57 protein-coding genes and 1 pseudogene (2 of these 58 running past the window's edge) are annotated in these 57671 nt (G+C 39.4%); 26 read left to right on the forward strand and 32 right to left on the reverse strand.

Annotated features, from left to right (window positions below; all coding sequences use genetic code 11):
- On the reverse strand, positions 1–1525 hold the 5' portion of the coding sequence (locus AsFPU1_RS13345) for a transglycosylase domain-containing protein (protein ID WP_172957422.1). The gene continues 848 nt to the left of window position 1, outside the view; 1525 of the gene's 2373 nt are visible here — the first part of the coding sequence; its start codon is at positions 1523–1525; its stop codon lies off the left edge, out of view.
- Positions 1526–1706: 181 nt separating this feature from the next.
- On the opposite strand from AsFPU1_RS13345, the gene AsFPU1_RS22690 reads away from it, so the two are divergent.
- The gene (locus AsFPU1_RS22690) at positions 1707–1859 is read left to right on the forward strand and encodes a hypothetical protein (protein ID WP_172957414.1); all 153 of its coding nucleotides are present in this window, start codon (positions 1707–1709) and stop codon (positions 1857–1859) included.
- Here AsFPU1_RS22690 and AsFPU1_RS13350 read toward each other — a convergent pair.
- The 6 genes from AsFPU1_RS13350 to AsFPU1_RS13370 form a co-directional block, all read right to left on the reverse strand.
- Positions 1856–2251, reverse strand: a complete 396-nt coding sequence (locus tag AsFPU1_RS13350) for a four helix bundle protein (RefSeq protein ID WP_124971071.1) — start codon at positions 2249–2251, stop codon at positions 1856–1858. The genes AsFPU1_RS22690 and AsFPU1_RS13350 overlap by 4 nt on opposite strands.
- On the reverse strand, positions 2224–2424 hold the full coding sequence (locus AsFPU1_RS22695) for a hypothetical protein (RefSeq protein WP_124971068.1): 201 nt from the start codon (positions 2422–2424) through the stop codon (positions 2224–2226). Before AsFPU1_RS22695 ends, AsFPU1_RS13350 begins: the two co-directional genes overlap by 28 nt.
- The gene (locus tag AsFPU1_RS22700) at positions 2397–2579 is read right to left on the reverse strand and encodes a hypothetical protein (protein ID WP_124971065.1); all 183 of its coding nucleotides are present in this window, start codon (positions 2577–2579) and stop codon (positions 2397–2399) included. Before AsFPU1_RS22700 ends, AsFPU1_RS22695 begins: the two co-directional genes overlap by 28 nt.
- A gap of 94 nt (positions 2580–2673) precedes the next feature.
- A complete protein-coding gene (gene mreD / locus AsFPU1_RS13360) occupies positions 2674–3198 on the reverse strand; it encodes a rod shape-determining protein MreD (protein ID WP_124971062.1) in 525 nt (174 codons plus the stop codon).
- Positions 3195–3944, reverse strand: a complete 750-nt coding sequence (mreC, locus tag AsFPU1_RS13365; RefSeq protein ID WP_125061120.1) for a rod shape-determining protein MreC — start codon at positions 3942–3944, stop codon at positions 3195–3197. Before mreC ends, mreD begins: the two co-directional genes overlap by 4 nt.
- 26 nt (positions 3945–3970) lie before the next feature.
- Positions 3971–5011: a rod shape-determining protein gene (locus tag AsFPU1_RS13370; RefSeq protein WP_124971059.1), complete on the reverse strand. Its 1041-nt coding sequence runs from the start codon at positions 5009–5011 to the stop codon at positions 3971–3973.
- Positions 5012–5424: 413 nt separating this feature from the next.
- Here AsFPU1_RS13370 and AsFPU1_RS13375 point away from each other — a divergent pair, with 413 nt between their 5' ends.
- From AsFPU1_RS13375 to AsFPU1_RS23145, 6 genes and pseudogenes are all read left to right on the forward strand, one after another.
- A complete protein-coding gene (locus tag AsFPU1_RS13375; RefSeq protein ID WP_124971056.1) occupies positions 5425–5793 on the forward strand; it encodes a single-stranded DNA-binding protein in 369 nt (122 codons plus the stop codon).
- Between the two features lie 22 nt (positions 5794–5815).
- Complete coding sequence (locus AsFPU1_RS13380; RefSeq protein ID WP_124971053.1) at positions 5816–6967, forward strand: glycosyltransferase; 1152 nt, start codon at positions 5816–5818, stop codon at positions 6965–6967.
- Positions 6968–7055: 88 nt separating this feature from the next.
- Positions 7056–7790 (forward strand): undecaprenyl-phosphate galactose phosphotransferase family protein, encoded by a 735-nt coding sequence (locus AsFPU1_RS13385; protein ID WP_124971050.1) that lies wholly within the window; start codon positions 7056–7058, stop codon positions 7788–7790.
- A 193-nt stretch (positions 7791–7983) separates the two neighbouring features.
- On the forward strand, positions 7984–9072 hold the full coding sequence (gene gmd, locus AsFPU1_RS13390) for a GDP-mannose 4,6-dehydratase (RefSeq protein WP_124971047.1): 1089 nt from the start codon (positions 7984–7986) through the stop codon (positions 9070–9072).
- A 20-nt stretch (positions 9073–9092) separates the two neighbouring features.
- Entirely contained in the window at positions 9093–10031 is a 939-nt protein-coding gene (locus AsFPU1_RS13395; protein WP_124971044.1) for a GDP-L-fucose synthase family protein, read from the forward strand.
- A gap of 178 nt (positions 10032–10209) precedes the next feature.
- Positions 10210–10392: pseudogene (locus tag AsFPU1_RS23145) on the forward strand (Uma2 family endonuclease); the annotation flags it as partial.
- Positions 10393–10528: 136 nt separating this feature from the next.
- Here AsFPU1_RS23145 and AsFPU1_RS13405 read toward each other — a convergent pair.
- The gene (locus AsFPU1_RS13405; RefSeq protein ID WP_125061121.1) at positions 10529–15358 is read right to left on the reverse strand and encodes a beta strand repeat-containing protein; all 4830 of its coding nucleotides are present in this window, start codon (positions 15356–15358) and stop codon (positions 10529–10531) included.
- A 371-nt stretch (positions 15359–15729) separates the two neighbouring features.
- On the opposite strand from AsFPU1_RS13405, the gene rpsT reads away from it, so the two are divergent.
- From rpsT to AsFPU1_RS13430, 5 genes are all read left to right on the forward strand, one after another.
- Positions 15730–16023 carry a 30S ribosomal protein S20 gene (rpsT, locus tag AsFPU1_RS13410; protein WP_124971041.1) on the forward strand — a complete coding sequence of 98 codons (294 nt, stop codon included), beginning with the start codon at positions 15730–15732 and terminating at the stop codon, positions 16021–16023.
- A gap of 114 nt (positions 16024–16137) precedes the next feature.
- Positions 16138–16923: a TatD family hydrolase gene (locus AsFPU1_RS13415; protein ID WP_124971038.1), complete on the forward strand. Its 786-nt coding sequence runs from the start codon at positions 16138–16140 to the stop codon at positions 16921–16923.
- Positions 16924–17023: 100 nt separating this feature from the next.
- The gene (gene rpoB / locus AsFPU1_RS13420) at positions 17024–20335 is read left to right on the forward strand and encodes a DNA-directed RNA polymerase subunit beta (protein ID WP_124971033.1); all 3312 of its coding nucleotides are present in this window, start codon (positions 17024–17026) and stop codon (positions 20333–20335) included.
- A gap of 228 nt (positions 20336–20563) precedes the next feature.
- A complete protein-coding gene (locus tag AsFPU1_RS13425; RefSeq protein WP_124971030.1) occupies positions 20564–24514 on the forward strand; it encodes a DNA-directed RNA polymerase subunit beta' in 3951 nt (1316 codons plus the stop codon).
- Positions 24515–25185: 671 nt separating this feature from the next.
- Positions 25186–27792 (forward strand): TIGR03960 family B12-binding radical SAM protein, encoded by a 2607-nt coding sequence (locus AsFPU1_RS13430; RefSeq protein ID WP_124971026.1) that lies wholly within the window; start codon positions 25186–25188, stop codon positions 27790–27792.
- Positions 27793–27997: 205 nt separating this feature from the next.
- Here the strand turns inward: AsFPU1_RS13430 and AsFPU1_RS22705 are convergent, their stop codons facing one another.
- Positions 27998–28171 (reverse strand): hypothetical protein, encoded by a 174-nt coding sequence (locus tag AsFPU1_RS22705; RefSeq protein ID WP_172957413.1) that lies wholly within the window; start codon positions 28169–28171, stop codon positions 27998–28000.
- A 37-nt stretch (positions 28172–28208) separates the two neighbouring features.
- Complete coding sequence (locus AsFPU1_RS13435; RefSeq protein WP_124971022.1) at positions 28209–28586, reverse strand: hypothetical protein; 378 nt, start codon at positions 28584–28586, stop codon at positions 28209–28211.
- 156 nt (positions 28587–28742) lie between these two features.
- Here AsFPU1_RS13435 and AsFPU1_RS13440 point away from each other — a divergent pair, with 156 nt between their 5' ends.
- Positions 28743–29084, forward strand: coding sequence for a hypothetical protein (locus AsFPU1_RS13440; RefSeq protein ID WP_124971019.1), 342 nt, complete (start codon positions 28743–28745; stop codon positions 29082–29084).
- Here the strand turns inward: AsFPU1_RS13440 and AsFPU1_RS13445 are convergent.
- Positions 29079–29846, reverse strand: coding sequence for a tetratricopeptide repeat protein (locus AsFPU1_RS13445; RefSeq protein WP_124971016.1), 768 nt, complete (start codon positions 29844–29846; stop codon positions 29079–29081). The two genes, AsFPU1_RS13440 and AsFPU1_RS13445, sit on opposite strands and share 6 nt — an antisense overlap.
- Before the next feature lie 305 nt (positions 29847–30151).
- On the opposite strand from AsFPU1_RS13445, the gene AsFPU1_RS13450 reads away from it, so the two are divergent.
- From AsFPU1_RS13450 to AsFPU1_RS13480, 7 genes are all read left to right on the forward strand, one after another.
- Complete coding sequence (locus tag AsFPU1_RS13450) at positions 30152–30649, forward strand: 2TM domain-containing protein (protein ID WP_124971013.1); 498 nt, start codon at positions 30152–30154, stop codon at positions 30647–30649.
- Positions 30650–30949: 300 nt separating this feature from the next.
- Positions 30950–32971, forward strand: a complete 2022-nt coding sequence (bchD, locus tag AsFPU1_RS13455; protein WP_124971009.1) for a magnesium chelatase ATPase subunit D — start codon at positions 30950–30952, stop codon at positions 32969–32971.
- 48 nt (positions 32972–33019) lie between these two features.
- Positions 33020–34165, forward strand: a complete 1146-nt coding sequence (locus AsFPU1_RS13460) for a DUF262 domain-containing protein (protein WP_227875721.1) — start codon at positions 33020–33022, stop codon at positions 34163–34165.
- Positions 34162–34827, forward strand: a complete 666-nt coding sequence (locus AsFPU1_RS13465) for an MAE_28990/MAE_18760 family HEPN-like nuclease (RefSeq protein ID WP_124971006.1) — start codon at positions 34162–34164, stop codon at positions 34825–34827. Before AsFPU1_RS13460 ends, AsFPU1_RS13465 begins: the two co-directional genes overlap by 4 nt.
- A gap of 128 nt (positions 34828–34955) precedes the next feature.
- Positions 34956–35165 carry a hypothetical protein gene (locus AsFPU1_RS13470; RefSeq protein ID WP_124971003.1) on the forward strand — a complete coding sequence of 70 codons (210 nt, stop codon included), beginning with the start codon at positions 34956–34958 and terminating at the stop codon, positions 35163–35165.
- Entirely contained in the window at positions 35149–35571 is a 423-nt protein-coding gene (locus tag AsFPU1_RS13475) for a type II toxin-antitoxin system VapC family toxin (RefSeq protein WP_124971000.1), read from the forward strand. Before AsFPU1_RS13470 ends, AsFPU1_RS13475 begins: the two co-directional genes overlap by 17 nt.
- Positions 35572–35873: 302 nt before the next feature.
- Positions 35874–36146, forward strand: coding sequence for a hypothetical protein (locus tag AsFPU1_RS13480; RefSeq protein WP_124970997.1), 273 nt, complete (start codon positions 35874–35876; stop codon positions 36144–36146).
- Here the strand turns inward: AsFPU1_RS13480 and AsFPU1_RS22710 are convergent.
- A complete protein-coding gene (locus AsFPU1_RS22710; RefSeq protein ID WP_172957412.1) occupies positions 36130–36285 on the reverse strand; it encodes a hypothetical protein in 156 nt (51 codons plus the stop codon). The genes AsFPU1_RS13480 and AsFPU1_RS22710 overlap by 17 nt on opposite strands.
- Positions 36286–36477: 192 nt before the next feature.
- Here AsFPU1_RS22710 and AsFPU1_RS13485 point away from each other — a divergent pair, with 192 nt between their 5' ends.
- Both AsFPU1_RS13485 and AsFPU1_RS13490 read left to right on the forward strand, forming a co-directional pair.
- Positions 36478–36819 carry a hypothetical protein gene (locus tag AsFPU1_RS13485; protein WP_227873350.1) on the forward strand — a complete coding sequence of 114 codons (342 nt, stop codon included), beginning with the start codon at positions 36478–36480 and terminating at the stop codon, positions 36817–36819.
- Positions 36816–37013, forward strand: coding sequence for a hypothetical protein (locus tag AsFPU1_RS13490; protein WP_227873349.1), 198 nt, complete (start codon positions 36816–36818; stop codon positions 37011–37013). The genes AsFPU1_RS13485 and AsFPU1_RS13490 overlap by 4 nt, the downstream gene beginning before the upstream one ends.
- 650 nt (positions 37014–37663) lie before the next feature.
- On the opposite strand, the gene AsFPU1_RS13495 is transcribed toward AsFPU1_RS13490, so the two are convergent.
- From AsFPU1_RS13495 to AsFPU1_RS13535, 9 genes are all read right to left on the reverse strand, one after another.
- On the reverse strand, positions 37664–38017 hold the full coding sequence (locus AsFPU1_RS13495; RefSeq protein WP_124970994.1) for a DUF1257 domain-containing protein: 354 nt from the start codon (positions 38015–38017) through the stop codon (positions 37664–37666).
- Positions 38018–38158: 141 nt separating this feature from the next.
- Positions 38159–39670, reverse strand: a complete 1512-nt coding sequence (gene ycf46, locus AsFPU1_RS13500; RefSeq protein ID WP_124970991.1) for a stress-responsive protein Ycf46 — start codon at positions 39668–39670, stop codon at positions 38159–38161.
- A gap of 75 nt (positions 39671–39745) precedes the next feature.
- Positions 39746–40096, reverse strand: coding sequence for a slr0373 family blue light stress response protein (locus tag AsFPU1_RS13505; protein ID WP_124970988.1), 351 nt, complete (start codon positions 40094–40096; stop codon positions 39746–39748).
- Between the two features lie 165 nt (positions 40097–40261).
- Positions 40262–40381 carry a type II toxin-antitoxin system RelE family toxin gene (locus AsFPU1_RS23440; RefSeq protein ID WP_124971246.1) on the reverse strand — a complete coding sequence of 40 codons (120 nt, stop codon included), beginning with the start codon at positions 40379–40381 and terminating at the stop codon, positions 40262–40264.
- Positions 40382–40657: 276 nt separating this feature from the next.
- Positions 40658–40882, reverse strand: a complete 225-nt coding sequence (locus AsFPU1_RS13515; protein ID WP_124970985.1) for a RelB antitoxin-like protein — start codon at positions 40880–40882, stop codon at positions 40658–40660.
- 186 nt (positions 40883–41068) lie between these two features.
- Positions 41069–41890, reverse strand: a complete 822-nt coding sequence (locus tag AsFPU1_RS13520) for a PDZ domain-containing protein (protein WP_124970982.1) — start codon at positions 41888–41890, stop codon at positions 41069–41071.
- A 5-nt stretch (positions 41891–41895) separates the two neighbouring features.
- Positions 41896–43257, reverse strand: coding sequence for an AAA family ATPase (locus AsFPU1_RS13525; protein ID WP_124970979.1), 1362 nt, complete (start codon positions 43255–43257; stop codon positions 41896–41898).
- Positions 43258–43458: 201 nt separating this feature from the next.
- Complete coding sequence (locus tag AsFPU1_RS13530) at positions 43459–43854, reverse strand: hypothetical protein (RefSeq protein WP_124970976.1); 396 nt, start codon at positions 43852–43854, stop codon at positions 43459–43461.
- A gap of 5 nt (positions 43855–43859) precedes the next feature.
- Entirely contained in the window at positions 43860–44210 is a 351-nt protein-coding gene (locus tag AsFPU1_RS13535) for a papain fold toxin domain-containing protein (protein ID WP_124970973.1), read from the reverse strand.
- Positions 44211–44339: 129 nt separating this feature from the next.
- On the opposite strand from AsFPU1_RS13535, the gene ilvD reads away from it, so the two are divergent.
- Positions 44340–46025, forward strand: a complete 1686-nt coding sequence (ilvD, locus tag AsFPU1_RS13540) for a dihydroxy-acid dehydratase (protein ID WP_124970970.1) — start codon at positions 44340–44342, stop codon at positions 46023–46025.
- Positions 46026–46437: 412 nt separating this feature from the next.
- Positions 46438–47001 (forward strand): Uma2 family endonuclease, encoded by a 564-nt coding sequence (locus AsFPU1_RS13545; RefSeq protein ID WP_124970967.1) that lies wholly within the window; start codon positions 46438–46440, stop codon positions 46999–47001.
- A gap of 118 nt (positions 47002–47119) precedes the next feature.
- On the opposite strand, the gene AsFPU1_RS13550 is transcribed toward AsFPU1_RS13545, so the two are convergent.
- The 10 genes from AsFPU1_RS13550 to AsFPU1_RS13595 all read right to left on the reverse strand — a co-directional run bounded on the left by AsFPU1_RS13550 (position 47120) and on the right by AsFPU1_RS13595 (position 55186).
- Positions 47120–47455 (reverse strand): hypothetical protein, encoded by a 336-nt coding sequence (locus AsFPU1_RS13550; RefSeq protein ID WP_124970964.1) that lies wholly within the window; start codon positions 47453–47455, stop codon positions 47120–47122.
- Positions 47452–47895 (reverse strand): pepsin/retropepsin-like aspartic protease family protein, encoded by a 444-nt coding sequence (locus tag AsFPU1_RS13555; protein WP_124970961.1) that lies wholly within the window; start codon positions 47893–47895, stop codon positions 47452–47454. The genes AsFPU1_RS13550 and AsFPU1_RS13555 overlap by 4 nt, the downstream gene beginning before the upstream one ends.
- Before the next feature lie 37 nt (positions 47896–47932).
- Positions 47933–49393, reverse strand: coding sequence for a GAF domain-containing protein (locus AsFPU1_RS13560; RefSeq protein WP_172957411.1), 1461 nt, complete (start codon positions 49391–49393; stop codon positions 47933–47935).
- A 132-nt stretch (positions 49394–49525) separates the two neighbouring features.
- Positions 49526–49738 carry a hypothetical protein gene (locus AsFPU1_RS13565; RefSeq protein ID WP_124970955.1) on the reverse strand — a complete coding sequence of 71 codons (213 nt, stop codon included), beginning with the start codon at positions 49736–49738 and terminating at the stop codon, positions 49526–49528.
- A gap of 117 nt (positions 49739–49855) precedes the next feature.
- Positions 49856–51205, reverse strand: coding sequence for a UDP-glucose dehydrogenase family protein (locus AsFPU1_RS13570; protein ID WP_124970953.1), 1350 nt, complete (start codon positions 51203–51205; stop codon positions 49856–49858).
- Positions 51206–51251: 46 nt separating this feature from the next.
- The gene (locus AsFPU1_RS13575) at positions 51252–52178 is read right to left on the reverse strand and encodes a UDP-glucuronic acid decarboxylase family protein (protein WP_124970950.1); all 927 of its coding nucleotides are present in this window, start codon (positions 52176–52178) and stop codon (positions 51252–51254) included.
- A 232-nt stretch (positions 52179–52410) separates the two neighbouring features.
- Positions 52411–54021 carry a Ppx/GppA phosphatase family protein gene (locus AsFPU1_RS13580; RefSeq protein ID WP_124970947.1) on the reverse strand — a complete coding sequence of 537 codons (1611 nt, stop codon included), beginning with the start codon at positions 54019–54021 and terminating at the stop codon, positions 52411–52413.
- A gap of 93 nt (positions 54022–54114) precedes the next feature.
- The gene (locus AsFPU1_RS13585) at positions 54115–54408 is read right to left on the reverse strand and encodes a hypothetical protein (protein ID WP_124970944.1); all 294 of its coding nucleotides are present in this window, start codon (positions 54406–54408) and stop codon (positions 54115–54117) included.
- 6 nt (positions 54409–54414) lie between these two features.
- Positions 54415–54726: a hypothetical protein gene (locus AsFPU1_RS13590; protein ID WP_124970941.1), complete on the reverse strand. Its 312-nt coding sequence runs from the start codon at positions 54724–54726 to the stop codon at positions 54415–54417.
- 238 nt (positions 54727–54964) lie between these two features.
- Positions 54965–55186, reverse strand: coding sequence for a DUF2949 domain-containing protein (locus tag AsFPU1_RS13595; RefSeq protein ID WP_124970938.1), 222 nt, complete (start codon positions 55184–55186; stop codon positions 54965–54967).
- Positions 55187–55664: 478 nt separating this feature from the next.
- Between AsFPU1_RS13595 and AsFPU1_RS13600 the strand changes: the two genes are divergently transcribed.
- Together AsFPU1_RS13600 and AsFPU1_RS13605 are read left to right on the forward strand one after the other, a co-directional pair.
- Positions 55665–56378 carry a TylF/MycF/NovP-related O-methyltransferase gene (locus tag AsFPU1_RS13600; RefSeq protein WP_124970935.1) on the forward strand — a complete coding sequence of 238 codons (714 nt, stop codon included), beginning with the start codon at positions 55665–55667 and terminating at the stop codon, positions 56376–56378.
- 124 nt (positions 56379–56502) lie between these two features.
- Positions 56503–56994: an acyl-CoA thioesterase gene (locus AsFPU1_RS13605; RefSeq protein WP_227873348.1), complete on the forward strand. Its 492-nt coding sequence runs from the start codon at positions 56503–56505 to the stop codon at positions 56992–56994.
- On the opposite strand, the gene AsFPU1_RS13610 is transcribed toward AsFPU1_RS13605, so the two are convergent.
- Positions 56989–57671 carry the 3' portion of a glycosyltransferase gene (locus tag AsFPU1_RS13610; RefSeq protein WP_124970929.1) on the reverse strand. 298 nt of this gene lie beyond the right edge of the window, so 683 of the gene's 981 nt are visible here — the last part of the coding sequence; its start codon lies beyond the right edge, outside the window; its stop codon occupies positions 56989–56991. The genes AsFPU1_RS13605 and AsFPU1_RS13610 overlap by 6 nt on opposite strands.

Below are 57671 nucleotides of genomic sequence, written 5' to 3' on the forward strand. Positions count from 1 at the left end.
TTGGTTTTAAAGGGGATTCAATTCCCATTTTATGTGCTACTTTAATAATAGGATTCCAACCCACATCTACTAATGTTTGAACCGCTACAACATTGAGAGAAGACGCGATCGCTTGTTCAAGAGAAACTTGGGCTCCACTGTAGTGATCTCCATAATTTTCTGGTTGATAACCATCTACAATATAAGGGGCATTCAGATAGGAACGATAGGGGGAAAAACCCGCCGCGATCGCTGTTGAATAGACAAACATTTTAAAGGTTGAACCGGGTTGTCTTTGGGCTTGAGTTACGCGATTATATTGATTATTTTGGTAGTCATTTCCTCCCACCATGGCTTTAATTTGTCCATTACGGGGGTCAATAGCTGTTAATGCTGCTTGTTTATATCCTTGCCAACGTCCATAATTATTAACTGCCGTATCAATAGCGGTTTCTGCTGCTTTTTGCCATTGACTATTGAGAGTTGTTTCTACTACGATACCTCCTGCTTTTAAAGTATCTTGAGAGACATATTGAGACAATTCTTTTTGGATATAATCGGTAAAATAGGGAGCTTTTTTTTCTAAACGTTTTGGTTGATTTGGTTTGAGGTTTAAAGGAGAAGCGAGCGCAGTTTCTAATTCTATTGGCTTAATAAAACCCTCTTTAGCCATGCGTTGTAATACGATATTGCGTCTTTCTGTAGCTGCTTTTTTATTTTCTAAAGGAGAATAAATACTAGGGGCTGGTACAATTCCTGCTAAGGTAGCTGCTTCTGTAACGGTTAGTTGTTTGACAGGTTTACTAAAATAAACCCAAGAAGCATCTGCTATTCCATAAGCTCCCGAACCTAGATAAACTAAATTAAGATAACGTTCTAAAATTTGCTCTTTAGTTAAATTATCTTCGATTTTCTGAGCCAGACGCATTTCTTTCAATTTTCGGTTAAAATTACGCTCTTGAGACAGAAAAACAATGCGGGCTAATTGTTGAGTAATGGTACTTCCTCCTTCTACCACTTCTCCTGCTTGAAAATTAGAAAAAGCAGCCCGTATAATGCCTTGAATATCAACCCCTCGGTGACTTTCAAAACGACTATCTTCACTAGCAATAAAAGCGTGAATTACAGGTTCAGGAATCTGCCAAATTTTAATTTTTTCATGAGTAACAGGGCCAATTTCTCGTAATACCTCTCCATCTGCTGCTTTAATAGTTAAAGTATCGGGACGAGCATAAACAAGAGCATCTTCTACCGAGTCGGTGATACTGGTTTCAAGCTCATAAACACTATAGCCTAATATAAGGGCAGAGCTAGTAACACCGACTCCCATACCAAACAATAGCCAAAATTTAGGATAATGGCGTACAGAGGCGACTTTTTTGAGAGACGTGATAGTTTGTTGAGAAAAGGTTGTTAGTTGGGGAGGGACAGTAAAATTAAGTTTAAGACCTTTTCTGGGTCGTCTGCGGGGTGGTTTTTCTACAGTCTTAGGAGGTTCTAATGTTTCTTGAGGGGGTTGGACATTGTTATCTAATTTATCAGCCATTGAATGTAATAATTGACTGATTTGTTGTTTAAACTTGGGGCCAAACTGATTAAACACGCCAACTCCTCACTAAATATTAATCGCTGAATATTGAGATTTTAAACTAGAATTTTATTATTTATTAAAGATACAACAAAAGAGGTAGAAAAGGTAGGGGATGTAAGGGAGGCGGGGAGTAGAGGTGGCAGGGGGAGCAGGGGTGGCAGGGGTGGCAGGGGTGGCAGGGGGAGCAGGGGTGGCAGGGGGAGCAGAGGTGGCAGGGGGAGCAGAGGTGGCAGGGGGAGCAGAGGTGGCAGGGGTGGCAGAGGTGGCAGGGGGAGCAAGAGGAGATTAACGTTTCATTAACCAAGGAGTAGGATTATTTATCATGCTGACCAAACCAGCCAAAACTTGATTGTAAATTCCATAGAGTCTTCGTCCATCTTCAATGTCCATATAATTGCATTTAACGGCAAATTCTAACCATGTTTGAGTTTCAGCCGCTTCAGCCTCGCATTCATTTAACTTAGCAATAAATGCGGCTTTATATCTTCGCTTTCTCCATGCTTCAGCCAAATTAGCACAAACAGAACGAGAAGAACGACGAATTTGGTCAGTCAGTGAATAGCGTTCTTCAACTGGAAATTTTTTAGATAAATGGAAAATTTCCATAGCCGCATCAAAGGCTTTTTTATAAATTTCCAACTCTTTATGGTCTTTTATAGCTGGTTTGTTATTTTTTTCCATCTTCCTCTGCCTCCTCTGCCTCCTCTGCCTCCTCTGCCTCCTCTGCTCCCCCTGCTCCCCCTGCTCCCTAAACCTTCCTGGGGGCTTTTTCCCACCATAGCCGCATCAAAGGCTTTTTTATAAATTTCCAACTCTTTATGGTCTTTTATAGCTGGTTTGTTATTTTTTTCCATCTTCCTCTGCCTCCTCTGCCTCCTCTGCTCCCCCTGCTCCCCCTGCTCCCTAAACCTTCCTGGGGGCTTTTTCCCACCATAGCCGCATCAAAGGCTTTTTTATAAATTTCCAACTCTTTATGGTCTTTTATAGCTGGTTTGTTATTTTTTTCCATCTTCCTCTGCCTCCTCTGCCTCCTCTGCTCCCCCTGCCTCCTCTGCCTCCTCTGCCTCCTCTGCTCCCCCTGCTCCCCCTGCTCCCCCTGCTCCCTAAACCTTCCTGGGGGCTTTTTCCCACCAATGATTAAGTGGATAATATAAGACAGGGGCCCATAAACTACTAAGAATAGCAGAGGATAAAACTAACCGTTGATAATCAGTCCAAATAGCGTTTAAAGGACGTATTCCCCTGACAATATATTGAGCCGCCATCATCGTTTCTGATAAGATTACCATGCCAAAAACAATCAACGCCACCGAAATAAAATCTTCTTGAATATAACGTTGTTTTTGTAAGCGGGCTGTCACTAACCCCACTAAAACAAGACTAAACACATGAGAAGGATAGGCCCCAGTCAGTCCATCTTGAATTAAACCCATGACCAAACCGGCCATAACCCCTTGAAAAATGGTTCGTTTTAAACTCCAAACCACCACCCAAATTAAAATCCAATTGACCCCAATACCCAGTAATTCCATGCCAGGTAAACGGGTAGGAGTGAGCAGGAAACAGAGTAAAGCTGAACCTGCGATAACGAAATAGTTGACCAAAGGGTAGGTAAACCAAAACTTCATTTGCTCTTAAACGGATGAATAACCGCCCATTCTAGGTCATTAATAGGGGCCGTTAACACCAGGGTTGCTTCTGGGGCCGGGCCTTTCTCCAAATTGACCGACTCTATCCGACCAATGGGTAAACCATCAGGAAATAGACGACTAACAGGAGATGTGGTGATCGTGTCTCCGGGTTGAACTTTAGGCACTTTTTCAAAAAAGCGCATCACCGCAATTTGAGAACTTTTCCCTTCCACTAACCCCATTGTACCAGTACGACTAACTCTAGCCCCAACACGACTAATAGGATCACTCACTAATAAAACCCGACTGGTATTGGGGGTAACATCGATAACTCGACCAATTAATCCCCCAATTCCCGTGACAATAAAACCGACTTCAATTCCATCTTGACTACCGCGACCGAGAATCACCTGTTTCCACCAATCATCGGGACTCCTGCCAATAATGGGAGCGACAATGACTGGTTTGGCTTGAGATTCAAAGTAACCGAGCAATTGTTGTAATTGTTGGTTTTGTCGGTTTAATTCCGCTAAACGCTGTTCTAACTCAATAATTCGGGCATTGGTGAGTCTTTCTTGCAGTACCGTCGGAGACTCAGACTCAAAAGGACGACTCACCCAATAATAAAGTTCTAGGATGGCGGCCCCTTGAGTTTGGCGAAGAAACCAACCTATACCTAGAACTACTACCGCCCAAATTATTTTTGAGCCATGTTTTCCATACCAGCGTCGCAGTATTACCATGTCTTTGTTTTGGGTTTTCTCCTGGGTTACATCAAACGGGCCCCTTCACTTAAGACCCGATCTAAGATTTTGGGGTCTTCAAGCACTTTTCCGGTTCCTTTAACCACACAACGCAGGGGATCTTCGGCCACATGGGTAACAATTCCAGTTTCATGACTTAGGAGGGTATCAAGTCCTCGTAATAAGGCTCCCCCACCAGCTAACATGATACCTCGATCAATAATATCGGCTGCCAGTTCAGGAGGAGTGCGTTCTAAAGTTCGTTTAATGGCATCCACAATCACCGCTAAAGGTTCGGCGATGCTTTCGCGGATTTCTTCACCTTTGATGGTGACAGTGCGAGGTAATCCTGACATTAGGTGTAACCCTCGTACTTCCATAATTGGTTCTTCTTCCTTCATGGGATAGGCTGAAGCCAGACGAATTTTGATTTCTTCGGCGGTTCGTTCCCCAATCACTAAGTTATGAACTTTTTTCATATAGCTCATAATCGACTCGGTGAGTTCGTCTCCAGCTACTCGTACTGATTCGCTGAGTACCCGTCCCTGTAAGCTCAAAACCGCGACTTCAGTGGTTCCTCCCCCAATGTCTACGATCATGTTGCCAGTGGCTTCAGTGACCGGTAAATCGGCTCCTAATGCGGCTGCAATGGGTTCTTCAATTAAGCCTACGTCTCTTGCACCAGCTTCTCTGGCCGCATCAATGACCGCTCTACGTTCCACTTCTGTGATGCCACTGGGAATACCAATAACCATGCGAGGATTACCCAAAGGACTGCCTTCATGGGCCCGTCGAATAAATTCTTTGAGCATGACCATAGCACTCACAAAGTCAGCAATCACTCCATCCCGCAAGGGACGTAAAGCAACGATGTTTCCAGGAGTTCGTCCTAGCATCTTTTTGGCTTCTTCCCCAACTGCTAGGGGAATTTTCCGTTCTTGGTCAAAAGCCACCACTGATGGCTCTTCAAGTACGATACCTTTACCTGAAACATAAACTAGAGTATTGGCTGTTCCTAAATCTATGCCCATATCCCGTGAAAGGGAAAAACGATTAAAAAAACCCACTTTTGGCTACGCCCCTTAATCTAAAAATAAAACAGTATTGAAATTCCTCTGACTCACAAGGAGTCCAAGGGATTTTATTACGTTTCTTGTCGTAAGTCTAGCTAAGTTAATCAATTTATAGTTAAAAATACTCAAGCTCTAAGTAGAAGTTATGAATTTCCCTAGAGTAGACTTCCCTTAAGTGCCATTAGTTCCCAGGAGTTTAGTGGGTGATGGTTTATCGAAGATATCCGGTAAAATCAGCAATATTTCTTAAAAAACCGCCCTTAGAGTCTTTAAATTTCTCTATCACCCCATCACTAAATTGGCGTATCTTTGAATTCATAATTCATAATTCATAATTCATAATTTATAATTTATAATTTTCTGGTAAAATTTAGGTATATTTGCATTTAATATCGAGTAAAACAGCTATGGGTTTAAATGTCGTCCATTTAGTCGGTCGTGCTGGCAGAGATCCAGAGGTCAAATATTTTGAGTCGGGGAAAGTCTTATGTACCGTAACCTTAGCGGTGAATCGTCCCACCAGTAAAAGTGATGAACCTGATTGGTTTAACCTCAAATTTTGGGATAAAACGGCAGAAGTTGCTTCTAATTATGTCCGTAAAGGCAGTTTAATCGGGATTAAAGGTTCTCTGACCATTGAAACCTGGGTTGATCGCAATACTGGGGTCAATCGTTCGGGGCCTGTTATTCGGGTAGATCGTTTAGATTTATTAGGGTCTAAACGGGATGCTGATGCCAATTTAGTCGGCAATTATCAAGGTGGAGACGAATTCTAAACACCTAATAAAATAAATTGTTATGAGATATGCTCTGGTTCATGAGTGGTTAACCCCTAAAGCAACAGGAGGGTCAGAATTAGTCGTACAAGAGATTCTAAGCCACGTTGAGGCGGATATCTATGCTCTGATTGATTTTGAATCCTCTAACCCCCAGAGCTATCTTTATCAACGCTCTATCGGCACCACCTTTTTACAACATTTCCCCTTGGCTAGTAATGGTGTACAAAAATACCTACCTTTACTGCCCTTAGCGATCGAACAACTTGATTTACGAGACTATGATGTGATTCTGTCGTCTTCCCATGCGGTAGCGAAAGGAATTATCACCAGTCCTGGACAACTTCATATTTGTTACTGTCATACTCCCATGCGTTATGCTTGGGACTTGACCTTTGATTATCTCAATCATTCTCGGATGGGACAAGGAATACCCGGTCTATTGACTCGTTATTTGTTACACCGTTTACGGCAATGGGATGTGATTTCTGCTAACCGAGTTGATTATTTTATCGCCAACTCCCAACATACGGCCCGACGGATATGGCGTTGTTATCGTCGTGAGGCTAAAGTTATTTATCCTCCCGTCAACCTAGAACGTTTCCCCTTGACCCCCCATAAGCAAGATTATTATTTAACCGTCTCTCGCTTAGTAAGTTATAAAAAAATTGCATTAATAGTGCGAGCATTTAATCAATTGGGTTATCCTTTAGTTATTATTGGTGACGGACCCGATTTCCCATTAATTCGCCAAATGGCTCAATCTAATATCAAAGTCTTGGGAGCGCAATCTGATGAAGTAGTTGAGCAATATATGGCTCAAGCAAAAGCCTTTGTCTATGCCGCTTGTGAAGATTTTGGTATTGCTTTAGTTGAAGCTCAAGCTTGTGGAACCCCGGTTATTGCTTATGGAGGTGGAGGTGCTTTAGAAACTGTAATTGATATTCGTCAAAGTCCAGAAAACGGGACAGGGGTCTTGTTTACACCCCAAACGAGTCAATCTCTAGTAGAAACAGTTGAAACTTTTGAGAAGTTTCAGCATCAAATTGATCCATATAGCTGTCGTCGACAGGCAGCCCGGTTTACTCCAAAAATCTTTGAAACGTCTTATTTAGCGTTCTTAGAAAGCTGTTGTCAGGAGTGGTTCTCAACCAAAACGACAACGAATGTTTGATCTTTTTGACCAGAATTGTCATGATTGACCTGTTCTGGTTTTATGATCATAAAAGTGTGGTGTGTGTGATGTGATGTGAAGGAGTAAGATGACTGCTAATAGCCAATTTATTTCTGTCAAAGCTTTACAAGCTTTGATGAGACGAGGTTTACCGACCTCCCTTTCCCAAAGAAGATATCAAAAATCATGGTCTCAAACCCTATTAGATGGAACTGTTGCCAAACGATTATTTGATATTGTTTTTTCCTTATTTGTTTTAACTTTCTTTTCTCCCCTTTATTTATTATTGGGGTTGTTAATTACCATTAGTTCCCCTGGCCCAATTTTTTACACTCAAGAAAGGGCCGGTAAGAATTTTAAGAAGTTCGGTTGTATTAAATTCCGAACTATGGTGGAAAATGCTGATGAAGTATTAGCCGTCATGATGGCTAACTCCCCTCAAATGCGGGCTGAGTTTGAAGATAACTTTAAACTTAGGGAAGATCCCCGTATTACTTGGATTGGCAAATTTCTACGCTTAACTAGCTTAGATGAATTTCCTCAATTTTGGAACGTTCTTAAAGGAGATATGAGTGTTGTTGGCCCCCGTCCCTTAGTCCCCGAAGAACTCTGTAAATACGGTAACAGAATTGAAAAAGTTTTGACAATTCGTCCCGGAATTACAGGTTTATGGCAGGTGTCAGGACGCAATGATATTCCTTATCCTGAGCGAGTGCAAATTGATGTTTATTACGTCAATGCTCGTAATTGGTTAATGGATATTTGGATCATCTTTAAAACTATTGGAGTTGTCGTCTTTCCTAAAAATAATGGGGCTTACTAAGAATTATTTTCCTAGTGAATCAACAAGTACACCCTGATTTTCTGTAAGGATAAGCTATTTTTAGGGGTCAACGGCCGTTGACCCCTACCTTTTTGTTGGATAGACGGGGGGTTCTCTTTAGAGTAAAGTAAATAATTAAACCCACCATTTAACTAAAGTTAATCATTGTTTTTAAGTTTAGGATAACTAACTAATGAGTCAAGCCAAACGCGCCCTAATTACAGGTATTACCGGTCAAGATGGATCATATCTGAGTGAATTATTATTAGAAAAAGGCTATGAGGTTCATGGAATCATTCGTCGTAGCTCTACTTTTAACACAGATCGTATTGATCATATTTACATTGATCCTCATAATACCGATGCCAAATTATTTCTCCATTATGGAGACTTAACCGATGGAACAACCCTACGGCGCATTCTAGAAGAAGTTAAACCCCTGGAAATTTACAATTTAGGGGCCCAGTCTCATGTTCGGGTCAGTTTTGATTCCCCAGAATATACGGTAGACTCAGTAGGAATGGGAGCATTACGCCTCTTAGAAGCCATTCGAGACTATCAACAACGTACAGGGATTGAAGTTCGTTTCTATCAAGCTGGATCATCAGAAATGTTTGGTAAAGTCCAAGACATCCCCCAAAAAGAAACCACTCCCTTTTATCCCCGCAGTCCCTACGCTTGCGCCAAAGTTTACGCCCATTGGCAAACCCTTAATTATCGAGAATCTTACGATTTATTCGCCTGTAACGGCATTTTATTCAACCATGAATCTCCTCGTCGTGGGGAAACCTTCGTCACCCGAAAAATTACCCGTGCGATCGCTCGTATCGTCGCCGGAACCCAAAATAAACTATTTTTAGGGAATCTTGATTCTAAAAGAGATTGGGGCTACGCTAAAGATTATGTGCGGGCTATGTGGCTAATGCTGCAACAAGAAACCGCCGATGATTATGTCATCGCCACTGGAGAAACCCATTCAATTCGGGAATTTCTGGATATTTCTTTTAATTACGTCAATCTTAATTGGGAAGATTCTGTTGACTTTGACGAGCGTTATTTACGTCCGGCTGAAGTAGAATTACTCATAGGAGATCCCACAAAAGCCAAAAAACAACTGGGTTGGGAACCCTCGGTAACTTTTGAAGAATTAGTCCATTTAATGGTAGAAGCTGATTTAGCTGCATTAGGACTATCCTCTCCCAATCAGACGGCTAATGACAAACGGTTATTATTACAAGACAATGCTTATGTTCGTCAACCCATGAGCGTCATGGTGGACTAATTCTATTACGAGTAACAAAAATGCTGGACTTAAGTAATAAACGAATTTTAGTCACAGGAGGCGCAGGCTTTCTGGGAAAACAAGTTATAAAACAGTTGATCCAAACGGGGGCCAATCTCGATAAAATCACCGTTCCTCGTTCGAGTGAGTGTGATTTACGACAATTAGACAACTGTCAGCAGGCCGTACTTGAACAAGATATTATTATTCATTTGGCGGCTCATGTAGGGGGAATTGGACTTAATCGAGAAAAACCAGCCGAATTATTCTATGATAACCTGATGATGGGGACTCAGTTAATTCATGCTGCTTATCAAGCCGGAGTCGCCAAGTTTGTTTGTGTGGGGACGATTTGTGCCTATCCTAATTTTACTCCGGTTCCCTTTAAAGAAGATGATCTGTGGAATGGCTATCCTGAAGAAACTAATGCCCCTTATGGAATAGCAAAAAAAGCCTTATTAGTGCAATTACAATCCTATCGTCAACAATATGGATTTAATGGAATTTATTTACTTCCGGTCAATTTGTATGGGCCAGAAGATAATTTTGATCCTCGTAGTTCTCATGTAATTCCTGCTTTAATTCGTAAGGTTTATGAAGCTCAACAACGAGGGGATAAACAAATTCCTGTTTGGGGTGATGGTTCCCCAACTAGAGAGTTTCTTTATTCTACAGATGCGGCCAGAGGAATTGTTATTGCCACTCAACTCTATAATGATTCAGAACCGATTAATTTAGGCACAAATTATGAAATTTCTATTCGTAATTTAGTTGAATTAATTTGTGAATTAATGGAATTTGAAGGAGAAATTATTTGGGAAACCGATAAACCAAATGGACAACCTAGACGTTGTTTAGATACAACAAGAGCAAAAGAATACTTTGGATTTACGGCTCAAATTGAGTTTAAACAAGGCTTAAAAAATACCATTGATTGGTATCGAAAAAACCCTAGTTAACCTAAGTAGGATGGGTTCCCAACCCATCCCAAATCTAATTACTTGAGCTAGAATAATTAGCAATATTAAAATCTTGAGGAATGAAAATGAGTTCAATTTCTCACACAGTACAACCATCAACCACTGATCACGAAACTTCCTCAACGATAGATTGGGCTAATAACTTACCTGACCATACGGTCATTATCTTATTGAACCGTTAAAAATAGAGTTAGGAATTTGGCAAGGGGAATACCAAAATCAACAATTTTCTTGGTTACGATGGTGGAATTTTGATGGTAATCTGTTGTTAACCAGTCAAGAACGAGCCGATTGCTTAGCGCAACAATTACTCGCTTTAGGGGTAGAACCGGAAAGTTAATGCTGCTACAGAAAAAATAAATTTGACAAAATGCACAAATTATGATGCAGAACTTAGGACACATCACAGGTACAGAAATACGGCTCAAGGTGAGGCAAAATCTATGCCCCACCAAGAACCAGAACAGCCTGTAATCCTAAATGTTGACGAAATCGGCCGCAATTAGGGTCGTGGTATTAATACCAGTCAGGGTTGCCAAAATTTCATTAGTGGAAGCCACCCGAATAGTGCTTCCTGAGAAATTCAGTTGCCTGAAGCTCAAACCGTTATACAGTCCGATTTTATCTTCACCCCTAACGAAGTCAGTAATGGTATCAGAACCATCCCCACCAGTATAGGCAAATACATCTTGAGCGTTGCCACCGGTGAGGGTATCATTGCCAAGACCACCATAAAGGGTATCTTTGCCATTATCGCCGTTGAGGACATCGTTGCCAATACCGCCATACAAGAGGTCCTCACCATTACCGCCGTTGAGGACATCGTTGCCGCTACCACCATAGAGGATATCGTTGCTATTACCGCCGTATAGAGTATCGTTACCATTACCACCGTCGAGGGTATCGTTACTATTGCCACCGTTGAGGATATCGTTACCATTACCACCAACCAGGTTATCTGGTTTGTTAGTACCTGTAAGGCAGCTACCGACAGCCACCGTAACGGCAGCAGTACCAGTCAAACTACCATCACTGAGGGTGTAGTTAAAGCTGGCATTACCACTGAATCTAGTAGTTGGGGTAAAGACAATATAATCATCTGCGGTGTTGCTGACAGTGCCATTATTGTTAAGTACTGCAGTGCCGTTAGTGACACCACTGACACCAGTGATACTCAAGACGCTGTTATCAACATCGGTATCATTAGCCAGTAGGGTACTAGCTTGGATAGTGACGGCAGTATTGAAGGCAGTGGTAGCAGTGTCGTTAACACCAACAGGAGCATCATTAACGGGTGTTACAGAGAAGGTTTGGCTTTGACCGGCTAAGGTTGCCGTACCATCATTCACACCGTAGGTTAGATTAACTGCACCATTAAAGTTAGCAGTTGGGGTGAAAGTATAAGTCCCATTACCGTTGTTGACTAATGCACCGTTATTGGAAGTTAAACCGACTACGGATAAGGTATCACCAGCATCTACATCGCTAAACCCTGCTAATAAGTTAGCTGCTGTAATCGTGATAGCTGTATCTTCAGCCGTATTGCTTAAAGTAGCAGTTGGTGAACCAACAGGAGCATCATTAATGGGCGTTACAGAGAAGGTTTGACTTTGACCGGCTAAGGTTGCCGTACCATCACTCACACCGTACGTTAGATTAACTGCACCATTAAAGTTAGCAGTTGGGGTGAAAGTATAAGTTCCATTACCGTTATCAACTAAAGTGCCGTTATTGGAAGTTAAACCGACTACGGATAAGGTATCACCATCTACATCGCTAAACCCTGCTAATAAGTTAGCTGCTGTAATCGTGATAGGTGTATCTTCAGCCGTATTGCTTAAAGTAGCAGTTGGTGAACCAACAGGAGCATCATTAACGGGCGTTACAGAGAAGGTTTGGCTTTGACCGGCTAAGGTTGCCGTACCATCACTCACACCGTACGTTAGATTAACTGCACCATTAAAGTTAGCAGTTGGGGTGAAAGTATAAGTTCCATTACCGTTATCAACTAAAGTGCCGTTATTGGAAGTTAAACCGACTACGGATAAGGTATCACTATCTACATCGCTAAACCCTGCTAATAAGTCAGCCGCATAAATGATAATGGCTGTATCTTCAGCAGTATCGCTTAAAGTAGCTTTAACACCCGATATATTCTCGAAGAACAGGGTATTGCCGTATCTTTCACCCACAAAAGCATCCAAGTCCCCATCCCCATCGATATCGGCAAAGGTGGGTGTAGCCAAATACCCCACATCCGTCAGTCCGAAGGGGTTGGTGGCCTCAAGGGTGAAGTTGGGAGCAGACCCCGTTCCCGTGTTGCGGTAGAATATAGTATTGCCGTATAGTTCCCCCACAAAAGCATCCAAGTCCCCATCCCCATCGATATCGGCAAAGGTGGGTGTAGAATTATACCCCACATCCGTCAGTCCGAAGGGGTTGGTGGCCTCAAGGGTGAAGCTGGGAGCAGACCCCGTTCCCGTGTTGCGGTAGAATAGGGTATTGCCGTATCTTTCACCCACAAAAGCATCCAAGTCCCCATCCCCATCGATATCGGCAAAGGTGGGTGTAGCCAAATACCCCACATCCGTTAGTCCGAAGGGGTTGGTGGCCTCAAGGGTGAAGCTGGGAGCAGACCCCGTTCCCGTGTTGCGGTAGAATATAGTATTGCCGTATACGTCCCCGACAAAAGCATCCAAGTCCCCATCCCCATCGATATCGGCAAAGGTGGGTGCAGAATTATTCCCCACATCCGTCAGTCCGAAGGGGTTGGTGGCCTCAAAGGTGAAGCTGGGAGCAGACCCCGTTCCCGTGTTGCGGTAGAACAGGGTATTGCCGTATCTTTCACTCACAAAAGCATCCAAGTCCCCATCCCCATCGATATCGGCAAAGGTGGGTGTAGCACGATACCCCACATCCGTCAGTCCGAAGGGGTTGGTTTGGGGAGAATTGAATATGGGATCAACTGTGGGTATGGGTGCATCATTAACCGCAGTCACGGAGAAGGTTTGGGTTTCACCGCCTAAGGTTGCCGTACCATCAGTCACATCGTAGGTAAGGGTGACAGTACCATTAAAGTTAGCAGTTGGGGTGAAAGTATAAATCCCATTACCGTTATCAACTAAAGTGCCGTTATTAGCAGTTAAGTTGACAACTGAGAGGGTATCACCATCTACATCGCTAAACCCTGCTAATAAGTTAGCTGCTGTAATCGTGATAGGTGTATCTTCATTCGTGTTGCTTAAAGTGGCAGTGGGTGAACCTGTGGGGGCATTATTAACTGGGGTAGTAGGGTCATTCTCGAAGAACAGGGTATTGCCGAAATTCTCACCCACAAAAGCATCCAAGTCCCCATCCCCATCGATATCGGCAAAGGTGGGTGTAGAATTATACCCCACATCCGTCAGTCCGAAGGGGTTGGTGGCCTCAAGGGTGAAGTTGGGAGCAGACCCCGTTCCCGTGTTGCGGTAGAATATAGTAGTTCCGTATCTGTTCCCCACAAAAGCATCCAAGTCCCCATCCCCATCGATATCGGCAAAGGTGGGTGTAGAATTATACCCCACATCCGTCAGTCCGAAGGGGTTGGTCGCCTCAAGGGTGAAGCTGGGAGCAGACCCCGTTCCCGTGTTGCGGTAGAATATAGTATTGCCGTCATCAGCACCCACAAAAGCATCCAAGTCCCCATCCCCATCGATATCGGCAAAGGTGGGTGTAGCAAAAATCCCCACATTCGTCAGTCCGAAGGGGTTGGTGGCCTCAAGGGTGAAGCTGGGAGCAGACCCCGTTCCCGTGTTGCGGTAGAATATAGTATTGCCGTCATTAGCACCCACAAAAGCATCCAAATCCCCATCCCCATCGATATCGGCAAAGGTGGGTACAGAATTATACCCCACATCCGTCAGTCCGAAGGGGTTGGTGGCTTCAAGGGTGAAGCTGGGAGCAGACCCCGTTCCCGTGTTGCGGTAGAATCTAGTATTTCCGTATAGTTCCCCCACAAAAGCATCCAAGTCCCCATCCCCATCGATATCGGCAAAGGTGGGTGTAGCACGATACCCCACATCCGTCAGTCCGAAGGGGTTGGTTTGGGGAGAATTGAATATGGGATCAACTGTGGGTATGGGTGCATCATTAACCGCAGTCACGGAGAAGGTTTGGGTTTCACCGCCTAAGGTTGCCGTACCATCAGTCACATCGTAGGTAAGGGTGACAGTACCATTAAAGTTAGCAGTTGGGGTGAAAGTATAAGTCCCATTACCGTTATCAACTAAAGTGCCGTTATTAGCAGTTAAGTTGACAACTGAGAGGGTATCACCATCTACATCGCTAAACCCTGCTAATAAGTTAGCTGCTGTAATCGTGATAGGTGTATCTTCATTCGTGTTGCTTAAAGTAGCAGTTGGTGAACCTGTGGGGGCATTATTAACTGGGGTAGTAGGGGCAATATTCTCGAAGAACAGGGTATTGCCTTCAACAGTACCCACAAAAGCATCCAAGTCCCCATCATTATCGATATCGGCAAAGGTGGGGGTAGCATAAAACCCCACATCCGTCAATCCGAAGGGGTTGGTGCCCTCAAAGGTGAAGCTGGGAGCAGACCCCGTTCCCGTGTTGCGGTAGAACACGGTATTGCCGAAACGCTCACCCACAAAAGCATCCAAGTCCTCATCCCCATCGATATCGGCAAAGGTGGGTGTAGCAAAAATCCCCACATCCGTCAGTCCGAAGGGGTTGGTGGCCTCAAGGGTGAAGCTGGGAGCAGACTCGCTTCCCGTGTTGCGGTAGAACCGGGTATTGCCGTTATCAGCACCCACAAAAGCATCCAAATCCCCATCCCCATCGATATCGGCAAAGGTGGGTTTAGCCAAATCCTCCACATCCGTCAGTCCGAAGGGGTTGGTGGCCTCAAGGGTGAAGCTGGGAGCAGACCCCGTTCCCGTGTTGCGGTAGAACAGGGTATTGCCGTATGTGTCCCCCACAAAAGCATCCAAATCCCCATCCCCATCGATATCGGCAAAGGTGGGTGCAGAATTATACCCCACATCCGTCAGTCCGAAGGGGTTGGTGGCCTCAAGGGTGAAGCTGGGAGCAGACCCCGTTCCCGTGTTGCGGTAGAACCGGGTATTGCCGTCATCAGCACCCACAAAAGCATCCAAGTCCCCATCCCCATCGATATCGGCAAAGGTGGGTGTAGCAAAAATCCCCACATCCGTCAGTCCGAAGGGGTTGGTTTGGGGAGAATTGAATATGGGATCAACTGTTGGTGCATCATTAACCGCAGTATCACCTGTGAAGTTAGTAGTGGTCATGATTTTGAATGAATGTACTCTTGATTAAAAGTTGAGAGCTTGGTAGATCATTAAATAACATAACAGAATTATGAATTATGAATTATGAATTATCAATTATCAATTATGAATTATGAATTATGAATTATGAATTATCAATTATGAATTATCAATTATGAATTATGAATTATAATTGTTCCAACGATAGAATAAGGGTTGCCAGACTCCTAATTTTGACAAGTTGTCCACCAAAATCGCCAGATCTCGAACTCAGGTTATCACTGTCAAAAAAAAATTTACCCAACTTGCCATAGAGAGCAAAACCTTGCTATAATATCTATTCCGAACATAATCAGCATCATTAACCTAAGTAACCTATTCTAGAGAAGACTGTGGCTAACTCAAAGTCTGCAATTAAACGTATTGATATCGCCGAACGTAACCGAGTCCGTAACAAAAACTACAAGTCGGCGGTAAGAACCCTCATGAAAAAATATTTCCAAGCCGTTGAAACTTATGCGGCTAGTCCAACCCCAGATAATCTGACAGTGGTTCAGCAATCTATGTCAGCAGCTTATAGCAAAATTGACAAAGCTGTCAAAACCAAAGTCTTACACCGTAACAATGGCGATCGCAAGAAGTCCCGTCTAGCAAGGGTACTCAAAACAGTAGCCGTAGCTTCTTAAGCTAATCGTTACCCTGTCATAGCATACACATTAAGGTTAGGAATTAGTACTTTGTTGCAATAGCCTTTTGCCTGACCCTTAACAGTATGGCTTTTCATCGCACTTAGGAGGCCGATGCGACTCATTGATACCCATGTTCACATTAACTTTAACGTTTTCGAGAAAGAGTTAGACTCCTTACGAGAACGTTGGCAACAAGCGGAAGTAGTTCACCTGGTTCATTCTTGCGTAGAACCCGCCGAATTTAAGGGTATCCAAAGTCTAGCCGATCGCTTTGAGGAAATCTCCTTTGCAGTGGGTTTACACCCCCTAGATGCCCACAAATGGACAGAAAACACCGCCAAGGAGATCCAAGCCTATGCTACCTCAGATCGGCGGGTAGTTGCCATCGGAGAAATGGGACTCGATTATTTTAAAGCCGATAACCGAGAATGGCAAAAACAAGTATTTGAGTCCCAACTGGCGATCGCCAAAGAACTTGATAAAGCCATTATTATTCATTGTCGGGATGCGGCAACTGAGTTAGAGGACATATTAACCTCATTTTGGCAGGAGGTGGGGCCAGTCAGAGGAGTCATGCACTGTTGGAGTGGAACACCCGAAGAAACCCAAAGATTTTTAGATCTGGGGTTTTATATTAGTTTTAGTGGTATTGTCACCTTTAAGAAAGCCCAAGAGATTCAAGAAAGTGCCAAAATAGTACCTAGCGATCGCTTATTAATTGAAACTGACTGTCCTTTTTTGGCCCCTGTCCCCAAACGAGGAAAACGCAATGAACCAGCATATGTTCGTCATGTCGCTGAATTTTTAGCCCAATTACGAGAGGTTCCCTTAGATATTCTAGCCCAACAAACCACCGAAAATGCCTGTCAACTGTTTCAATTATCAATTAATTCCTAAGACAGTTTCTTCAACAATAAACAATGAATAATAAACAATTGAAAAACTTAAATCAATCAATTGTTAATTGATAACCAGTACCTTATATTGATTAAACCCAATGTCTAATCTAGTCTATAACTATAACTTGCTCCCTGATTTAATCGAAATTCAACACTCTAGTTTTCGTTGGTTTCTGGAAGAAGGACTGATTGAAGAACTCAATAGTTTTTCTCCAATTACTGACTATACAGGAAAATTGGAACTCCATTTTTTAGGGGAAAATTACAAACTAAAAGAACCTAAATATGACGTTGATGAGGCAAAAAGACGGGATAGTACCTATTCCGTGCAGATGTATGTACCTACTCGTTTAATTAATAAAGAAACTGGGGAAATTAAAGAACAAGAAGTCTTTATTGGGGATTTACCCTTGATGACAGATCGGGGTACATTTATTATTAATGGAGCCGAACGAGTAATTGTTAACCAAATTGTTCGTTCTCCAGGAGTTTACTATAAAGCAGAAATTGATAAAAATGGACGACGGACTTATTCAGCATCATTGATTCCGAACCGGGGGGCCTGGTTAAAATTTGAAACCGATAAAAATGGCTTAGTTTGGGTAAGAATTGACAAAACCCGTAAATTATCAGCCCAAGTATTATTAAAAGCTATTGGGTTAAGTGACAATGAGATTCTCGACTCCTTACGTCATCCCGAATTTTATCAACGGACATTAGATAAAGAAGGAAATCCTACCGAAGAAGATGCACTACTAGAATTGTACCGGAAATTAAGACCAGGGGAACCCCCGACAGTCAGTGGGGGACAACAACTGCTCGAATCTCGCTTTTTTGACTGTAAACGCTATGATTTAGGGCGAGTTGGACGATATAAACTCAATAAAAAATTGCGTCTTAGTGTAGCTGATACCATTCGAGTACTGCAACCGACAGACATTTTATGCGCCATTGACTACCTGATTAACTTAGAATTTGACACAGGAAATGTTGACGATATTGACCATTTAGGGAACCGTCGGGTGCGTTCCGTGGGAGAATTGCTACAAAATCAGGTCAGAGTCGGGTTAAATCGCTTAGAACGGATTATTCGGGAACGGATGACCGTCAGTGAGTCCGATAGTTTGACTCCTGCGTCCCTAGTCAATCCTAAACCTTTAGTGGCAGCCATTAAAGAATTTTTCGGGTCATCTCAACTGTCCCAATTTATGGATCAAACGAATCCTTTAGCCGAATTAACCCATAAACGGCGGATTTCAGCATTAGGGCCAGGAGGACTAACCAGAGAAAGGGCCGGATTTGCGGTACGGGATATTCACCCTTCTCATCATGGACGAATTTGTCCGGTAGAAACCCCTGAAGGGCCCAACGCAGGATTAATTGGTTCTTTGGCCACTTATGCGCGGGTAAATCAATACGGATTTATAGAAACCCCTTACTATAAAGTAGAAAATGCCCGGGCCAGACGAGATTTAGACCCAGTTTATTTAACCGCAGACGAAGAAGATGATCGTCGGGTTGCCCCAGGAGATTTAGCCACCGATGAAGACGGTAATATTCTAGGGGAATTGGTGCCAATTCGCTACCGTCAGGAATTTTCCACCACCAGTCCCGAACAGGTAGATTATGTGGCGGTTTCTCCCGTGCAAATCGTGTCCGTAGCGACCTCTATGATTCCCTTCTTAGAACATGATGACGCTAACAGGGCCTTAATGGGGTCTAATATGCAGCGTCAAGCGGTTCCCCTCTTGCGGCCAGAACGTCCTTTAGTGGGGACAGGTTTAGAGGCCCAAGCGGCGCGAGATTCAGGGATGGTGATTGTGTCTCGGACGGAAGGGATAGTGACTTATGTGGATGCTAACGAAATTCGGGTACAAGTAACAGGCCCTGAAACCAATGAGAAATATGGCACAGAGATCACTTATCTGTTGCAGAAGTATCAAAGGTCTAACCAGGATACTTGTTTGAATCAACGGCCCCTCGTATATGTAGGGGAAGATGTGGTTCCGGGTCAAGTATTAGCGGATGGTTCGGCCACAGAAGGGGGTGAGTTAGCTTTAGGACAGAATATCTTAGTTGCTTATATGCCTTGGGAGGGATATAATTATGAAGATGCGATTCTGATTAGTGAAAGGCTGGTGTATGATGATGTTTATACCAGTATTCACGTGGAAAAATACGAAATTGAGGCACGACAAACGAAATTAGGACCCGAAGAGATTACCCGTGAAATTCCTAATGTAGGGGAAGATGCCTTAAGACATTTGGATGAACAGGGCATTATCCGTAAAGGTGCCTGGGTAGAAGCTGGGGATATTTTGGTAGGGAAAGTGACTCCCAAAGGAGAATCAGACCAACCCCCAGAAGAAAAGCTATTACGGGCAATTTTCGGCGAAAAAGCGCGGGATGTGCGGGATAATTCCCTACGGGTTCCCAACGGAGAAAAAGGCCGGGTGGTAGATGTACGGGTCTTTACTCGTGAACAGGGAGATGAGTTACCTCCTGGTGCGAATATGGTCGTCCGGTCTTATGTGGCCCAAAAACGGAAGATTCAGGTAGGGGATAAAATGGCGGGTCGTCATGGGAATAAGGGGATTATTTCTCGGATTTTGCCCATTGAGGATATGCCCTATTTACCCGATGGTCGTCCGGTGGATATTGTACTTAATCCTTTGGGTGTTCCTTCCAGGATGAACGTGGGACAAGTGTTTGAGTGTTTATTGGGATGGGCCGGAGAAAATTTAGGGGTAAGGTTTAAGGTAACTCCCTTTGATGAGATGTATGGGGAAGAATCTTCCCGTAATACGGTTCATGGGTTATTAGAAAGTGCGGCGAAAAAACCCCGAAAAAACTGGATTTATGACCCGGAAAATCCTGGGAAAATTCAGGTATTTGATGGACGCACAGGGGAACCTTTTGATCGTCCGGTGACAGTGGGTGAAGCTTATATGCTGAAACTGGTTCACTTAGTCGATGATAAGATTCATGCGCGTTCGACAGGCCCTTATTCTTTGGTGACGCAACAGCCTTTAGGGGGTAAAGCACAACAAGGGGGTCAACGATTTGGAGAGATGGAAGTATGGGCCTTAGAAGCTTATGGAGCGGCTTATATTTTGCAAGAACTGTTAACCGTTAAGTCTGACGATATGCAAGGACGTAATGAGGCTTTAAATGCCATCGTCAAAGGTAAACCGATCCCTCGCCCTGGTACTCCTGAATCATTTAAGGTTTTGATGCGGGAATTACAATCTCTGGGATTAGATATTGCGGTTCATAAAGTAGAAACGGCTGAAGATGGAACCAGTCGAGATGTGGAGGTGGATTTGATGATAGATACTCAACGGCGAACTCCGAGTCGTCCTACTTATGAATCTCTGACAACAGAAGATCTCGAAGAAGAAGAGGTTTAATTATGAAGGATAAATTATGAATTATCAATTAGGAAGAAATTATGAATGATAAGTGAATTATAAATTAGGAGACAAATGGGAACTTCTAAATTGAGTATTTACTCCAATTATTCCCATTCATAATTCATAATTCATAATTCATAATTCATAATTCATAATTCATAATTCATAATTCATAATTCATAATTCATAATTCATAATTCATAATTTCTCAAACTATTAACTGACATGACATTCTATAACCACATTGTTGATAAAGGTCGTCTAAAGAAATTAATTGCTTGGACTTACCGTAATTATGGCTCAGCACGCAGCGCTCAAATGGCTGATTTCCTCAAAGATCTCGGCTTCCGCTTTGCCACTAAAGCAGGAGTTTCCATAAGCATTGATGACTTGAAGATTCCCTCAAGTAAACGGGCCTTACTTGATAGTGCTGAACAAGAAATTCGGACTACTCAAGAACGATATGCACGAGGAGAAATTACTGAAGTTGAGCGTTTTCAAAAGGTAATTGACACCTGGAATAGTACCTCAGAAGAATTAAAAGATGAGGTTATTCGTAATTTCCAAGAGACTGATCCCCTAAATTCCGTCTATATGATGGCTTTTAGTGGTGCAAGAGGGAATATGAGCCAAGTGCGCCAGTTAGTGGGCATGCGGGGTCTGATGGCAGATCCTCAAGGGGAAATTATCGATTTACCCATTAAAACAAATTTTCGCGAGGGATTGACGGTTACTGAGTATATCATTTCTTCTTATGGGGCCCGTAAAGGGTTGGTAGATACCGCACTACGAACCGCAGATTCAGGTTATTTGACCCGTCGGTTGGTGGATGTAGCTCAGGATGTGATTATCCGTGAGGTAGATTGTGGGACAAGTCGCAGTCTGAAGGTGACAGCCATGAAAGACGGCGATCGCGTCAAAATTCCCTTAGTAGATCGTTTGTTAGGTCGGGTACTAGCAGAAGATATAGTAGTAGATGGGCAAATATTGGCTAAACGCAATCAAAGTATTGACCCAGAGTTGGCCGTGGCCATCAGTGAAAAGGTGGACGAGGTAATGGTGCGATCGCCCTTAACTTGTGAGGCAGCCCGTTCTGTGTGCCAAACCTGTTATGGTTGGAGTCTGGCAGTGGGTAAACAAGTAGATCTAGGTGAAGCAGTAGGTATTATTGCGGCTCAATCTATTGGAGAACCAGGGACTCAGTTAACCATGCGCACGTTCCACACAGGGGGCGTATTTACAGGAGAAGTGGCGCGCCAGGAGAAAGCCCCCGATATAGGTAAAGTCAAATGGGGTAAGGGTTTGAGTACCCGTAAAGTTCGGACTCGACATGGAGATGATGCCTTTGCGGTAGAAGTAGCTGGTGATTTGACTTGGGTGTCGACGACGGGAGAAAAATCGACGACTTATTCGGTCACACCGGGATCTTTGTTGTTTGTCGACAATGGGCAATCTGTAATTAAAGATCAGTTGTTGGCGGAGGTAACATCGGCTAAAGTGGCCAAGTCAACAGAACGAGCAACTAAGGACGTTTCAACGAATTTGGCCGGAGAAATTTTCTTTGCTAATTTGGTGGCAGAAGAAAAAACAGACCGTCAGGGGAATACAACTCGTATTGCTCAACGGGGGGGCCTAATTTGGGTTTTGTCTGGGGATGTGTATAATTTGCCCCCTGGTGCTGAATCCGTCGTGAGTAATGGTTCCCAGGTTAAAGTCGGATCGGTATTAGCCGAAACTCGCCTAACTTCTATTGGGGGCGGTGTGGTACGTCATGAGCCGAATAGTCGAGAAATTGAAATTATTACGGCTTCTGTGCTGTTAGATCGCTCAGAAGTGCGTAAGGAAAGTAGCTCAGGCCATGATCAATATGTGATTCATACTACCGATAATCAACGCTTTTTGTTGAAAGCGGCCCCGGAAACTAAAGTCCAAAATCATGCGATTATTGCTGAGTTGATTGATGATCGCTATCAAACAACGACAGGAGGGATTCTGCGTTATGCGGATATTGAAATCGCTAAGGGTAGTCGTAAGGCCGGTTATGAGGTGATTAAAGGGGGTACACTATTGTGGATTCCTGAAGAAACTCATGAGGTCAATAAGGATATTTCCTTATTACAGGTAGAAGACGGTCAGTTTGTTGAAGCGGCCACAGAAGTGGTTAAGGATATTTTCTGTCAGTCAAGTGGCGTAGTCGAAGTGGTGCAGAAAAATGATATTCTGCGGGAGATTATTGTTAAACCTGGAGATTTTCATCTGGATCTTGACCCCGATGAGGTGGGTATAGAAACCGGTCAATTGATTCCTCCTGGTACTGAGGTTTTACCTGGAGTGGTGACAACGGATCTGCGTCAGGCTGAATGGATTGAAAGCACTGAAGGATTGGGCTTGTTGTTACGTCCCGTGATGGAATATCCAGTGTCTGATGAACCGGCCGCCCCTTCTCAGGGTTCTATTAATGAACTGGGGGGACGACAAATTGAGTTGCGATCGGTACAACGTCTGTTCTATAAGGATGGAGAACGGGTCAAGTCGGTGGATGGGACTCATTTATTAAGTACCCAGTTGGTATTGGAGATTACCAGTCTTGCGTCGGATATTACGCCCCATTTGTCGGCGGATATTGAGTTGTATAATGATGAGGAGTCGGACTGTCAGCGTCTTCAGTTGGTAATTTTGGAATCATTGGTCTTACGTCGCGATCTTGAGAATGATCCTTATACTGGTCTAATTGAGACAACAGTATTAGTTACCGATGGACAACAAATTCCCCCAGGTTCAGTAGTAGCTAAAACGGAGATTCAGTGTAAAGAGGATGGAGAAGTTCGCGGGATTAAGCGCGGCCAAGAAGCAATTCGCCGGGTTCTGATTGTCAGGGAGGAAGATCGTAAAACCATTGTGATTCCCCAAAAACCGACAGTATCTGCTGGTGATCTAGTAGTAGCTTCTACTGAGTTGGCCCCTGGTGTCATTGCTTCGGATTCAGGGCAAGTGTTAGAAGTCAAGCCCAGTGGTTCGGAATATGCGATAACGTTGCGTTTAGCTCGTCCTTATCGGGTATCGGCAGGTGCTATTTTACACATCGATGATGGGGATTTGGTACAACGTGGGGACAATTTAGTATTACTGGTGTTTGAACGCTCAAAAACAGGGGATATTATTCAAGGTTTGCCTCGGATTGAGGAATTATTAGAGGCCCGCAAACCGAAGGAAGCTTGTGTCCTCGCCCGCAAACCTGGTGTTTGTCAGGTGGAATACCTCGAAGATGAGAGTGTTGATGTGAAAATTATTGAGGATGATGGCAGTATTAGTGAGTACCCCATTTTGCCCAATCAGAATGTTATGGTTTCTGATAATCAACGGCTAGATGTGGGAGATCCTTTAACTGATGGGCCGGCTAATCCTCATGAGATTTTGGAGGTTTTCTTTAATTATTATGTGGAACGAGAAGGGGTCTATGAAGCAGCCATGAAAGGGTTACAAGCTGCTCAGAAGTTCTTGGTTAATCAGGTGCAAACGGTTTATCAGTCTCAAGGGATTGATATTTCTGATAAGCATATTGAGGTGATTGTTCGTCAGATGACGGCTAAGGTTCGTCTTGATGATGGTGGAGAAACAACCATGTTACCAGGTGAGTTGGTGGAACTGCGTCAGGTTGAGCAAGTTAATGAGGCTATGGCTATTACGGGTGGTGCGCCGGCCCGTTATACTCCTGTATTATTGGGGATTACGAAAGCTTCTCTAAATACGGATAGCTTTATTAGTGCCGCTTCTTTCCAAGAGACTACTCGTGTCCTCACAGAAGCCGCTATTGAGGGTAAATCCGATTGGTTGCGCGGTTTGAAGGAAAATGTCATTATTGGTCGCTTGATTCCGGCAGGAACTGGCTACAATATCCATGAAGATATTATCATGGGAACGAATTTAGAAAATAGTGAGGAAAGTGGCAAAAATCGTTCTTCTTTGTATGGACGGGAAAATGATCGATCACTGAGTGATTCTAATTATGATTCTGCGCGTCCCTCTCGTCTGTTGGTGGATAATTTGGATGAAGTCGATGAGCATATGATCTTAGATGATAATATTGCTCGTGCTTATGCTGAGACTCCCTGGGGAATGGATGCTGATTCGGATAAGAATTTTATCGATGATTTGTTTGAGGATGAGGATGAATAATTGATAATTGACAATTGATAATTATTCATTATTAAAAAAGAGCCTTTCACTAGAAATGGCTCTTTTTTCTCTTTTAATAATTGAAATCTCGCGCAAAGGCGCAAAGACGCAGGCGAGAATAGTTATAATCCACTGAATATTTTAATGTCTTGTCATTTACCTTGGTTACAAAAATGTCAACCTAGTAAGTAACTGGACAAAAATAAACGTTACGGTGAAGTGAGCAGGGGAGCGCAGGAGCGCCGGAGCGCCGGAGAGGGGTTACAACCTAGTTACATTTCTTAACATAGTATTGTTTATTTATGTCCGACTACTTATCTTTAAGGGAAAAACCAGGGATTTTTATCTAAAAATATTTTTTGGTATAAGCACGCCTGGGATTATCATTCATAATGATATCACAAGTGCCTCAAAGAGCGCAACTACGTTACTCACTTTTTTGGGATTTTGCCTCGGACAAGGGAAATTGAACAATTTTTAGGCATATCAGTAATTTAAAAGTTGTTTGTTTTAATTATTAAATAAATTTATATATGATTAAAAATATAGCTAATTTTAGCGATCGCTCTGGTATTTAGAGTATCATAAACGTTATAGAAAAATATAGTCATATATACTCAAATACTAAGAAAAGCTAAGGCTTCTCCCGCTAAGTACTGGAGGTTTCGCTCGTGACAGTTGCCATAGAAAAACTTATTACCCCTGAAATTGTTAAACCGGCCCGTTATTTGGGCAACGAATTAGGGGCTAAACATAAACCTTGGGAAAACGCTAACGTCCGGTGGGTGTTGACTTATCCCGAAGTTTACGAACTCGGAGCCTCTAATTTAGGGCATATTATCCTCTACAATATCTTAAATGCCCAACCTAGACAATTGTGCGATCGCGCTTACCTTCCGGCCCCAGATTTAGCGGCCAAACTCAAGGAAACTCAAACCCCTTTATTTGCCCTAGAATCTCACCGTGCAGTCACAGATTTTGATATTCTGGGATTTAACCTCAGTTACGAACTAGGAGCGACTAACATCTTAGAAATGCTCCATTTAGCGCAAATTCCTTTAACCTGGAAAGAAAGAGATCAAGGCAATTATCCTCTGATTTTTGCGGGGGGACAAACCGCTACCTCTAACCCTGAACCATTTGCCGACTTTTTCGATTTTATGGCTTTAGGGGACGGAGAAGAATTATTACCCGAAATTGGTTTAATTCTCGAACAAGGAAAGAAAAATCAGTTAACTAAAGAAGCTTTACTCTTAGATTTGGCCCAAGTTCCAGGGGTTTATGTCCCTCGTTTCTATGATGTTACCCCAGAAGGTGCGGTTATTCCGAATCATGTTGATGTTCCTAGTCGTATTTTACGTCGGGTAGCGACTCCTATTCCTGCTTATGCTATTGGGTTAGTTCCCTACATTGAAACTATCCATGATCGTTTAGTAGTAGAAATTCGACGGGGTTGTACTCGTGGGTGTCGTTTTTGTCAACCCGGAATGTTAACTCGTCCGGCCAGAGATGTTCAACCCGAAGATGTGATCGATGCGATTGAAAAAGGTATTAGAGAAACGGGACATAATGAATTTTCCTTGCTTTCTTTGAGTTGTTCCGATTATTTAGCACTTCCATCTGTTGGTATTGAGATCAAAAACCGTCTCAAAAACGAAAATATTAACCTTTCTTTACCTAGTCAAAGGGTTGATCGTTTTGATGAAAATATCGCTAACATTATTGGGGGAAACCGTCCGTCAGGCTTAACTTTTGCACCGGAAGCGGGAACCCAAAGGATGCGGGATGTCATTAATAAAGGGTTAACCAACGAAGAATTATTACGAGGTATTAAAATTGCCGTTGAACAAGGTTGGGATAAGGTTAAACTCTATTTTATGATTGGGTTGCCAGGGGAAACGGATACTGATGTCATTGGTATTGTGGAAACAGTGCGCTGGTTGCGTCGAGAATGTCGTTTAAACGGTCGCAAACCCCTACAATTTACCATTACCATCTCTAACTTTACTCCTAAACCTCACACGCCTTTTCAATGGCATTCCGTGTCTACGGCAGAATTTAAACGAAAACAAGACCTGTTAAGGGAGGAATTTCGCCAAGTAAGGGGAGTTAAAGCCAATTATACGGATGTGCGTATTTCTGGGATGGAAGATTTTGTCGGACGGGGTGACAGACGTTTATCCTCGGTTATTCGTCGCGCTTGGGAATTAGGGGCCGGTATGGATGCTTGGTGGGAAAATACGGAGAAAGCTTATCGGGCCTGGGAACAAGCTATTGATGAGGCCGGGTTAAGTTGGAAATATCGTCAAGTAGAAAACGGAGAATGGAATATTTTTGATGTTTATAGTAAGGGTCAACGGCCGTTGACCCCTACCTATGACTGGCCTTTACCTTGGGATCATGTGAATACGGGTATTGACAAAAAATGGTTAAAAGAGGATTTACAACGGGCCTTAGAAGCAGCAACGGTTCCTGATTGTGCTTTTGATGGTTGTTCCCATTGTGGGGTTTGTGGCTTAGATTTTGGACATAATATTGTGGTGGAACCCCCACCAATTCCTCAATTTAGCGGTGAGTTTCAGGCTAATCAAGAGCGGTTACAACGGTTTCGGGTGTTTTTTGGTAAAATTGGCGAAATGGCCTTGGTTAGCCACTTGGATTTAGTGAGGTTGTTTGATCGGGGTGTACGTCGTGGGGCCTTACCTATTTCTTTTACGGGGGGATATCATCCGGGCCCAAGAATTTCTATTGCTAATGCGTTAACTTTGGGAGTGACTAGCAATGGGGAAATTGTAGATTTTGAGTTAACTCAATGGATGGATATTGAGGTATTTCGTCAAGCTTTGGAAAAACAATTACCTGCAGATATTCCTATTTATAATGTTGAAGAAGTGCCGATTAAATCTTTAGCTGCGACTCGTTTATTAGAGAAAGCAGAGTATTTGATTACGGTTGAAACTGAGGGGTTAACTTCTGCTGAAATTTGGCAAACTTGGGTAACAAATGTGTTAGAAACTGTTGAGATCAATCACGAGAAAACTACTAAGTCAGGGAAAAAACAAACGGTTAATTTACGCTATCGCTTATTTTCTTTGTCGGTAGAATCAACGGATAATAATAGTGCTGTTTTGCGCTATATAGGAAGTTGTCGTAATGATGGGACGATGTTACATCCTGAACAGGTTATTTTGATGTTAGAACAGGTTTCAGGTCAAGAGTTGCATTTGTTAAAAGTGCATCGTCAACAATTGATTTTAGGAGTAGAGACAGAAGGTTGATAGATTGATAGATAATAAAATTATAACAGGGATGGGGATGTGTTGGGAACACATCCTACTTTTTATGAATTGGTGAATTAGTTCTATCAGACTAAATTCTAGGTTGCGTAGGCAACCTTTGTTTGTATAGCTTAACTCTTAAGAGTTAAGGTTTATCATTTGTAATAATTTAGCATAACTTGTCCGGTAGAACCGTTAAATTTATTTATAATTCTAATAATCTAGCGATCGCGGGTAAAAGTATATTACATTTTTCAATTAATTCTGAATCATTAGCGACACCTAATAAAACGATAGTTAATTTTAGAAGTAGAGAAAGAAGGTTGAGAAGTTGATAGATGAAAATACTATAACAGGGATGGGGATGTGTTGGGAACACATCCTACATTTTGTGAATTTTGCTTGATTATTTTCATCTAGAGATTAGTTTTTACATCCAAAGTAGAACAAAAATCTTTGACTCCCATTTTCATGACATACAATACCACAGGAGTAACTAAAATAGCAGGGCCAATTTTAGCTTTAGTAAGATGATCAATGACTGAGATTAAGTTTCCTTGAGATAATTCTTCTTGTAAATGAGTTTGACAAATTTCTACCCGATATCGTTTTGCTAACCCTCCTAACCAGTCAGTCCGATCAGGTCTTTGTCCCACTTTTATGGCTAAATTAATGGCAGCATCTTCTAAATTTCCGTCACAGTTTTCTATTTCATCTAAAGCAGTCAAAGCGTCAGGATAATCAGCTAATTGGGAACGATAATGAGTAACTTCTGAAAGGGTGAAAGATAACATAATTGGGTTAATAAACTGTTTAACTTAGATAGTCTGGATTATGATTAGTCATCCTTTGATGATAACATAAGATTCTAGCTTCTTCTCTAGTTGCCTCTAAATCAATTTGTGTTTTACAGGTTATAATTTAGATTAAATCAATAAAAATAACTGTTTATGAACCTAAAATTAATTGATAAATCAATCAAAAGATTAAGTCTAGTTGACTGGTTATTAAGTATACTTATTATGGTAATTGTCATAACAATTGCTCTATATAATCTACTAGAAAATCCCCAGACTAGAATCATTAGACAAGCAGCAGAAAAAAACTTAAGATTATTTGCTAGAGGGAATAGTTTAAATGCTTTAAAATGTGAGGGAATTGATAAAAATAAAGAAGGTTTAGTGATTTGTGAGGCAACAGATAGAAAAGATAACTATCTATTAGTAAAATGTAGTTATCTTGTAGAGACTAACACTTGTCAAAAAGTTAAATCTATCCCCAAAAAACTATAAAGACTGTAAAATCTTTTGCGTTTGTTTAATTTGTTCTGATGTAAATCCGGCTTTTTTAAGATGACTTAAGAAATTAGCTTGACGATAACGATTATCTAATTTAATCGCTTGACGATAACTTTGTTTTCCCTTATTTTCATCTCCTGAGTCCCAATAAATGATGCTTTCAGCAAGAAAAGGATGAGGATTATTAGGTTCTAAAATTGTTGCCTTTTTTGCATGAGTTAAACCTAAATTATATTCACCTTGACGATGATAAGCTAAACTAAGATTATAGTGAGCAATTTCATTATCTGGTTTTAGTTTAATCGCTTTGGTATGAGTAATAATTGCTTGTTCTAAATTTCCTCCTACTAAATAAACAATTCCTAGCGCGTTGAGGGTTTGAATATGATTAGAATCAAGTTGTAATGCTTTTTGTAAGGTTTTTTCTGCTTGTTGAGGTTGTTGTGCTAAATGGAGAGTCCAACCTAATAATACTAACCCAGAAAGATTTTGAGGATCAAGTATAACTGATTCTTCTAATGTTTTAATAGCGTCAGTATAACGCCCCTGTTGACGATACTGTAAACCTAATTGTCGTAGTTTAGATGATTTATTTCGTTCTGCAACAGAAGATGGAGAAAAAGAAGGAGTCCCAGAAATAGGGGATAAGGAAGGGGAAGGAGTCTCAACTACAGAAATTTGTTGCTTGTTTTCACATCCGACTATCCCTAAAATAGTCAGAGCAAGACATAACCACAGAGAAAGAAATTTAAACACTTGACGATATTGGTCTAATTAGGTTAAAAAAGTAGAATTAAGTCATTAATTAGGTATAATACAGAGTATAACAAGAATCATTAACAAATGCTAACCTAATTTTTTATTATTTACAGTAAAATAGAAAGTAGCTAAAATGAATCTGGTTAGATTGTTCATGACTGACGCAGTAGAACTATCTGTAGAGTCAATTCATGAATTGACCCGACAAAAAAGCTCCATTTCTAGAGTTTTATTGTAAGTCTTATTGTTGTCTATATTACAACCAGAAAAGTTATCCACCTGTTGATATTGATGAGTGAATTATGTCTGTTTCTGATATAAAAATCCCTGAGTCTTACAGCAAAGAAGATGTACAAGAAATTCTTCACCTAGCGATCGCTCGTAAAAGTGATACTGAAGAATTAACTCGAACCCAATTATGGGAAATTGCGGCTGAATTAGATATTGATCCTCAATCTTTACAAGTAGCAGAAAAAGATTGGTTAGCGCAAAAAGCTTTATTAATTCAGCGTGTAGAATTCAATCAGTATCGACGCGGAATATTAAAGCAAAAATTTGTAAACTATGGCATTATTAATGCTTTTTTGCTCTTGTTAAATTTTTTAGGTTCGGGTAGTTTATCTTGGTCATTATATATCTTAGTAATTCTTGGTTTACCTTTAGCCTTGAATAGCTGGAAAACCTTTCAAACTCAAGGAGAAGATTATGAAAAAGCCTTTCAAGGTTGGATGTTAAAAAAAGAGGTTAAACAATCAATCTCTACCCTTTGGGAGAAGTTTAAGAAAGCTTGGCAAAGTTAGAAATTAATGATTATATATGTGATTGATAAATACTTCAATAAATCATAGGATTAAAAACTCTAAATATAGTAATAGAGGGCGAGTTTATTGTACGGGCGTGTTTATCTAATTTACAAGCGAAGTCAATCATAATTATGATTAAAAACCCGCCCCTACAAAAACCCGCCCCTACTACAAATTTTATGTAATTAAATTTGTGTGACTACTTAGTATTAAGCCCCTACTTCATGGTATGAATATGAAAAATACCTCTTTTAAGATAAAATAATAGTTTATCTCCCCTAATTCATAATTTCCCGAATGTCTACCCCTACCCTCACCCCTATTAACTTTCCTCTAACTGCCGTTGTCGGACAAGAAGCAATTAAGTTAGCCTTATTGTTAGCCGCAGTAGACCCAGCATTAGGGGGTGTCGTCATTGCAGGAAGACGGGGAACGGCAAAATCAGTCTTAGCTAGGGGAATACACGCCCTTTTGCCTCCTATTGAAAGAATACAAGATAATCCTTTTAACTGCGATCGCAATATTCCTAATGAATGGGACGACAACACCCAAGAACAATATATCAATATTGGCCCCGAAGATATTCTCACAGAAATAGTCCCGGCCCCCTTCATACAAGTTCCCATCGGTGTTACAGAAGATAGACTATTAGGATCAGTAGATGTAGAGGAGTCGGTTAAACAGGGAGAGGCTATTTTTCAACCTGGTTTATTAGCACAAGCAAATCGAGGCGTATTATATGTAGATGAAGTAAACTTATTAGATGAGCAAATTTCCAACCAACTGTTAAGCGTTTTGACCGATGGACGCAACCAAATAGAACGGGAAGGCATCAGTTTTCAACATCCCTGTAAACCTATTTTAATTGCTACTTATAACCCCGAAGAAGGGCCCTTAAGACGACATTTATTAGATCGTATTGCGATCGCCCTTTCTGCTGATGGTGTATTAGCACTTGATCAACGGGTCAATGCAGTTAATCAAGCTATTGACTATGCTAACTCTCCTCAAGCATTTCTGAGTCAATATAACGACGAAATAGACGATATTAAGACTCAAATTATCTTAGCCAGAGAATGGTTAAAAGAAGTTAGAATTACGACCGAGCAGATTCAATATTTAGTCGAAGAAGCACTTAGAGGAGGGGTAGAAGGACATCGGGCCGAAATATTCGCCGTCAGAGTGGCTAAAGCTTCTGCTGCCTTAGATGGACGTAATATTATCACCCCAGATGACCTGAGAAGGGCGGTAGAACTGGTGATAGTACCTCGTTCTACCATGATGCAACCTCCTCCAGAAGATGCACCTCAACCCCCTCCTCCTCCCCCACCCCAACAACCTCAAGATGAGTCTAACCAAGACCAAGAGGAAGATGAAAAGGAAGATGAAGAAGACAAGGAAGAACCGGAACAAGAACCCCCCGGCATTCCCGAAGAATTTGTATTTGATATTGAAGGGGTTATATTAGACCCCAGTGTGCTTTATTTTGCCCAAATGGCTCAAAATCAGGGTAAGTCAGGCAGTCGTAGTCTAATCTTTTCGGAAGACCGGGGACGCTACATTAAACCCATGATACCCAAAGGCAAAAGCAAACGTATTGCCGTTGATGCAACCTTACGGGCCGCGGCCCCCTATCAAAAAGCCCGACGTTTAAGGCATCCTGGACGCAATGTTATCGTAGAACAGGGTGACATACGTTCCAAGCGTTTAGCACGCAAAGCAGGGGCTTTAATCGTCTTTGTGGTGGATGCTTCGGGGTCTATGGCCTTAAACCGGATGCAGTCCGCTAAGGGTGCAGTGATGCGTTTATTGACAGAAGCCTATGAAAACCGCGACCAGGTGGCGTTAATACCCTTCAGAGGGGAACAAGCAGACGTTTTGTTACCACCTACCCGTTCTATTTCTTTAGCCCGCAGACGCTTAGAAACCTTGCCTTGTGGGGGTGGTTCACCGTTGGCACACGGGTTAACCCAAGCGGTTCATGTGGGGGTGAATGCGAAGATGTCGGGGGATATTGGTCAGGTGGTGATCGTAGCTATTACGGATGGACGGGGGAATATTTCCTTATCTCGTTCTTTAGGGGAACCGACACCGGAAGGAGAAAAGCCAGATATTAAGGGCGAACTATTAGATATTGCCAAAAAAATTCGGGCTTTAGGCATTAAATTATTGGTGATAGATACAGAGAAAAAATTTGTTTCTACGGGGTTTGGCAAGGAGTTGGCCCAAACTGCAGGGGGGACTTATTATCAGTTACCAAGGGCGACAGATCAGGCTATTGCTCAGATGGCTAGAGGGGCGATCGCGGATTTAAGGTAGGTTTGTCGGGTGGGACAATTTGAGTATTATGTAAAATTAAGTGAACGAGTGAAATTAACCAATGATATTAGGTCAAATGCAATGAACTTATTAGAAGACGTTACAAAAAAAACAAAAGAATTTCATACAGATAATTATCCGATGTCCATTGGTGAAATTATTAGTCTTTATAAAGACGGCGAAATGATTATTAACCCTGATTTTCAGCGTTATTTTAGATGGACTATTGATCAAAAAAGTCGTTTTGTTGAGTCTATTTTACTCGGTATTCCCATTCCTTCAATTTTTGTTTATCAAAGAGAAGAAGATAGCATTTGGGAATTGGTTGATGGACTGCAAAGGATTTCGACAATTTTAGAATTTGTTGGGGAATTAAAAGATGAAAATGGCAAGTTAAAACCTCGTTTAGTTTTAAAAGGAACTAAATTATTACCTAGTTTAAAAGGCGTTCAGTGGGAAAAGGCGGAAAATGAAGATCATAATTTACCTAATCCTCTGAGAATTGACTTTAAACGAGCTAAAATGCAAGTCCAAATTATCAAAAAAGAATCCGATAAGAATGCAAAATTTGAGGTCTTTGATCGCTTAAATACAGGAGGTTCATTTTTATCTTATCAGGAAGTGCGTAATTGTTTATTAATTATGCTTGACAAAACTCTCTATATCTGGTTATCAGAACTAGCGACAAATGAAAATTTCCAAAATTGTATTTCAATTTCAGATCGATTAAAAGAAGAAAGTTATGATATGGAATTAGTGCTGAAATATTTAGCAATTTCGGATATTAATTTTGAACCGAAAGAATTTAGTAAAAAAGAAGTCAATGAATATTTAACTGATTATCTTACGGAGTTGTGTAAATCGCCATCATTTGACCGTGATCTTGAAAAAAGAAAATTTGAAAAAATCTTTTTATTGCTGAGTATAGCAACAGGTGATGAAACTTTTCAAAAGTATAGTGAAGATCGATTTAAAGGCAAATTTCTTGATTCAGCTTATGAAGCAATTACCACTGGATTAAAAGCGAATATAGATGCTTACTCTCAGACTGATACTGATATTAAAATACTCAAAAATAAAATTCAATCAATGTGGTCAGAAAATGATTTTATCGATCATATTGGTACAGGTTCAAGAGCAAGAAATCGAATCCCTCGTATGATTAGTTTCGGCAAACAACATTTTGGAAAATGAGTAAAAATAATCAAACAGTTGGTATTCTTCAAGAAAATTTAGATGATGATTTAAGCTGGAGAATCAAAGAGCTTAGTCTATTAAAAAATAAGATTCCTACACAGAAAGGAACTGAACAAAATGTATTAATTAAGGCAGGGATAACTTTATTATATGCTCATTGGGAAGGTTTTATTAAATATTCGGCTGAATGTTATTTACAATTCGTCTCTCTCCAAAAATTGAAATATAATGAACTTGATTACTGTTTTATTGCGCTTTGTTCTCGAAAATCAATTAATGAGTTATTAAAAACAAAGAAATTTGAATTACAACAAGAAATAGTCAAAAATTTATTAGATAATTTAGAGGAAAGAGCAAAAATTCCTTATGAGGGAATAATTAATACAAAATCTAATTTAAACTTTGACGTATTTCGTGATATTTGTATGATTGTTGGAATTGACTATAAGCAATATGAAACAAAAAAAAATGCCATTGATGAAGAACTTCTTACCATCAGAAATAAGATTGCTCATGGTAAAGATTTAAAGAAAGATTATGCAGATTTTATTAACATTTATGAAATCGTCACAATTTTAATGAGAAACATTAAAGATGATATTTTGAATGCAGCAATCACTCAACGATATAAAAGACTTAAAATTAATTCTTCTGAATGATGATTATTTATGCTCAGTGCGATCGCTGACGAGTTTAGGGTGCGTTAATGAAATGTAACGCACCTAAATTATGATTAATGATTCATTTATTTATATGATAAAATACTAATAAATAATCAGGAGAAATTATGGCTGTTACTCCAAAACAAGAACAAATAATTAACGATCCGTTGTCAGAGCAAAAAACGAAAGCATTTAATACCACTTCCCAAAATAGTAAAGCTATCTTTCTACAACAAGCAAGTGCGTTAAGTGATGATAGTTCTCTTTGTGATCTAAGAAATAGCATTTACCAAGCAAGAGGACGTTCTGAAACTGACGATGATGTATCTTCTTGACACGGATACGTTAACCCATCTCCACGCAGGTAATACCAACGTTATTAATCGATTGGAAACCTTACAAGATGAGGAAATAGCCATTACCATTATTACCAAAATAGAAATTTTACGAGGACGGATAGATTATGTGCTTAAAGCCTTTTCAGCAAAGGATTTATTAAAAGCACAAGAACTTTATTCTCGTTCAGAAACCCTAATCAATCAACTTCCCGTAATTTTAATTGAGCAAAATGCTGCTAATCAATTTGAGCGTTTACAAAATATTTCTAAATTGCGAAAAATTGGTAGAGCAGATATGTTAATTGCTAGTATAACCTTAGCGAATCAAGCCATCCTAGTAACGAGAAATATACGACATTTTAGACAATTTCCTAATTTATTAGTAGAAAATTGGGTTGATTAAAGGATTGTCTAAATTCAGTGCGATCGCTGACGAGTGTAGGGTGCGTTAATGAAATGTAACGCACCTAATCTTACCAAGTGCGATCGCTGACTTAAGGTAGGTAGGTTGTCCTAATCTTGTATCGTTTTTAGTTTTTTTGATTATTTGTCTAGAGGCTTAATAAAAATCAACAATTAATTTTTTGTAGGGAAAAGATTACTCAAAAAAGAAAACGTGAGCATATTTTTGTAAAATCAACCTGTTTAAAAACGCTTTAATTGTTATTATCAAGATATGTTTAAATTTTACGAAAAAGGAGTTAAATGCTTTTAAGAGTGAAAACGCCCCGTGAGGAATTTGATGCAGCAGAAGACAAAGGATATGTATACGGCGAAATTCGACGAACAAAAATTTTGCCTACCTATATCGAGTTAGGAGAAGAAACCAGTTATATTCAATCTAATCAAGATGATCCAAACACAAAATACAGAATTTTTAGAAAATGCAACGTTTATTTGAGCGAAACGGAGGAACAACTTGATAGGCAAGAATATATTTACAAGAATATTAATGTAACAGTTATAATTTACTGCTAGTAACTTCTTTAGATTTCCGTCTTTTTCCCATTTTTGTTTTCTGTATCTTTATTTGATCTCTGTTTTGTTCTAAAAAAGTTTCTAGTTCTTCTAAAGGAACTTGAACAGTCTGTCCGTTTTGGAGTTCTACTGTGAACATACTTGACCTGATACTTTATTGAGACTTGAGTTAATATTAACACTGATTGCCTAATCCCGACGATGGAGAAACTCATACCATTTTTAATTAAATAGTGCGATCGCTGACGAGTGTAGGGTGCGTTAATGAAATGTAACGCACCTGACTTTGATATATAATAATCCTGGACTTTAATTAAAATAACGGCAAAATATGGCAAAACTTCCCAATGAAGTCCAAAACACTATTTTTAATCTGCTACAACAGATAGCTAACCAAATAGAAGAAGCATCCGCTACAGAATGGACAATCTTAGAAAGATATGGTGAAACAGCAGAAACAATATCAGAACTTGATGAGCTTCAGAATGTTAGAGAAAAATTAACTGAGCGTTATAATGGACTTAATAATCTCTTATTAAGGATTTTAGAGATTCAGCCTATCCCTCCGCAAGCTATGATAGATTTGCTAGTAAAGACCATTGAACGAGGACAAATTACGGTTAATTCTGCTCAAGCTAGTATTATAGAAGTTAAAAAAAATTGGGGTTTATGATGAACGAATCTTTTCACATTCCTGATGAAAAATCTAGACAAAGAAGTGTTGAAAATTTACAAAAAGTACAACAGCAATTAGACCTTTTTGGATTAGAAATTGAAGAACTTTTAGGGATGGCCAACGCTGAAATCTTACGTCAACGTCGAAAACGCTTAGAGAAGTCAGTGAACAACTCAACTCAACAATTTTAACCCTGTCTTATAACCGATGAATGAATGCGATCGCCGACGAGTGTAGACTGCGTTAATGAAATGTAACGCACCAGACTTGTCAACTTATTCAAAAGCTGATAACAATAAAATAAGCCTAATAACATTATCCAAATATTAAAGGATGATGTAATGACATCAGAACGTAAGATGGGGAAGTTCCTGCAATTCATTTAGATCAAGAAATTATTAAAAAAAGTAGCCAAATTAATGCAGAAATAGATATTGATTTATATGTATTGCCAGAGAACGTAATACAAAATGAGCAACAATTGAAAAATTTTGTTAAGTGCGATCGCTGATCTTATAGGTTGGGTTGAGGAACGAAACCCAAAAATTCTAACCCTGTGCTATATCTGATGAATAAGCGAGTTATTCAGAAGTTTTATAATTTGTAACGATCGCAGATCACTCTCAACAATGACAAGAATCACTGGGTCAATGTGATCTCTAATATTGAGCAATCTGAAGCCTTAAGCCATAATAGTGTACAGGATTCAAAAAGCGGGTGCAAAAAGGTTATTTATTCCGATTAACGGGTAAATAGCCTTTTTTTTTATAGCTCAAATCCATAAAAAAAAGGGTCAACCGACAAGAGGTCAACCCATAGGCTTGGGAACGCGCTGTAAATATTAGTTCTGAACTACTAACTTAACATTAGCGTTTTGTAGACCGCGTTGTTTGACTTCAGCTAGGGTCTTGTTAACCGCATATTTTTGGTTGATAGAATTGATCAATTCGGTTTGGTTGTGTTTTTTAGCTACACCCCAAAGATCAGCAATCAGGTCAAAACTACCCTCAGTATTGCGAGACCAGCCGAGATCATATTCGCCATCAAGAACAGCTACGATGTCAGACCGAACGCGCTGACCATTATAACCCCGTATATCAGCTTCAGTCTTCACAGAAATACCGAGATCCCGTAAAGAAGCTTTTAAAATTTCAGCATCTGTAATTTTGGTGCGTAGAGTGCTAAAGTGAGACATTTTCGATTTCCTCCAGTAGAACAAAAGTTGACAACAACAATTTAGGGTTTGTACACGCCGTCTAAACAAATGAACGGCTCTTGATTATGCTGCTAGTACTAGACTAGCCTTTCACCCTGTTGGGATCAGAGAGAAAGCCTGTTAAAACTCCAATCGCTGGTATTCAGCAACGGAGGCCGAAGCAGGTCGCGCTCGTTGTCGCGCCCAGTCCCGTAGGGCTGTTACCTGTTCAGTCATGGTACGAGATAAGGGTAGGGTCGATTTAATGGCAGCAATAATATCAAGCTGCGTAAACTCCCTGTCTTGAGCAAACGCCTCATACATCGCAGCGATTAAGGCTTGCTCTATCTCTGCACCGGAAAAACCTTCAGAAACCTTAGTTAGTTGCTCAAGATCGAAGCGAGCAATTTCGGAGCGACGTTTGCTAAGGTGAATCTTGAAAATTGCTTCCCGTTCTTCGGGGTTGGGAAGATCAACAAAGAATATTTCGTCAAAACGCCCTTTACGCAAGAACTCCCCAGGTAAACGTTCAATGCGGTTAGCCGTAGCCATCACGAACACGGGAGAGGTTTTTTCCTGCATCCAAGTCAGGAAGGAACCAAAGATACGACTAGAGGTTCCTCCATCAGAGTCGGCTGAACCGCTTCCTCCGGCAAAAGCTTTGTCAAGTTCGTCAATAAACAAAATCGCTGGGGAAATGGACTCCGCAGTTTTTAAGGCATTACGTAGATTCGCTTCAGAACGTCCTACCATTGAGCCATCATAAACCCTTCCCATGTCCAAACGTAGTAGGGGCAGTCCCCATAAACGAGAGGTGGTTTTGGCAATCAGAGATTTTCCGCAACCGGGAACCCCTAAGATTAACATCCCTTTGGGTTGGGGTAAGCCATATTCTCTCGCTCTCTCTGTGAAGGCATCAGAGCGTTGTTTGAGCCATCTCTTTAATTCTTCTAAACCGCCTACCGCATCGATGGTTTCGTCTTCTTCTATATATTCGAGAACACCGTTACGACGAATTAGTTGTTTTTTCTCAGACAAAATAATGTCTACTTCTTCTTCTGTCAGGCGACCCGCTTTTACATAAGCTTTGCGATAAACTTTCTCGGCTTCATCCTTAGTCAGTCCCAGGGCAGCTTTGAGCAGTTTTTCCCGTACTTCTGTAGTTGTCCGACGAGTTTTGGTAATGTCAAGCTGTTGAGACAATACTTGATTGAGTTCGCTTAAGTCAGGGAAAGGAAAGTCAAGTACGACTACATCTTTCTCTAGTTCAATGGGAACGTCTTGTAAAGGAGACATCAAAATGATGGTCTTTTCTGTTCCCTTGAATTGGGCGATCGCATCTCGTAACCACCGAGTCACTGGGGGCGAACTAATAAAGGGATGAAGGTCTTTGAAGATAAAGATACCCGGTTCCCGTTGGCCCACAACCCATTGAATGGCAGCCTCCGGTGAGACTGTATTATGTTGGGTGGCTTGTCTGGGTTGACCGTATTCGATGATCCCATGAGTCACCGTCCAAAGGAACACGCGCCGATGCTGAGTTGTCAGTTGAGCAATTCTGAAAATTGCTTGCTCTGCCCTTTCCTCTTCAGATGTAACGAGGTAAATTAAGGGGTATTGAGCTTGTATTAAGATATTTAGCTCTTCTTTCATGGCATCGACCTAGTAATAAATGGACGATAAAGCTAGGAGTCATCCTGTCCTGGTATAAGATAACTCTGATACGAGTTAGCAGGTGACTAAGGCTTCTTCCCCCGGTACTTCTGCTGAAACCTGTACTGTCTCTCTTACCTCTATGGCGAATTCATCAGTAATGACACTCGGTTGATTTTTTAGGGAAACCATTTGTCCGGCTCGAATGACCATGGCGGCTTCGCACTCTGGACAAACATGGACTTGGTGGGTTCTCCCGTAGGCTGCGGCTTCTACTTCTTCTACCTTATCAGGGTATTTTAAGTAAAAACTTATTGCCTTCTCAACCAGGGCTGACATGGAGTCTTCGTCAATGGCGGCTCTGATTTTCAGTTGCCGATGAACTCCTTGAGGAAGATATAGTGTGACTTTTTGCTTGTCTTGCATATCACTCTAATGTGAGCTACCCGGGTACGTGGCTTTACTCTATCTAGTTTTTTTTTTGCTGTCAAGCTGTTAAGCCACTATAACGGCTTTATTGTAATATTTCGTTACAATTGGAGTTGTTTATCAGCTATCAGTCGTCAGCTATAAGGCAAATTTAGGGCAAGATTAAGGGAAATAGCGATAAAACTCCCTTCGATGTAAAACACGCATCATTTCTATCTTATCTGTTTGTATTTCTATCCCGATACGATAGTCACCAACCCGAATACGATAACGATTTAGGATAACCTTTCATCGCTTTAACATTGCTTAAGACTTCTAAGCGGTTCTACAGGACAAGTTATGCTAAATTATTACAAATAATAGCTTAAACCCTGAAGGGTTAAGCTATACAAACAAAGGTTGCCTACGCAACCTAGAATGAGCGTCCGCGCTCGTCGGACTTAGTTTTTATAGGATAAGGCTTTAGCCTTTTATTAATTGTTAGTTTAGCATAGTAAGTCTTGTAGAACCAATTTCTTTAAATCTTTTAAAAATAATTGCCGATACTCAACTTCCAAATTATTCCTCCAGATATTGTAACGCTGTTTTGCGGTCTAATAAAGGGGTTGACTCTGCTTCATTCATTGCTTGATTAAGACAATAATCTTGTAATTTGTCGGATAATTCCTCAAAAGTAACTTCTTGTTCTGATTGTTCAAAAAATAGTTGTTTCCACACTTCAATGGGGATAACAACTGCTTTAGGATGACCATTTTTATCCGTCAGGTATTCAATTTCTAACATCTAACACCTCAGATGACAATTAGCTTGATTATATCTTAAATAAGATTATTTTAAAACTGAAGTAATAATTACTGTAATGGTAGCACTGGCTATGAAAATGATATTCTCATTATATCCTAAATTTTTAGGGACATAATATATTATGTCCCTACTGTAATTAATTTATCTGCTTGAATGGTTAAAAAGTTACAAATAAGCGACTTTCCTTAGTTTTTCATAAGCACCTTGAGCAAAACCATCTATTTTATATTTAGACTTTACTGTGGACTTTTTAAGATTATCCCAAGATAATTCTTTGTCAGGTTTTCTCCAATATTCAATGGCTTTCCAACTAGCATTTATTTGACTTACACTACTTCCTAATTGTTTCATCAGTTGGGCTAATTCATCATAAGTAGTATTGACCAAATTGACTTTACTTAATTCTAGGATTTCATCTTCAATGTTCTTTTGATATTGTTGCAGTTCATATTGAGCTTTTCTCAGGTGTTGTATTGCCTCTTGTTTGGTTTTATTTTCAGTCTCGGAAATAATAGTTTCAAGTTGTTTTGTGAGTAGCTTTTTAATGCCCTTTGCTGTATTCAAATCCGTAAGAAATTCTAGCTTCTCATGGATTTGATTAATGTCTTTGTGCATTGAATTTAACTTGTTATAATTATCGCTTGCTGTACAGACTACTGTTGGTTCTATGTTTGATAAAGATTTTCTTAAAAACTCAATCTGTTTTTTTATTCCCTCTTTTTGCTCATTTTCAATGATAAAAGCAGCAATCATTTCTCCTTTTTTTGGATCTAGCTGACTCGCTTTTAATGCCGCATAATATTCTACATCCCCATAGACTAATTCATAGGAATCAAAACCTATTTTTTTGACAAATAAAGGGTTAACAATGCCTCCAGATTCTAAGATGATATTAGCCAACCTATTGACAATAATCTCATTATCCTTAACATCGGAGTAAGGAACAGGACAATTGATAGTATCAATATCTATTAAGAAAAAATCCATAATAATTAACCTCCTATTTTTTCCAAAACTTCAATAGCTAATGATTCAAATTCAGCAGCAGATGTATTAGCAGAAGAAACATTATCTGCATAATTAAAAATAGATTTAGGTGCTGGTATTTCTAAATCACCCAATTCTATCGTCTGATTAATACAATGAGATAAAGCAGTTCTTTCAGAAATCATATTTTCCATAATAGGAAAATTATAACGCTCAGAAATCACTTGTCTTTGCTTAGGAAATGCGTATTTAAGGTATTGAGCATTGGTAGAAATTTTAGAAGGAAGAACCCCTATTATTTGTACGGATGGCTTACCTAAAGTTTCCCTATTATCATTTATTTGTGTTTCCAAAATTTTTTTAACACTTCTTAACCCCTGATTAGAAAATGGCTTTAAATCAGAAGGAACAATAATATAATCAGAAGCCGTTAATGCTGCTTCTGCATATAAGTCTACAGCAGGAGGAGTATCAATAATAACAATATCATATTCTTCCTTAACTAATTCTAATTTTTTCACCAATCTAGAACGACTAGCTGCATATTTTTCCAACTCATTTTGCTTATCAATTAACATAATATGAGACGGTATAACATCAATCTCTTTTTGATTAAATCCTTGAGATTTTTTCACTATATCAAAAATAGTATTAACCTTACTTTCAAGTAAATGAAAAACATTTTTATCTTTGAGATCATCATCATCATCAAACTGAAATTTAATTAATCCAGTGGCAAAAGTTGTATTCGCTTGAGCATCAATATCAATCAATAAAACTCGTTTTCCTTGATTACTAAAAGCTGCCGCGAGATTAGTGGCAACTGTAGTTTTTCCTACACCACCTTTATGATGGTAAATAGCTATAGTTTTCATCGATTTTGTTTTTGACTCCGTAGTAGGTAATTTAGAAACTTGAGAAAGATTAAGAGAATGAGTAGGCATTAATTTAGAATTTAAACTCTCCTTACCAATTAAAGCATTAATTTTGGCAATATTTAATTCAATAGTTTCTCCAGAACAACAAAAGACTAATTTTAATTTGTCTGTTTCTCGTTGATAAATCCTGAATTCTTTCCCATTGGTTAAAACGCCATAAAAACTTTTGATTTTAGCTAAATAATGTCCAAGACGACGAACATGATGATCTAAATTTTCTTTGGGATGTTTCGCTTCAATGACGACGCATAAAGAAAAATTTTTGATGTTTCTAGCTGCCACTGTTAGAAAATCTAAGCGAATATTCCCAAAACAAACCTCTTGATGCCAGTTATCAGGAGAATAACCTAATTGCGGCAGTAAATATTGAACAATTAGCTTACTCTCAACTTCCCTTTCATTACGACAGGATTTAGGATAGAATTTCAATTGATTATTTCCCCATAACAAAAGATAGGTACTTAACTTTAATAATTGTCAAATTAGGGAACATTGTGTAAGCGTAGAATTAACACCGCTTAAACTTGTCATTATACTCATTATCTCAGAGTATGTACTTAAATATAAACCGTATAAATACGGAAGATTTAACCAACATATGATTTTTGATGACTCCTAAATTAAGTAAAATTACTGAGAAGTTATAAAATTTTTGTTATATCTGTTCATAATAACCTCTTTATCCTCAACATCATTTGCATGAATTTCATGACTGTGAGGTTTTTGGAACTCCTCTAATAACTCAAAAAAATGCTCAAATCCTTGCTTTTCATCTGGACAATAAAGTAAGATAATTTTAGCCCAAGTATTAGAAGTATGAAGATTGTATTTCTTTTCTACAAACTGATGAAACTCTTGATAAAATCTCATTTCTTCTACAGTTGCTTCAATTTCTAACTCCTTTCTAGCCGTTTTATAACCTACCAAAAACATAAATAAATTCGACACAGAAGGACGACCAATATATAATCCTGGTCTAGCTTTAATCTTAGCTAAAATATCAAATAATCCGCCTTTGACTTCCATTTTTACTATTCTCCTACTTCAGTAATTATAAATTCTTCGCTTTGACAATGAAAATCTTTTAACCAATTTTCTCGTGTCATTCCTTCAACAGATAGATTATCAAATACTCGTCCCCTAACTTCTACCCCATAGTGTTTTCCATTAGTAGTAATTGATTGATCATTCCCTATGCGATCGCTGATGATATAATCCTCATCATGATAGCGTGTTCTCAGTTCGATTACTTTCCCCTCAATTTTATTATCTGTTAACCACTGCATTACTGCCTTAGCACATTCATAACACTGATAAAGCTCAAATTGATTGACAATTTTGCTAATTTCTTGATAAATTTGGGAATCATTTAACTTAACCACTCTCTCACTCCAAAATGAAAGCGGGTGTTCCTTAGTTGGTGTGGATAGTTTTTGTCAAATTTTTATCTTCCAAAGCAACAGAACAACGGACAATAGAAACAGTGCTATAGTCACCAGGAGAACGCTACAATGCCAGAGAATATAAGAAGTCGTGTTGTCACCCAAGGAAGTCAACGAACCCCTAACCGTGCGATGTTACGCGCTGTGGGTTTCGGTGATGATGACTTTACTAAACCTATCGTCGGAGTTGCTAACGGGTTTAGTACGATTACTCCCTGTAATATCGGAATTAATGAGTTAGCAAAACGGGCCGAAATAGGAATCAAAAATGCGGGCGGAATGCCTCAAATGTTCGGTACAATTACCATTAGTGATGGCATTTCTATGGGAACAGAAGGGATGAAATATTCCCTAGTTTCACGAGATGTTATTGCTGACTCCATCGAAACCGCTTGTAATGGTCAAAGTATGGATGGAGTTATTGCTATTGGGGGATGTGATAAAAATATGCCAGGGGCTATGATAGCTATGGCAAGAATGAATATTCCTGCTATTTTTGTTTATGGGGGAACCATTAAACCGGGTCATTTTCAGGGTGAAGATTTAACGGTTGTTAGTGCTTTTGAAGCGGTAGGAAAACACAGCGCAGGTAAGATAGATGATGAGACATTATTAGGTATTGAACGTAATGCTTGTCCTGGGGCCGGTTCCTGTGGGGGAATGTTTACTGCTAATACTATGTCTTCCGCATTTGAAGCTATGGGAATGAGTTTACCTTATTCTTCAACTATGGCCGCAGAAGATGTAGAGAAAGCAGACAGTACAGAAAAATCTGCATTTGTCTTAGTTAATGCTATCCGTAATCAGATTTTACCAAGTCAAATTTTAACGCGCAAGGCCTTTGAAAATGCCATTTCTGTAATTATGGCGGTGGGTGGTTCTACTAATGCGGTATTGCATTTATTAGCCATAGCCAATACCATCGGTGTTGAGTTAACTTTAGATGATTTTGAAACCATTCGTCAACGGGTTCCCGTATTATGTGATTTGAAACCATCGGGACGTTATGTAACTGTTAATTTGCATCAAGCTGGTGGCATTCCCCAAGTCATGAAGATGCTGTTAACTCATGGGTTATTACATGGAGATGCTTTAACGATTTCGGGGGAAACTATAGGGGAAATTTTAGCAGATATTCCTGTTGAACCACCCGCGAATCAAGATGTCATTCGTCCTTGGAATAACCCTGTTTATAAAGAGGGACATTTAGCTATTTTAAAAGGTAATTTAGCTTCTGAAGGCGCGGTGGCTAAAATTAGTGGAGTTAAGAAACCTAAAATTACGGGGCCAGCGCGTGTTTTTGAATCTGAGGAAGAATGTTTAGAGGCCATTCTTGCTAAAAAAATTAATCCTGGAGATGTGATTATTATTCGTTATGAAGGGCCAAAAGGTGGGCCAGGAATGCGAGAAATGTTAGCACCAACTTCTGCTATTATTGGGGCAGGTTTAGGTGATTCTGTGGGGTTAATTACGGATGGTCGTTTCTCAGGTGGAACTTATGGTTTAGTAGTTGGTCATGTGGCCCCAGAAGCTTATATTGGGGGAACTATTGGATTAGTTAAAGAGGGAGATAGTATTACTATTGATGCTCAAGAAAAGCTGTTACAATTGAATGTTTCTGAGGAAGAATTAGCCCAACGTAGTGCTAATTGGAAAGCCCCTGAACCTCGATATAAAAGAGGAGTATTAGGGAAGTATGTGAAGTTAGTTTCTTCAAGTAGTTTAGGGGCAGTAACTGACTTAAATCTATTCTAATTGTCTGTAAGAGCATAAGCTAAAACGCATTTTAAATGCGTTTTAGCAAGAGAAAAGACAAAAGGTAAAAGGCAAGGTAAACCCATCTTAATTGAAGCTATAGCTATCAGGAATGATTCATGAGAAATCATCATTTAAAAGGCAATATTGGGTCGGTTTTGGATAAATGTAGGTTGGGTTGAACGATAGTGAAACCCAACACATCACAATGATTTTGTTGGGTTTCGTTCCTCAACCCAACCTACGAAAATTGCTAATCACAGAGTGTTCTAGTATCCTCACAGAAAAAGCAGAATGAAGTAGCTCCTAAAGCTTCAATAGTTTAGGATCTTACAACAAAAGTTAACACAAATTGTGGTTTCACAAGTCTGCTGCTTCTGCTAAAATGAAGAATATAGGGAAGGGCAGTTCCATGAGACAAACAGCAACGAAACCGTTGTCATTGGCGGAATTTCTGGACTTACCAGAGACAACCCCTGGCAGTGAATATATTGAGGGGGAAATTATTCAGAAACCCATGCCTCAAGGAAAGCACAGCATCTTGCAACGGGAATTGAGTTTTGCCCTAACACTCGCCTTAAAGCCAAAGCGAACTGCCCAGGCATTACCAGAACTGCGGTGTACCTTTGGTGGACGCTCAGTTGTCCCTGATGTTGCTGTCTTTCGTACAGAGCGCATTCCTCGTGATAATGATGGACAAGTGGCTAATACCTTCAATCTACATCCAGATTGGACTATTGAGATATTATCCCCCAATCAGAGTCAAACCAAAGTTATTCGCAACATTCTCCATTGTCTCGACAACGGCAGTGAAATGGGATGGTTGTTAGACCCGGAGGAGTCCTTTATATTTGTCTATAGGGCGGATAAATCGGTGCAACTGTTTGAGAACTTAGATGTGGTGTTACCCGTGCCAGATTTTGCTGAAGCGGTGCAGCTTAAGGTGGGTGAAATATTTGATTGGTTGAAAGGGTAAATCCCTGGTTTTGGATAAATGTAGGTTGGGTTGAACGATAATGAAACCCAACACAGCACAATGGTTTTGTTGAGTTTCGTTCCTCAACCCAACCTGCTAGACATTTCAATCTTTAATTTTAATTCTGTTCTTCATTATTTTCTGTATTTTCATCTTCTGTATTATCTTCATCTTCTTCTTGTATAAAAAAGATGTCTGTCGCAGAAGCATCATTTCTAGTTATATAAGCTAAAAAAATATTTAAAGCAGAACCTATTACTAATCCTATTGGATAAAACCACATTCCTAATGAGCTTCCTTTTAGGAAGGTAAAGATAGCTTCACCAAAAAGTAACCCAACTGTAGCAGCAAGAACTGTAGGATTAAAGTCTTTATATCTACGGGTGAAATAAGAAACTAACCAACCGACAATAATTCCTGATGAAGTAGCTCCTAAAGCTTCAATAATATTCATGATTCTTGGTTCCAGATGTGATATGAAGGAGAAGATGAAGTAATTGTAATTAGGGGTAAACTATCAAACATAATACTGTGTCTACAGAGTATATCTCGACCGATTAGGATCAATGGATTTTCTGATCTTCTTGGCCATTCTCTTACAGTCAATTCATGAGTGTGATGCGCTAAATGCAGTCTAACAGCATAAGCAAATGCGTTAAAAGTGTTTCCCGCAACATTAAGACGTGCCGGCCTCAATCCAGTTTGTCTTGCCCCAATATCTGTTAAAATAGATTTTGCAACCAAAGTGTAAGGAGAACCTGTATCAAGAATTGCAATTTTAGTGACTCTTTGTTCATTGAAAACAGGGCCGATGTGAACATCAATGGATATTTGATTTGTGCTGTTTAATTGATCTGAAAAATTTGGTGATGGTAGCTCTATTGTTGTACACATATTTGTTTTTGCTTAATCCTGATTTAAGAATTATATATCATAGAGGCCTAGAACACCAAATTTCTGGTTCCAAATTTTCATCTGTTACTTTTTCAATGAATAATGGTTGAGATTGTTTATCAGGATGATCAGTATAAACTCTCTTGATAAGAGTTATTTCGTCATCATCAGAATCAAGAACTTCTCCATCTTCAAACCAAACATATTTATTGAGATAAGCTTGTCGAAGCTTAGTTATCTCAGCTTGAAACTTAGTAAATTGTTCTTCAATATACTGTTCAGAGTTGTTGTGATCTTTCATGACTTTAATTTCCTCATTAAGACCAATTTTATAAGCTGCAAGTAAACGTGAAAAATTGGTTACAAAATCTAGATCTCCGCTCGTAAATATATGTTTATATCCTGTAAATAAAGATAAAGTACCAACAACTTCACCTTGAATTGATAAGGGAAAACAAATAAATGATTTTAGTTTTTGCTTTGTTATCCATTCTCGATTTCTAAAGTCATCAGGATTTTCATCTATATGTTTAATCATATATTGCCCTGTTTCAGCAACTTTTCCTACCATTCCTTCTCCTATTTTTCTAATTTCATTTCTTCTTTCAGTCATCTTAATATCATAAGTGCTTGCTGTTTCAAAAACGGGTAAACGATCACCTTCTAAAAAACGCAAAATACAAGCCTTATAAGGAGTTAATTTACTAACTAATTGCTTGATAATTGATTGATAAATCTCTGCAGCGTTATTATAATTATATTTATTAGGATTTACAAGAATTTGAGTGATTTGTGCAATTACGATTTCTTCTTGTTTTTTTCTAACTCTAGATATAGCTTTACCTAGATGTCCACCAATAAGGGTTAACTCAAAAACTTCTTCCTGTGAGTAACATGAATTTTCATCAGCTTGTTGAGATTTACTATCTAATTTATTGAGAACTTCAATTGTGCCAAATGTTCTATAATAACTATCTAAGGGAACGGAAATTCCACATTTTAAAAACCCTAATTTTTCTTGATAATATTCCCCATAAAGTAGTTTATCTATGTCTGTATCTAAATTATTACTAAAATGAGGTTCTCCATAAGGATCACCTTGGGTTGCTTTTCCCGAAAAGCTTTGACCTCTTTCATATTTTTCATCTTTTAGCCATCCATTTTCTATCTCTTGGTTATCACAATCTTTACCCCAAGTTTTATATTTCTCAATACAACCATCTTTAGAAAATAAAAATACTGAAATAACTTGAGGATTTAAAACTGCTCTAATTTTATTAAAAGTTTGATTAATTATGTCATCTAAAGTTTGTTTAAAAATTTTGTCTACAAGTTGTTCTTGTTCTTGTAGTGTTTTCTCACCAACTTTTTTCTCAATTTCTGTAGAATCTACTGATGATGTCTCTTGAAGTAATAAATTCCCAAATTTTCTGAGTGCTATTAAATCTCCCAGTAATTTTTCTGATGAAGATGGAATAGATGGCTTAGCTTGTCCCATGACGCTTAGATTTCGATGTATATAAGATATCTTTTTTCTCATGGTACTATATAATCCATATATATACAACCTAATTTAAGGATCTTAATATAAGAAGTTAAGGAGACAAAACTTACTCAGGAAGGGTAAAAGCTAGACATTAAGATTTGATAAGTTAATTTGTTGTTTCGCAAGTCTTGCTGCTTTTACTAACTGATTCTGGGTTTTCTGAAAAGATTTATCCCATTTTAATTCATCTTCAAGATCAGCAATATATTCTCGTAAATGCTCAATAATTCGCTCTTGTTGTGCATCAGGTAAAGATTCTAGAATTCTAACAACCGTTGTTATATTTTCCCTTGACATTTTCACCCTCAATAGTAAGACTTAATAGGATACTTGAATAATAACATCTACTACTTAGGTTTACAAAAAAATAGGGTGGACATTGCCCACCCTACTAATAATTGGTATAATGCTTAATTAACGACCAATTCCCACGTAACGGAAACCTGCTTGTTCTAATTTAGAACGCTCTAAGAAATTACGACCATCAATAATAACTGGATTGATCATTAAACTGGCCATTTTTCCATAATTAAGCGTTAAAAATGCTTGCCAATCAGTCACTAATACCAAAGCATCACAACTATCTGCTAACATTTCGGGATCAGTTTCAATAATAACCCCAGATAATCCATGACTCATCCCAGATTGAGAGACAATAGGATCATAAGCTTTAACTTTTGCCCCTAAACGATTGAGTTGTTCAATAATAATTAAAGAAGGAGCATCCCGCATATCATCAGTGTCAGGTTTAAAGGTTAATCCTAACAATCCGATGGTTTTTCCTTTCAAAATTTTCAGTTCTTGTTGTAATTTTTCAACCGCAATTAATCGTTGACGTTTGTTAACTTGTACTGCCGCATTTAAAAGTTCGGTTTCATAACCATAATCTGTTGCAGTGTGAATCAAAGCTAACACATCTTTCGGAAAACATGAGCCTCCCCAACCAATTCCAGCTTGCAAGAATTTATTGCCAATACGACTATCTAACCCGATACCTTTTGCTACTTGAGTAACATCAGCCCCAACGCGATCGCAAATATTAGCTACTTCATTAATAAAGCTAATTTTAGTAGCTAAAAACGCATTAGCTGCATATTTTATCATTTCGGCCGAGTTTAAGTCTGTGACAACAACAGGAACAGGAGGTAAGCTTATATCATCCCCAAATTTACGCTCAACTAAGGGAGAATAAAGTTGTTGCATCATAGCGATCGCTTTATCATTATTACTGCCTAAAACGATACGATCAGGGTTAAAAGTATCATAAACTGCTGAACCTTCTCGTAAAAATTCCGGGTTACTAACTACATCAAATTCTGGGGTTATATTACTATTTTTTTGTTCATTAAACCCGTCAAGAACAATCATTCTTACCCAGTCCCCCGAACCAATAGGAACGGTAGACTTATTAACAATAACTTTATAACCTCCATTTAAGTTAGAACCGATACCTCGGGCCACTGCTTCGACATAACGAGTATCGCTTTCTCCATTGGGTAAAGCAGGGGTTCCGACGGCAATAAATAAGATTTCCCCATGAGCAACCCCGGCCGCTAAATCTGAGGTAAATTCTAATTTTCCTGATTCAGTACAACCCTGCATCAAATCCGAGAGTCCGGGTTCATAAATAGGGGACTGACCAGATTTCATTAACTTGATTTTTTCTTCGTTATTATCAACACAAATAACATGATGACCAATATGAGCTAAACAAACTCCGGTTACTAATCCCACATAACCTGTTCCGATAACACAAACGCGCATGATTTTTTATCCTCTAGTTAAATAATTGAATTGGTAATTGATGTATTTATGAAACTCGCTCACGGAAATCATTAATTGTCATTTCTAACCCTTCTTTAAGTGCAATAGTCGGTTGCCAATTAAGATAGGTTTTAGCTTTGGTAATATCAGGTTGTCGTTGTTTAGGATCATCCTGGGGTAAAGGTTTATAAATTAACTCAGCATCAGGATTAATCATTCCTTGAATCATTTGAGCTAATTCTAAAATCGTATATTCTCCAGGATTTCCTAAATTAACGGGCCCAATATAATCGTTATTCATTAATCGGATTAATCCTTCTACTAGGTCAGAAACATAGCAGAAACTTCGAGTTTGAGAACCATCTCCATAGATAGTTAGTGGTGTCTTTTGTAATGCTTGAACAATAAAATTACTCACCACACGACCATCATGTTCTAACATTCTGGGCCCATAAGTGTTAAAAATTCGAGCAACTCGAATGTCGACTTTGTGTTCTCGATGGTATTCAAATGCTAGGGTTTCGGCCACTCGTTTTCCTTCGTCATAGCACGCTCTTGGCCCAGTACAGTTGACATTACCTCGATATTCTTCGGGTTGAGGATGAACATCGGGATCACCATACACTTCTGAGGTTGAGGCCAGTAATAATCGCGCGTTAACTCGTTTAGCGAGTCCCATCATATACAATGTCCCTAACACATTGGTTTTAATGGTTTTAACGGGGTTAAATTGATAATGAACAGGGGATGCTGGACAAGCCAAATGATAAATTTGATCCACTTCGAGACGAATCGGTTCGGTGATATCGTGACGAACCAATTCAAAGTAGGGATTGTCAAACCATTTTAGGATATTGCGTTTATGGCCAGTATAGAAGTTATCCAAACAAATAACATCATGTCCTTGTTCCATTAAACGATCTATTAGATGGGAACCGATAAAACCGGCCCCTCCTGTTACGAGGATTCTCATGTAAGTAATCTATTTAAAATTTGACATTAATTTTAACTTATCTTTGAGGTATTTTTTAAACAAAAATTTTTTTTTGATGAAAACTTTGACTAATTATTTTAGCTAGAGACACGATGGGTGAGAATCCCGTGTCTAGAATTAAACACCAAATGTTAAACTGAATAATCCTGATGGGAGTAAGACAATTGCTGGCCCTGACGGCAATAAGTTTCATCTTAACTATTATTAATAATTATTTATTTAATGGTGTACAAACGCATTCCAAAGTAGCTATTAATTTAACCCCATATTCGTCTTCAAATACAATCTTTTTATACTCTAAATTCCATAATTCTAAAGCACAATCATCATCAGGATTGACAGCAACTAAATGTAAATGAAGCTTTTTGTATTCAGCATCATATTTACACTCTATCTCTTTAATTGCTTCAATTTGTCGCCTATCTAAAGCTACTGCTAACCGTAAAATAGCACTGAGTTGTTTAATTATTTTTCTGTATTTATCAGGCAATTTACTATAGTCTTCATGCTTTCTTTTTGGAGAACTTTTGCGATGATAACGAGCAATATTTGCAATAGTTTCTAAGTCAATTTCTGCAAAACCTAATAACTCACCATGACGAATTAAATAATAAGAATGTTTATGATGAGCCGCATGACTAATATATAAGCCACAATTATGTAAAATACTCGCAGACCAAAGTAATTCTCTTTCTTCATCTCCCCAATAATGGAGAATGCCTTTAAGTTGATCAAATAAACTCAAAGCAAACTGAGCAATTCTTTCACTATGAACTAAATCAACTTGATATTTACGAGCAATTTTGATGACACTGCGCTGACGAACTTCACTTTGATAACGCCAACGATTATCAATTAATCCATGAGTTAACATCCAATCTACAATCATGCCTTCTCGTAAAGCGCGCTCACAAATAACGATATTTTCTAACTCTAACATCGTCATTGCTTCAAGTAAAATTGTCGATCCCGCTAAGATAATTTCGGCTCTTTTATCCGACATTCCTGGTAAAGAAAGCCGTTCTTTATAATCCATTGAGGCAAATTTTCTGAATAATTCTTGAATCCCTTGACGAGTCATTTGATAACCTTGGAAGGGGTTAGGAATTTCTCCTAAATGTTCATAAGCATGAAGGGTTGCCAAGGTTTGAATAGTTCCTGATGTCCCTACTAATTTAGGGGTTTCATTCTTATTTAATTTCTGACGTAATTCATCAATAGGACGTTCTAGCATTCCTCTTACATAGGCCTGTAAATTAGTCAATTCTCTGTGACTAATCGGATCAGTGCTGACAAATTCTTGAGTCAGTCTGACTGCACCTACCTTAGTACTACTTAAAAACCGAGGTTCTTGAGAGTCTGCTAAGATAATTTCGGTCGATCCTCCCCCAATATCAATGATAATATGGGGTTGATCCTGAAAATCCATTACGGATAAGACCCCTAAATAAATGCGACGCGCTTCTTCATAACCGGAGATCAAATTAACCATGATCCCCACTTCTGTGTCAATTCGATCTAAAAAAGCTTGTCCGTTAGACGCTTCTCTGGTTGCACTCGTGGCAACTGCCACTAGGTGATCTACATTAAGACTTATTGCGAGATCTTTACACCGTTGCAAAGACGCGATCGCTCGTCCCATGGCCTCAATGGTAAGTTCTCCTGTTTTGGGGTCTCGTTCTCCTAACCGGACAGTATCTTTTTCTGTGGTAACAATGGTAAAAGCGGCTAGAGTTTTATCGATATCTACCACTACCATATGAATTGAATTAGTACCAATGTCGATCGCTCCTAACCGACAGAAGTTGAGGAAGTCTGTCATTATCGGTTTAGCCCCTACCCTAACTTGTGATCTGTAGTTTCTTGTGGCCCTTTGTCTAACTTAAGAATTATACAGATTTAAGGGGCATTTTTTTCAAGGTTTTCCGCTTCTAATTAACCAACCCACAACCCCTCCAATTGTACCACTAAAGATAGAACTTATCACTGCTGTCACAAAAACTAAACCAATTTGTTTCCAGTTTTTTAGTTCTCCTACTTTTTCCGCTAAATCTGGGATTTTAGACATTGATGGTTTCCAATCTTCTAAACGATTTTCTATCACAGTTAGTCGCTTATCTATTGTGTTCATATCTTGCTTAATCTCATCAAAACGACTATTAATAAGATCTTTTAATTCTTTGAGGTCGGATTCTGTTACCGTTGACATCTTACTTTATTTTCTTATAATTTTGGATCTATCCCAGACTCCTCGAATTACCCAGGTGACTGTACCACTAATGAGGGCTGTTAGGGTAATGATAACAATTTGTCTCCAATTTTTCAATTCTCCCACTTTTTCTGCTAAATCTGGAATCTTTTGCACGAGTGGTTGTTGACTTTGCAAACTACCTTCAACTTTGCCTACACTAACTCTCAAATCACTAATTTCTTTTTGAACCCCTGTTATCTGTCCTTTAATTTCATCAAAGCGACTATTAATAAGATCTTTCAATTCTTTGAGGTCGGATTCTGTTACAGTTGACATCTTACCTTATTCTCCCATGATTTTTGGTCTATCCCCTAGCTGTGTGCTAGGGGACTAATTTTATTATCCTAGAACTTACACCTCATGGTCCAAAAAAAACCGTTTTCTCGTTGTAGTTAAACAAGCACCAACACTTAATAATTGTTTATTAGAACTACCTGTAGTGTCAATTTATGAATTGACAGCACAAAAATATTCAATTTCTAGAGATATTATGTAAATTATAATTAAGTAAAAATTATTCCATTGTCTTAACCGAATTAACCCAACCATGATCTAACCAATCAAAAATTCGTTCTAATTGAGATAAACTAATCAGTCCATATCCCCATAAAAGCATGGGTAAAGATGAATAAGGTAAATCAGGATGACGCTGTGCTAATTCAATAGATTCTGTGGGAATATTTAATTCTTGCCGTAAGAATTCAAGTAAAGGTTGTTGTTTATCAAAATTATACATTTTACACTTCCTCAAATTAGAAAAATTAATATTATTGGAGCGAGAATTTAGACTAAACAATTTGATTTAACCATTAGTGTAAGTCTAGTTCTTACGGATCAACCTCACCTAATTAGGTTCACCCAAGTGGGTGAATTTTTACCTAAACCTTTGTCACTCAGGGAAATCTCTCTGATGTCAAAATAGTTTACTGTTGAGCCGGGGCCGCCGCAACTTTTTGTACTAAATTTCAGGTCACATTGGGGGTACGATGGGGAGGAGAAAATATGCTCATATTTTACAACGGGGCTGTTCTATTAGTAATATTGTTAATATGGCCGTGATCGCGGTTTTGGATGCTCAAGAATTTTGATTTTTAGGTCGTTATATAAAGCTGTCACGGATTGTGTTATGTGATGTGCCATGTTACTATATATCACAGTCCAAACAGACTGAGATTACCATAACAAATTAGTAAAATAAAAAAATTGAGTCAAATATGGTTTTTAACTTAAAGCAAAAGGTCAAAAAATTTTTTCCTAATCTTAAAAAAGAAAAACCTGATTGGGAAATTAAGTATGAATTCAAACAACAATTTTTCCGATGTGCTTTTAAAGCGATTGAATACAATGGAATTGATGGAGATTATCTTGAATTTGGCTGTCATGGTGGAATGACTTTTGGCATGGCTTACAAAGAGATTGAGCGACGAAAACTACCCGTTAGAATGTGGGCATTTGATTCTTTTGAAGGCTTGCCTCCATGTCAAGGGGCTGAAGATCAACATCCAAAATGGGTAGAAAATTCTATGAAAACATCCCTTGAAGAATTTAATTTATTATGCTCGCGCAATGGAATTCCTAGCAATAAATATGAAACTGTTGTTGGATATTACGAGGATAGCTTGAATGAAACTTCAGAAATAAAATTGCCGAATAATATTTGTCTAGCTTACATTGACTGTGATCTATATTCAAGTACTAAAACTATTCTGGAATTTCTCAAGCCACGCTTAAAGCATGGAATGATTATCGCCTTTGATGATTACTACTGGTGGTCATCTGAAAACATATCTGGTGAACGTCGAGCAATGCTAGAGTTTTTTGATAATAATCCTCAATGGAACTTAGATCCTTATATACAATATGGATGGGCAAGTAAATCATTTGTTGTTGAAAATCGAAAACTCTTAGAAGGGTTAGGGAAATCTTAATCCTAGTAAAAATATAATACTAATTCATCAAAATCTGACTATACATGCTAATGGTGTAGGAGTCAACGGCCCTTGACCCCTGCAACAATAAATAAGTTAACCCTACTGTTTGAGTTAAATTAAGTTGTCTTCACCAGAAAACCCCCAATTATCCCCCACAAGCGCGATCGCCGCTAAAACCACCTTAAAAGCGACTACTGAGAAATGGTTTGAATATTCGGTGCGAGTCCAACCCCATCATACCGACTATGGGGGAGGAGTTTGGCATGGAACCTATCTCAGTTGGCTAGAAACCGCTAGAGTTGAGTGTTTAAGGTCAATGGGGGTTGATTATGCTGAATTAGTGAGATTAGGCTGTGATATGCCTGTGGTTGAGTTGTCCCTACGTTATCATCGGTCTGTCCGACTCGGAGAAGTCGCTATGGTTAAAACCCGTATGGATGAAATGAGTGGGGTTCGTTTGTATTGGGATTGTCGCATTGAATCAGCCAGTGATCAACAAGTTTATGTGACAGGAAAAATCACTTTAGTGGCCGTTGATCGCGAAAAAGGGAAAATTATGCGTCAACTTCCCCCAACTATTAAAGACGCATTAGTAAAATTGATTGATTTATAAATCTTTGAGAAAGTTAACTACTTTTTCTTGAAAAAATTTCTCATTTTCAAGATACCAATCTCGCGCATTTTCTCCTAGTTTTTTTTTTGTCTCATAATCCATCCCTAAAATTTCTTCTATTTTCGTTTCCAAGGCTTGAGGATCGACATAATAATTCATTCCTAGTCGTTGCGGTTGACGATGGGAATAATCAGCTAATAGACCACGTTCAGACGTGATTAATTCATTCATAGGAGGCGCATTTGTTGTGCAAATTAATGCTTTTGTTGTCATTGCTTCTACAATATAATGACCGAAACCTTCTGCTTGAGATGGACATAAATGAATGCCAAAAGTATTTTGATATTGACGGAGAGTTTGTTCATCTACATAGTCATGAATATAGTCTATATTAGATGCCTGAAGATGAAAACCTTGTTTCTTTTGCCTAACAATAAGAGTCGGCCATTTAGGATGACGAGACCAAACTTCAATCAATGTTTTAGTTCCTTTTTGAACAGCATTACTCCCGGCCATATGAAAAAACTTATCGTAATCTTTGGAATATTGTTCATCAAATTGATCAAAACTGGTAAAACTTATAAATTCTGTTTGACAGCCTAATTTTTGAAAAATATCTTGTGTAAATTTTGTACAACATAGGACATAATCTAACTGAGGCAACAGAGATTGACTAC

This window comes from Aphanothece sacrum FPU1 (genome assembly GCF_003864295.1).
In the GTDB taxonomy this organism is placed as follows: domain Bacteria; phylum Cyanobacteriota; class Cyanobacteriia; order Cyanobacteriales; family Microcystaceae; genus Aphanothece_B; species Aphanothece_B sacrum.

What these genes read in the sequence shown, in the direction of transcription:
- AsFPU1_RS13350 (WP_124971071.1), bottom strand. Translation starts at nt 2,251, where the DNA reads ATGGAAAAAAATAACAAACCAGCTATAAAAGACCATAAAGAGTTGGAA.
- AsFPU1_RS22695 (WP_124971068.1), bottom strand. Translation starts at nt 2,424, where the DNA reads ATGGAAAAAAATAACAAACCAGCTATAAAAGACCATAAAGAGTTGGAA.
- AsFPU1_RS22700 (WP_124971065.1), bottom strand. Translation starts at nt 2,579, where the DNA reads ATGGAAAAAAATAACAAACCAGCTATAAAAGACCATAAAGAGTTGGAA.
- mreD (WP_124971062.1), bottom strand. Translation starts at nt 3,198, where the DNA reads ATGAAGTTTTGGTTTACCTACCCTTTGGTCAACTATTTCGTTATCGCA.
- mreC (WP_125061120.1), bottom strand. Translation starts at nt 3,944, where the DNA reads ATGGTAATACTGCGACGCTGGTATGGAAAACATGGCTCAAAAATAATT.
- AsFPU1_RS13375 (WP_124971056.1), top strand. Translation starts at nt 5,425, where the DNA reads ATGGGTTTAAATGTCGTCCATTTAGTCGGTCGTGCTGGCAGAGATCCA.
- AsFPU1_RS13380 (WP_124971053.1), top strand. Translation starts at nt 5,816, where the DNA reads ATGAGATATGCTCTGGTTCATGAGTGGTTAACCCCTAAAGCAACAGGA.
- AsFPU1_RS13385 (WP_124971050.1), top strand. Translation starts at nt 7,056, where the DNA reads ATGACTGCTAATAGCCAATTTATTTCTGTCAAAGCTTTACAAGCTTTG.
- gmd (WP_124971047.1), top strand. Translation starts at nt 7,984, where the DNA reads ATGAGTCAAGCCAAACGCGCCCTAATTACAGGTATTACCGGTCAAGAT.
- AsFPU1_RS13395 (WP_124971044.1), top strand. Translation starts at nt 9,093, where the DNA reads ATGCTGGACTTAAGTAATAAACGAATTTTAGTCACAGGAGGCGCAGGC.
- AsFPU1_RS13405 (WP_125061121.1), bottom strand. Translation starts at nt 15,358, where the DNA reads ATGACCACTACTAACTTCACAGGTGATACTGCGGTTAATGATGCACCA.
- AsFPU1_RS13415 (WP_124971038.1), top strand. Translation starts at nt 16,138, where the DNA reads ATGCGACTCATTGATACCCATGTTCACATTAACTTTAACGTTTTCGAG.
- rpoB (WP_124971033.1), top strand. Translation starts at nt 17,024, where the DNA reads ATGTCTAATCTAGTCTATAACTATAACTTGCTCCCTGATTTAATCGAA.
- AsFPU1_RS13425 (WP_124971030.1), top strand. Translation starts at nt 20,564, where the DNA reads ATGACATTCTATAACCACATTGTTGATAAAGGTCGTCTAAAGAAATTA.
- AsFPU1_RS13435 (WP_124971022.1), bottom strand. Translation starts at nt 28,586, where the DNA reads ATGTTATCTTTCACCCTTTCAGAAGTTACTCATTATCGTTCCCAATTA.
- AsFPU1_RS13440 (WP_124971019.1), top strand. Translation starts at nt 28,743, where the DNA reads ATGAACCTAAAATTAATTGATAAATCAATCAAAAGATTAAGTCTAGTT.
- AsFPU1_RS13450 (WP_124971013.1), top strand. Translation starts at nt 30,152, where the DNA reads ATGTCTGTTTCTGATATAAAAATCCCTGAGTCTTACAGCAAAGAAGAT.
- bchD (WP_124971009.1), top strand. Translation starts at nt 30,950, where the DNA reads ATGTCTACCCCTACCCTCACCCCTATTAACTTTCCTCTAACTGCCGTT.
- AsFPU1_RS13465 (WP_124971006.1), top strand. Translation starts at nt 34,162, where the DNA reads ATGAGTAAAAATAATCAAACAGTTGGTATTCTTCAAGAAAATTTAGAT.
- AsFPU1_RS13470 (WP_124971003.1), top strand. Translation starts at nt 34,956, where the DNA reads ATGGCTGTTACTCCAAAACAAGAACAAATAATTAACGATCCGTTGTCA.
- AsFPU1_RS13475 (WP_124971000.1), top strand. Translation starts at nt 35,149, where the DNA reads ATGATGTATCTTCTTGACACGGATACGTTAACCCATCTCCACGCAGGT.
- AsFPU1_RS13480 (WP_124970997.1), top strand. Translation starts at nt 35,874, where the DNA reads ATGCTTTTAAGAGTGAAAACGCCCCGTGAGGAATTTGATGCAGCAGAA.
- AsFPU1_RS22710 (WP_172957412.1), bottom strand. Translation starts at nt 36,285, where the DNA reads ATGTTCACAGTAGAACTCCAAAACGGACAGACTGTTCAAGTTCCTTTA.
- AsFPU1_RS13485 (WP_227873350.1), top strand. Translation starts at nt 36,478, where the DNA reads ATGGCAAAACTTCCCAATGAAGTCCAAAACACTATTTTTAATCTGCTA.
- AsFPU1_RS13490 (WP_227873349.1), top strand. Translation starts at nt 36,816, where the DNA reads ATGATGAACGAATCTTTTCACATTCCTGATGAAAAATCTAGACAAAGA.
- AsFPU1_RS13495 (WP_124970994.1), bottom strand. Translation starts at nt 38,017, where the DNA reads ATGTCTCACTTTAGCACTCTACGCACCAAAATTACAGATGCTGAAATT.
- ycf46 (WP_124970991.1), bottom strand. Translation starts at nt 39,670, where the DNA reads ATGAAAGAAGAGCTAAATATCTTAATACAAGCTCAATACCCCTTAATT.
- AsFPU1_RS13505 (WP_124970988.1), bottom strand. Translation starts at nt 40,096, where the DNA reads ATGCAAGACAAGCAAAAAGTCACACTATATCTTCCTCAAGGAGTTCAT.
- AsFPU1_RS13515 (WP_124970985.1), bottom strand. Translation starts at nt 40,882, where the DNA reads ATGTTAGAAATTGAATACCTGACGGATAAAAATGGTCATCCTAAAGCA.
- AsFPU1_RS13520 (WP_124970982.1), bottom strand. Translation starts at nt 41,890, where the DNA reads ATGGATTTTTTCTTAATAGATATTGATACTATCAATTGTCCTGTTCCT.
- AsFPU1_RS13530 (WP_124970976.1), bottom strand. Translation starts at nt 43,854, where the DNA reads ATGGAAGTCAAAGGCGGATTATTTGATATTTTAGCTAAGATTAAAGCT.
- ilvD (WP_124970970.1), top strand. Translation starts at nt 44,340, where the DNA reads ATGCCAGAGAATATAAGAAGTCGTGTTGTCACCCAAGGAAGTCAACGA.
- AsFPU1_RS13545 (WP_124970967.1), top strand. Translation starts at nt 46,438, where the DNA reads ATGAGACAAACAGCAACGAAACCGTTGTCATTGGCGGAATTTCTGGAC.
- AsFPU1_RS13550 (WP_124970964.1), bottom strand. Translation starts at nt 47,455, where the DNA reads ATGAATATTATTGAAGCTTTAGGAGCTACTTCATCAGGAATTATTGTC.
- AsFPU1_RS13555 (WP_124970961.1), bottom strand. Translation starts at nt 47,895, where the DNA reads ATGTGTACAACAATAGAGCTACCATCACCAAATTTTTCAGATCAATTA.
- AsFPU1_RS13560 (WP_172957411.1), bottom strand. Translation starts at nt 49,393, where the DNA reads ATGGGACAAGCTAAGCCATCTATTCCATCTTCATCAGAAAAATTACTG.
- AsFPU1_RS13565 (WP_124970955.1), bottom strand. Translation starts at nt 49,738, where the DNA reads ATGTCAAGGGAAAATATAACAACGGTTGTTAGAATTCTAGAATCTTTA.
- AsFPU1_RS13570 (WP_124970953.1), bottom strand. Translation starts at nt 51,205, where the DNA reads ATGCGCGTTTGTGTTATCGGAACAGGTTATGTGGGATTAGTAACCGGA.
- AsFPU1_RS13575 (WP_124970950.1), bottom strand. Translation starts at nt 52,178, where the DNA reads ATGAGAATCCTCGTAACAGGAGGGGCCGGTTTTATCGGTTCCCATCTA.
- AsFPU1_RS13580 (WP_124970947.1), bottom strand. Translation starts at nt 54,021, where the DNA reads ATGACAGACTTCCTCAACTTCTGTCGGTTAGGAGCGATCGACATTGGT.
- AsFPU1_RS13585 (WP_124970944.1), bottom strand. Translation starts at nt 54,408, where the DNA reads ATGTCAACGGTAACAGAATCCGACCTCAAAGAATTAAAAGATCTTATT.
- AsFPU1_RS13590 (WP_124970941.1), bottom strand. Translation starts at nt 54,726, where the DNA reads ATGTCAACTGTAACAGAATCCGACCTCAAAGAATTGAAAGATCTTATT.
- AsFPU1_RS13595 (WP_124970938.1), bottom strand. Translation starts at nt 55,186, where the DNA reads ATGTATAATTTTGATAAACAACAACCTTTACTTGAATTCTTACGGCAA.
- AsFPU1_RS13600 (WP_124970935.1), top strand. Translation starts at nt 55,665, where the DNA reads ATGGTTTTTAACTTAAAGCAAAAGGTCAAAAAATTTTTTCCTAATCTT.